This is a genomic window from Citreicoccus inhibens, from assembly GCF_019039035.1.
GTDB classification, from domain to species: domain Bacteria; phylum Myxococcota; class Myxococcia; order Myxococcales; family Myxococcaceae; genus Citreicoccus; species Citreicoccus inhibens.
Map to the genome: position 1 here is coordinate 1 of NZ_JAHNZT010000013.1, position 54,794 is coordinate 54,794.

Here is a 54,794-nt window from a genome sequence, read left to right on the forward strand (position 1 = left end):
CGCCGCAGCGCGCGACGGACAAGCCCTTCCTGATGCCGGTGGAAGACGTGTTCTCCATCGCCGGCCGCGGCACGGTGTGCACGGGCCGCGTGGAGCGCGGAATCATCAAGGTCGGCGAGGAAGTGGAGATCGTCGGCATCCGTCCGACGCAGAAGACGGTCATCACGGGCGTGGAGATGTTCCGCAAGCTGCTGGACGAGGGGCGCGCGGGAGACAACATCGGCGCGCTGCTGCGTGGCCTGAAGCGTGAGGACGTGGAGCGCGGCCAGGTGCTGGCCAAGCCCGGGAGCATCACGCCGCACACGAAGTTCAAGGCCCAGATTTACGTGCTGTCGAAGGAGGAGGGTGGCCGTCACACCCCGTTCTTCAAGGGCTACCGTCCGCAGTTCTACTTCCGCACCACGGACGTGACGGGTGCGGTGAAGCTGCCGGACAACGTTGAAATGGTGATGCCGGGCGACAACATCGCGATCGAGGTGGAGTTGATCACCCCGGTGGCGATGGAGAAGGAGCTGCGGTTCGCCGTCCGCGAGGGCGGTCGCACCGTTGGCGCCGGCGTCGTCGCAGAAATCATCGCGTAGTGACCCCCACCCTCCGGCTCTCTGGTGCCTCCAAGCCGGAGGTTTCGGGGAGCCGGTGGAAATCCAGTTGCATACCCCTGGGGGCGGTGATAATCACCGCGCCCCTCCGTTCTGAAGAAACGGCTCTCTGACATCCAGGCGCTGTCGGTCGTACCCCGCCTCCCAAGACAGAGGCTGTTCAAAGAGGTTTTTGCGAATGGCGACACAGAAGATCCGCATCCGGCTGAAGGCGTACGACTCGAAGCTCCTGGACCAGAGCGCTGGGGAGATCGTCGAGACGGCCAAGCGCACGGGCGCCAAGGTGGCCGGTCCGATCCCCCTGCCGACGCGCATCAACAAGTTCACGGTGCTGCGGTCGCCGCACGTGGACAAGAAGAGCCGCGAGCAGTTCGAGATCCGCACCCACAAGCGTCTGCTCGATATCCTCGAGCCTACCCAGCAGACGCTGGACGCGCTCATGAAGCTGGATCTGTCGGCCGGCGTTGACGTCGAGATCAAGTCCTAGGAAGCGGGGCGGCGTCGGAGTGGTTTCACTTCGACCCCCCGAGGAAAGTGCCATGGCGAAGTTTGACGTAGTCGACCTGGATTTGAAGAAGATTTCGGAGATCGAGCTCTCCGACGAGATCTTTGGCGCCGAGCCGAACACCCACCTCTTCTACGAGGTGGCGAAGATGCAGCAGATCAACCGGCGCCGGGGCACGGTCGGGGTGAAGAACACCTCGCTGGTCAGCGGCGGCGGCAAGAAGCCCTGGAAGCAGAAGGGCACCGGCCGCGCTCGTCAGGGCTCCATCCGCGCTTCCCACTGGGTGGGCGGCGGTAAGGCGATGGCCCCCAAGGCCCGTGATTACTTCTACCGGCCGCCGCGCAAGGTTCGGCGGGGCGCGCTCCGCGCGGTCCTGTCCCTGCGGGCCCGGGAGAAGCAGCTCATCATCCTGGATGGCTTCAAGCTGGATGCCCCGAAGTCGAAGCAGGCTTTCGAGGCGCTCACCAAGCGCATGAAGCTCCAGAACGCGCTGGTCATCGATGACCGGGGCAATACCAACCTGCACCGCAGCGTGCGCAACCTGGCGAAGTTCGACGTGCTGCCGCCCGAGGGTCTGAACCTCGAGTCCGTGCTGCGCCACTCGCACCTCGTCCTCACCTCTGCCGCCGCGAAGGCGCTCGAGGGGGCGCTGTCATGAACATCAACGACGTCATCCGGGGCCCGCTCATCACCGAGAAGCTGGACAAGGCCCGCGAGAAGTTTCGGCAGTACTCGTTCATCGTGGACCGCAAGGCCACGAAGCACGACGTGGCTCGGGCTGTGACCGCGCTGTTCAAGGTCACGGTCGAGGGCGTGCGCACCAACATCGTGCGCGGCAAGACGAAGCGGGTCGGCAGGAGCATCGGCCAGCGCCCCAACTTCAAGAAGGCGGTCGTCACCCTCAAGGAGGGGGACAAGATCGAGCTCTTCGAGGGAGGGGCGGTCTGACGCCACTGGCGACGGATCTGCCTGAGACGAGGAACACACCATGGGCATCAAGAAGTACAAGCCGACCAGCGCCGCCCGCCGTCTGATGACGGTGTCCGATTTCGCGGACATCACCAAGGACACGCCCGAGAAGAGCCTGACCGAGCCGTTGAAGCGCTCGGGTGGCCGCAACGTTCACGGGCACATCACCCGCCGCCACCAGGGCGGTGGACACAAGCGCCGCTTCCGCGTCATCGACTTCAAGCGTCGTGACAAGGACGGCGTGCCGGCCAAGGTCGTTGCCATCGAGTACGACCCGAACCGCACCGCCAACATCGCGCTGCTGCACTACGCGGACGGTGAGAAGCGCTACATCCTGGCCCCGGTGGGCCTGAGCGTGGGCGACACCGTGTTCGCCGGTGCGAACGCCGACATCCGACCGGGCAACAGCCTCCCGCTCCAGAACATCCCCGTGGGCACCGTCGTGCACAACGTGGAGCTGAAGCCGGGTCGCGGCGCCCAGATCATCCGCTCGGCCGGCACGTCCGGTCAGCTGATGGCCAAGGAAGACCGCTACGCCCAGGTGCGCATGCCCTCGGGCGCCGTTCGCAAGGTGCTCATCGAGTGCCGCGCCACGGTGGGCCAGGTCGGCAACATCGAGCATGAGATCATCCGCATCGGTAAGGCGGGTAAGAGCCGGTGGTTGGGCATCCGGCCCACCGTCCGCGGTCTGGCGATGAACCCTGTCGATCACCCGCACGGTGGTGGTGAGGGTAAGTCGGGCCAGGGTAACCCGCACCCGGTGTCTCCGTGGGGCAAGAAGACGAAGGGCCTCACCACGCGCACCAACAAGCGCACCGACAAGTTCATCGTGAGCAGCCGCCGCCAGGGCGCGCGCAGCCAGTAAGAGGACTTTGAAACATGGCTCGTTCGATTAAGAAGGGTCCCTTCGTCGACGATCACCTCCTCAAGAAGATTGAGGACATGATCAAGACGAACAAGAAGTCGGTCGTGAAGACCTGGTCTCGGCGCTCCACGATCCTCCCCGAGTTCGTGGGCCACACGTTCGCCGTGCACAACGGGAAGAAGTTCATCCCGGTGTTCGTGACGGAGAACATGGTGGGCCACAAGCTTGGCGAGTTCGCCCCTACGCGCACCTTCGGCGGCCACTCGGCCGAGAAGAAGGTCGCCAAGGCCCCGGGCAAGTAACCCGCTACCAGCCTGAGAGCCTGAGGAGATGACCATGGAGTCGACTGCACATCTGCGCAACGTGCGCATGAGCCCCCGCAAGATTTCCACTGTCGCGGAGCTCATCCGGGGCAAGCCCGTCGAGGCTGCCCTGAGCATCCTGAAGTTCACCAAGCGCGCTGCGGCGCGCCCGGTGGAGAAGCTCATCAAGAGCGCGGTGGCGAACGCCACGGACAAGTCCAAGGGGCAGGTGGACGTGGACACCCTCTACGTCAAGACCATCTCCGTGGACCAGGGCCCCACCCAGCGCCGGTTCATGCCGCGCGCCATGGGTCGCGCCACGCCCATCAAGAAGAAGTCCGCCCACGTCCATGTGGTGCTGGCCGAGGCCAAGAAGTAGGAACCTTTCGGGCCGCGCCCGGACGCTTCAAGGAGATTCACGTTGGGACAGAAAGTTCATCCGATTGGGTTCCGCCTCGGAGTCATCAAGACCTGGGACTCCAAGTGGTTCGAGCACAAGAACTACGCGCAGTGGCTGCATGAAGACATCCGCATCCGCGAGTTCGTGAAGAAGTCGCTGAACCACGCGGGTGTCTCCAAGGTGGAGATCGAGCGCGCGGCCAACAAGGTGAAGGTGAACGTGCACACCGCTCGGCCGGGCATCGTCATCGGCAAGCGGGGCGCGGGCATCGAGACCGTCAAGAAGGACCTTCAGCAGTTCACGAAGAACGAGGTCTTCCTCAACATCGTCGAGGTCCGCAAGGCCGAGACGGACGCGCAGCTCGTGGCCGAGAACATCGCCACTCAGCTCGAGCGTCGCATTGCCTTCCGCCGCGCCATGAAGAAGGCGCTGCAGACGGCGATGAAGTTCGGCGCCAAGGGCATCCGCGTGGCCTGCTCGGGCCGCCTGGGTGGCGCCGAGATGGCGCGCTACGAGTGGTACCGCGAGGGTCGCGTGCCCCTGCACACGCTCCGCGCCGACATCGACTACGGCTTCGCTGAGGCCAAGACGACCTACGGCAAGATTGGCTGCAAGGTCTGGATCTGCAAGGGCGAGGTCCTCCCGGGCAAGGGTGGCCAGGCCCCCATGCCCACCAACCGGTAAGACGCCCTCCGCGGAGTAGGTCGCAAGACCTGCTCCGCTCGTGAGGCACGAAGGACAGCGACGATGCTTCAGCCTGCTCGTACCAAATATCGCAAGATGCAGAAGGGCCGCATGTTCGGCGCGGCTCACCGCGGCAGCGATCTCACCTACGGTGAGTTCGGCCTTGTGACTCTGCAGCCGGGGTGGATCACCTCGCGGCAGATCGAGGCGGCCCGTATCGCCATGACGCGCCACGTGAAGCGTGGTGGCAAGATCTGGATCCGGATCTTCCCGGACAAGCCCATCACCAAGAAGCCGGCCGAGACTCGAATGGGTACCGGTAAGGGCGGCGTGGAGTACTACGTGGCCGTGGTGAAGCCGGGTCGCGTGCTCTACGAGATGGAGGGCATGACGCCGGAGGTCGCGACTGGGGCCTTGAAGCTGGCGCAGGCGAAGCTGCCGGTGCTGACCAAGATCGTGCGCCGCAGCGAGATGGGCCTGTAGTCACGCACCGCGGTAGGCGCCGCTCCGCGAGGAGAGGGCGCCTGACCGCGCCGAGGAGATCAGAAGATGGCGACTGCGAAGGAACTGAAGGAGTTGTCGGCGGAGGACCTGAAGCGGCGCGCGGCAGAGCTGCGTGAAACGCTGTTCCAGGACCAGCTCAAGCGTCGGACCGGCTCGCTGGACAGCCCGGCCGCGCGCACGACGCACCGCCGCGATCTGGCCCGCATCCTCACCGTCCTGGGCGAGAAGGCCCGGGCCGCGAAGGCGGGGTAGTCAAGAAGTGCATCCGTGTGTGCCCGGTCTCCGGGCGCGCGCGGCCATCCGGTCCGTGAGGGGCCGGGTGTATGAGAGACAGTGAGACCCAAGATGGCTGAAGCAACTGCAACGCCCGCTCCCGAGACTTCCTCCCGTGGCCGTCCCAAGACGCGCGTGGGGATCGTCACCTCCAACAAGATGCAGAAGACGGTCGTCGTCACCGTCCAGCGCCGCGCGCCTCACCCGAAGTACGGGAAGATCATGAGCCTGCGCGAGAAGTACAAGGCGCACGTCGAGGACCACGACTACCCGAAGAAGATCACCATCAACGAGGGTGACCGGGTTCGCATCGCCGAGACCAAGCCCGCTTCGAAGGACAAGCGTTGGCGCGTGGTTGAGGTGTTGGAGAAGAGCAAGAACGTCTAGGCCACACCTGGCCGGCGTGTCGTGAGGCGCGCTGGCCGGCTCGAGCAAGAGGAGACTTCAGATGATTCAGATGACGAGCGTGCTCGACGTGGCCGACAACTCGGGCGCCAAGAAGGTGTTCTGCATCAAGGTGCTCGGCGGCTCCAAGCGCAAGTACGCGTCCATTGGCGATGTGATCGTCGTGTCGATCCGCGAGGCGCTTCCCAACTCGAAGGTGAAGAAGGGTGATGTGGCGAAGGCCGTCATCGTTCGCACCAAGCGCGAGGTGGGTCGTGCGGACGGCAGCTACATCAAGTTCGATGGCAACTCCGCGGTCCTCATCAACAAGGACATGGAGCCCATTGGCACGCGTATCTTCGGGCCGGTTGCCCGCGAGCTCCGCGCCCGCAAGTTCATGAAGATCATCTCGCTGGCGCCCGAGGTCCTCTAAGAGGACGCGGCATTACGGCGAGCAGCCAGAGAGACGAGGAAGCCATGCAGAAGCTGAAGGTTGGCGATACGGTCCAGGTCATTTCCGGTTCGGAAGCCACGGAGAAGACCCCGGCCAGCAAGCGCGGCAAGGTGCTGAAGGTGGACCGGGACGCGGGCCGCGTGACGGTGGAAGGCCTGCGCCTGGTGAAGCGGCACATGAAGAAGACGCCGCAGAGCCCCGAGGGTGGCATCATCGAGAAGCCGGGCACCATCGCGCTGTCGAATGTCCAGGTGGTGTGCGCGAAGTGTGACAAGCCGACGCGTGTGGGTATCCGCACCGAGGGCGAGTCCCAGAAGCGGTTCTGCAAGAACTGCGACGCCCTGATTGACTAGGCGTCCGGGTTCGGGCATGTATGCGCGCCCTTTGCCCCACCACCCGGTGGGGCAGGTGGGCGCGCGCGCTTGGCGACCTGAAGACGTGGGGTCGCCAGGTGTTTCCAGGTTCCAATGAAGGACTGATCGGACGCGCTGGGTCCACGACGGCGCTCCGAAGCAGAGGACAGGACGATGGCTGAAGAGAAGAAGGCCGAGAAGAAGGAAAAGAAGGGTCGCAAGAAGGAAGAAGCCAAGAAGGTCGGCTTCGCCGCGAACATCGAGGAAGGCCTCAAGGTCGGCCCGGCGCGGCTCAAGATCCGCTTCCGCAAGGAAGGCGTCCCCGCGCTGATGAAGGAACTGGGGTTCAACAACCCCAACCAGGTTCCGCGGCTGGAGAAGATCGTCGTCAACATGGGTCTGGGCGAGGCACTCGCCAACAACAAGATCCTGGAGTCGGCGGTGGACCAGCTGGCTGCCATCACGGGCCAGAAGCCGGTCGTGACGCGCGCGCGCAAGTCGATCGCGAACTTCAAGCTGCGCCAGGGGCAGGCCATTGGCTGCGCCGTCACGCTGCGCGGCGACCGTATGTACGAGTTCATGGACCGCCTGATCTCCGTCGCGCTGCCGCGCGTTCGCGACTTCAAGGGTGTGTCCCCGAAGGCCTTCGACGGGAAGGGTAACTACACGCTCGGCGTCCGCGAGCAGATCATCTTCCCGGAAATCAACTACGACCAGATCGAGAAGGTGAAGGGGCTCAACATCAGCTTCGTCACCACCGCCGGCAATGACGAGCAGGGGTTGGCGCTGATGCGTCACTTCGGCATGCCGTTCCGCCAGTAGCCCAGGATAAGCGACCATGGCCAAGCTCTCCAAGATTGCCCAGGCGAAGCGCAAGCCGAAGTTCTCCGTGCGCAAGTACAACCGCTGCCCGCTCTGCGGCCGCCCGCGCGCGTTCCTGCGCAAGTTCCAGATGTGCCGTATTTGCCTGCGCCACCGTGCGCTGCGCGGTGAGATCACCGGCGTGACCAAGTCGTCCTGGTAGCCGGAACCTGGAGCTACCTGTCCCACCCGTTCGGTGGGATAGGGGCTCCTGAGCAGCGCTCCTCACGGCGCGCTGCCGTCGTAAGGATTTGGATGGTGCAGTCTTCGCGAACCCCCGGGATGGGCCCGGCAGGCGTGGAGATTGCGAACGCGGTGTCTCCTTGAGTGAGCCCGCTTGGAAGGTTTTCATGCCGGTTAATGATCCCGTCGGCGACATGCTGACCCGCCTGCGCAACGCGTCCCGCGCGCGGCACGACAAGGTCGTCATCCCCCACTCGAAGCTGAAGGTCGAGATCATCAAGGTCCTCAAGGACGAGGGCTACATCGGGGAGTTCGCGATCCACGAGATCGCTCCGCAGAGCGAGATCACCGTCCAGCTGAAGTACGGCCCGGACCGTAGCCCCGCCATCACGGGCATCAAGCGCGTCTCCAAGCCCGGCCTGCGCCGCTATGTGACGGTGCGCGAGATTCCGCAGGTGCTGGGTGGCCTGGGTATCTCCATCCTGTCCACGTCGCGCGGCATCATGGTGGACGGAGAGGCCCGGAAGCAGAAGGTCGGCGGCGAGCTGCTCTGCACGGTCTACTAGCCAGTGGCTTGGGAGCCGCGCTCTGTGAGGAGCGCGCCCCGGGCGACGACAGCACGAGGCAATCATGAGTCGGATTGGAAAACTGGCGATCAAGCTCGGCGACAAGACGAAGGCCGTCGTCGCGGGCGAGCAGGTCAACTTCGAGGGCCCCAAGGGCAAGCTGTCGGTCAAGCTGCCGGCCCACGTGAAGGTGGAAGTGAAGGACGGGCAGGTCACCGTGCAGCGCGAGGATGACTCGCGCACGGCGCGGAGCCTCCACGGTCTGACGCGCACCATCCTGGCGAACGCCGCGAAGGGCGTGTCCGTCGGCTTCGAGCGGCGCCTGGACATCCGCGGCGTTGGTTTCCGCGCCGAGGTCAAGGGCAAGGCGATTCACTTCGCGCTCGGATACTCGCACCCGGTGGTGTTCAACCTGCCGGAGGGCGTCACGGCCGAGGTCGACAAGGCCTCGCGCACCGAGGACAGCCTCCCGACGGTGGGTCTGACGCTGCGGTCCGCTGACAAGGAGGCGCTTGGCGCCACCGCCGTGAACATCCGCTCCCTGCGCCCGCCCGAGCCGTACAAGGGGAAGGGCATCAAGTACGCGGAGGAGCGCATCCGTCGCAAGGAGGGCAAGACCGGTACGACCTAATCGTCGTGTCGTCGTCTGTCCCCAATATCCAACCCCGCTGGGCCGTGAGACCTGGCGGAATCATCCGGCGGCGGAAGGCCGCATCGCCGCCGGAAGGAAAAGGAAGCTGCCATGTCGAAGGTCGATCCGCGCATCAAGAGGAAGAACCGCATCCGCAAGAAGCTCTCGGGTACCACCGAGCGGCCGCGGCTTACTGTCTACAAGAGCCTCAAGCACATCTACGCGCAGGTGGTGGATGACTCCACCGGGCGCACGCTGGCATTCGCCTCGTCGCTGTCCAAGGAGCTGAAGGGCAAGGACGAGGGCGACAAGAAGGCGGACGCCAAGCGCGTGGGCTCGCTCATCGCCGAGAAGTGCAAGGCGGCCAATGTCGAGGCGGTGGTGTTTGACCGCAACGGCTTCCCCTACCATGGGCGCATCGCTGCCGTGGCTGACGCCGCGCGCGAGGCCGGGCTGAAGTTCTAGGTTTTCGAAAGGAATCCCCCAAGTGGCAACTCCGATCAATCCGAACGATCTGGACCTGACCGACCGCGTGGTGAACATCAACCGCGTGGCCAAGGTGGTGAAGGGTGGCCGCCGTTTCTCGTTCGCCGCGCTGGTGGTGGTGGGGGATGGCAACGGTCACGTCGGCGTGGGCCTGGGCAAGGCCAACGAAGTCCCCGAAGCCATTCGCAAGGGCGGCGAGAACGCCAAGAAGAACCTCTTCCGCGTGCCGCGGATGGGGCACACCATCCCGCATGAGGTGCTTGGTCACTTCGGCGCCGGTTGGGTGCTTCTGAAGCCGGCCAGCGAGGGTACGGGCGTTATCGCCGGTGGTGCGGTTCGCGCCGTGCTGGAGGCGGCGGGCATCCGGAACATCCTGACCAAGAGCCAGGGTTCCCGGAATCCCCACAACGTGCTGAAGGCCACGGTTGCGGGTCTGAAGCAGCTGCGCAGCGCCGAGCAGGTCTCTCGGCTCCGCGGTAAGGATGTCGAGCCGCAGAAGCTCGCGGGCGAGGCGAGAGGCTAGTCATGGCGATCAAGGTCAAGTTGACGAAGAGCTTCGCTGGCGCTTCCGAGGACATGCTGGCCACCATCCGTGGCCTGGGTCTGAAGAAGTTCGGCGAGGAGCGACTGCTCAAGGACACCCCGGCGAATCGCGGCATGGTGTTCAAGGTCAAGCACCTGGTCAGCCTGGAGAAGGTCAGCCAGGAGGCCCCGGCGCCCAAGCGCCGCAAGGCGCGGAAGATCGTTGCCCGGGACCGGGCCCGCGCGCGTAACGAGGCGCAGGCGAAGGCCTGAGGAACGAGGATCCAGACAATGAGCACTCTGAACGGTTTGAAGCGGCCCCAGGGGTCGTGGCACCGCAAGAAGCGCGTCGGTCGCGGCCAGGGTAGCGGCCTCGGCAAGACGGCCGGTCGCGGTGGCAAGGGCCAGAAGGCCCGCAGCGGTAACATGCGGTTCGAGGGTTTCGAAGGTGGTCAGAGCCCTCTGCAGCGTCGGCTTCCGAAGTTCGGCTTCAATCCGCCCAACCGCACCACCTACGCGGTGGTGAACCTAGCGGACCTGGAGTCGGCCTTCGCCGCGGGCGCGACGGTGGATGCGGACGCGCTGAAGAAGGCGGGCCTGGTGAAGGGCCGCTACGACGGCATCAAGCTTCTGGCTCAGGGCGACCTGACCAAGAAGGTGTCCGTGACCGTGCACAAGGCCTCCGCGGCAGCGCGCGAGGCGGTGGAGAAGGCTGGCGGCTCGGTCACCGAGCTTCCGCTGATGGCCCACAAGCCTGAAGCGGCCGCGAAGGCTCACGCCGGTAAGGGCGTGAAGGCTCCTCGGCAGCCCCAGGCCTGAGCATGCGAGGCGGGCATCACTCCAGGGTGGTGCACGCCTCCCGCCTTGTGTAGGCTTTCGCGCCCCTTTCCGGAAATGGAGAGGGGCGCTTGTTGTTCCTGGCAGAACCTCTTGAAGAGGATGGCTTCCCCGTGGCTCTGAACGCCTTCGCCAACGTCTTCCGCATCGCGGAGCTCCGCAGCCGGCTCGCGTACACGCTCGCGCTGCTGGCCGTCTATCGCATCGGCATCTTCATCAACACGCCGGGCGTCGACCGCGCTGCGATGAACGCGTTCATGAACGCCCAGAAACAATCGGGCGGTCTGGTTTCGCTGTTCAACCTCTTCTCCGGCGGCGCGCTGGAGCAGATGTCCATCTTCGGTCTGGGCATCATGCCGTACGTCAGCGCCTCCATCATCATCCAGTTGCTCGCCGTGGTGGTGCCGAGCCTGGAACGGATGCAGAAGGAAGGCGCGGCCGGTCGCCAGAAGATCAATCAGTACACGCGCTACGGCTCCATCGTGTTGTCGGTCGTCCAGGGCATCGGCATCTCGCGTTGGCTGGCCTCCCTGGGGCGCTCGGATGCGGGGCAGGGCGGATTCAACCAGGTCGTGGTTCCCAACGACAACGTCTGGTTCACGTTCATGACGGTGGTGAGCCTCACGGCTGGAACCGCCTTCATCATGTGGCTGGGCGAGCGCATCACCGAGCGCGGCATCGGCAACGGCATCTCGCTCATCATCTTTGCCGGTATCGTGGCGCGCATGGTGCCAGGGGCCAAGACGCTGCTCGACCTGACCACCCAGGAGGTCATCAACGCCGCGGCAGTCGTCGGCCTGCTGGCGTTCATGCTCCTCATCATCGGCATCGTGGTCTACGTCGAGCGGGGCATGCGGCGGATTCCCATCCAGTACGCCAAGCGCATGGCGGGCCGCCGGATGTTCGCGGGGCAGGCCACGTACTTCCCGATGAAGGTGAACAGCTCGGGCGTCATCCCGCCCATCTTCGCAGGCGCGGTGCTGTCGTTCCCCGCCACGCTGGGGACGTGGTTCCCGTTCCTCCAGGGCTTCCAGCGGGCCATCGAGTCGAACCTGTGGATCTACAACGGGCTCTTCGTCCTGATGGTCATCTTCTTCTCGTACTTCTACACGGCGCTGACGTTCCGCCCGGACGACGTTGCGGACAACATCAAGAAGCAGGGCGGGTACATTCCTGGCATCCGTCCGGGCCGCCAGACGGCGGAGTTCATCGAGCGCGTGCTGAACCGCCTGACGTTCGGCGGCGCGGTGTACCTGGCGCTGATCTGTGTGATTCCGTCGGTCATCAGCAGCCTGCTGGGGGTGCGTTTCACCTTCGGCGGCACGGCCCTCCTCATCGTGGTGGGCGTGGCGCTGGACACGGTGCAGCAGATCGAGGGTCACCTCATCAGCCGCAACTACGAAGGCTTCGCCGGTCCTCGCGGTCCGAAGATCCGCGGCCGGGTGCGCGTGGCGGCCTGATAGAGTGCAGATGCGTTCCGGGCGCCTCTCCCCGTGGTGGGGAGGGGCGCCTCGTCGTTCAGGGATAGACTTTGCTGACCATGGGGGGCGTTCGAGGCTTTGGTCGCCACGAACTTCCATGCCTTCCTTCGGACGAGCTTCGCAGTTGAGAGGAGCGACATGAACCTGATCCTGTTGGGACCGCCGAACGCGGGGAAGGGTACCCAGGCGAAGAAGCTCTACGCGGACTTCCACATCCCGCAGATCTCCACCGGGGACATCCTCCGCAAGGCGGTCAAGGACGGGACCGAGCTCGGGAAGGTGGCCGGGCCGCTGATGGCGTCCGGGCAGTACGTGCCGGATGAGGTCGTCATTGGAATCGTCGAGGAGCGCCTGAAGGAGCCAGATGTCGCCCAGGGCTTTGTCCTGGATGGCTTTCCGCGGACGCCGGGCCAGGCCGATGCCCTGGACCGGATGTTGGCGCGCTTGGGCAAGAAGCTGGATGCGGTCATCTCGCTCGAGGTGCCGCACGCGAAGCTCATTGAGCGTGGCTCGGGGCGGCGGGTGTGCCCGAACGACGGCTCCGTCTACCACGTGACGCAGAGCCCTCCGACGCGGGCGGGGTACTGCGACAAGTGCGGAGCCGCGCTCGTTCAGCGCCCGGATGACATGCCAGAGGTCGTGGAGAAGCGGCTCCAGAAGTACGACACAGAGACCGCGCCATTGAAGCACTTCTATGCGGGCAAGGGCCTGCTGAAGACTGTGGACGGCGTGGGTTCTCCCGAAGGAATCTACGAAGAGATCAAGGCCGCGGCCCGGAAGCCCTGAGGGGTGAGCGGAATGGGGCTGTGGTTCCTTCCCGCTTCGTTCCCGAGCCCCGTGGCCCGTCTGTGAGGTTCTGGACCAATGGCCGCTCACGCACGGGAGGTTGCTGGGTTCTCCCAACCGTGGACGTCCTGGTTCTGATCCAGAGGTTCGGCGTGGAATAGGGCAGCGGCTGAGCCTTGCGTACGAGGGCTCGCCCGGCTTGGTGAGCTGAGGAAGGACGGAGGATGGTGCCGGGGGGCGGGAGGTTTCTCACCTGCTTCGGGCACACTCTCCGGAGGTGACAATCAGGGACTGGATGGCCTCACCCGACGCGGTCGAAGTCGCTCTGACTCGGGGTGAAATAGGGGGCAAGGGGGCGGTGTTGGGAGGAATCCGGTTTTTCTACGCGCGGTGCTTGCTACTTACGGACCAAGGTGCTATCCCGCCGCGCTTCCAGAGGTTCGTGGTCCGAAGAGGGTGTGACGCTTGCCGAAGGATGATTCCATCGAAGTCGAGGGGACCGTAATGGAGCCCCTGCCGAATGCGATGTTCCGAGTGGTGCTGGACAACGGCCACAAGGTGCTCGCGCACATCTCGGGCAAGATGCGGATGCACTTCATCCGGATCCTCCCGGGTGACAAGGTGAAGGTCGAGTTGTCTCCGTACGACCTGACGCGCGGGCGGATCACGTACCGGGCGAAGTAGTCGGAGTCACACGCTCTCTGGAGCGCGGTGGCTTCTCTGGGCTTTTCTCTGCTGAAGGAAGGAAGTTCGCTCCCATGAAGGTTCGGGCGTCCGTCAAGAAGATCTGCGACAAGTGCAAGGTTGTCCGCCGCAAGGGTATTGTGCGTGTCATCTGCGCCTCCAACCCGCGGCACAAGCAGCGCCAGGGCTAGCGGCCAGTCAGGCCTCTGCCTCAGACCAACTCCAATCAAGTAAGGAAGACCGAAGATGGCTCGTATCGCCGGCATCGACCTGCCGCCCAACAAGCGTGCGGTGATCTCGCTCCAGTACATCTACGGGATCGGCAACACGACCGCGCACAAGATCATTGAGGCGGCGGGCATCGATCTCGCCACCCGGACCAAGGACCTCACCGAGGACCAGACTCGCAAGATCCGCGAGCTGATCGAGGCGAACTACAAGGTCGAGGGTGACCTCCGGCGTGAGGTGACCATGAACATCAAGCGGCTGATGGACCTGGGCTGCTACCGGGGCCTGCGTCACCGCAAGGGCCTGCCCGTTCGTGGCCAGCGGACCCACACCAACGCGCGCACCCGCAAGGGTCCGAAGCGTGGCATCGTTCGCGCGAAGCCGGCCGCTCCGGCTCGGTAACCCGCTTGCGCCTGGACCCGTGAGGGCCAGGCGTCGATCACCTACTCCCAGGAGCAGCAATTCACATGGCTGACGAGACCAATACCGCCGCGGCGCCGGCGGGTGCCGAGGGCGATGCCCCTGCGGCGAAGAAGGCCAAGCGCAAGGGCAAGAAGAGCATTCTGAACGGCGTGGTCCACATCCAGTCCACGTTCAACAACACCATCATCACGATCACGGACGTGTCCGGAAACGTGATCTCCTGGTCGTCGGCCGGGGCGCGTGGCTTCAAGGGAAGCCGCAAGTCCACCCCGTTCGCGGCGCAGGTGGCCGCTGGCGATGCCGCGGCGAAGGCGATGGAGCACGGCCTGAAGAACGTGTCCGTGTTCGTGAAGGGCCCGGGCGCGGGCCGTGAGTCGGCGCTGCGTGCGCTGGCCGCCGCCGGTCTGAAGATCAACCTCATCCGCGACGTGACGCCCATTCCGCACAACGGGTGCCGCCAGCCCAAGCGCCGCCGCGTCTAAAACCCGTTCGGGCCGTCCTCGCGCCAGGCGGGGCGGTTCCAGACCACCTCAAGGAGAGTTTCAGTGGCTCGTTACACCGCCAGCGCCTGCCGCATTTGCCGGCGCGAGAACCTGAAGATGTATCTCAAGGGCGATCGCTGCTACACGGACAAGTGTGCCATCGAGCGCCGCCCGTATCCTCCTGGCCAGCACGGCCAGGGTCGCGTGAAGTTCTCTGGCTACGGCGTGCAGCTGCGCGAGAAGCAGAAGGTCAAGCGCATGTACGGCCTGCTGGAGAACCAGTTCCGCGGCTACTACCACCGCGCGTCTGCCGCCAAGGGCAAGACGGGTGAGAACCTCCTGCAGCAGCTGGAGCTCCGCCTGGACAACGTGGTGTTCCGCATGGGCTTCGCGGACACCCGCAACGAGGCGCGTCAGCTGGTCCGTCACGGCCACTTCCAGGTGAACGGTCGCCGGGTGAACATCCCGTCGTTCTCCGTGAAGCCGGGCAGCGCGGTCGAGGTGGTGGAGAAGAGCCGCAAGGTGCTGCGCATCTCCGAGGCGCTGGAGACCGTGGACCGCCGTGGCGTTCCCCAGTGGATCGAGCTGGACAAGAAGTCCTTCAAGGGCACGGTCAAGACGGTCCCGAACCGCGAGGACCTGACCATGCCCATCCAGGAGCAGCTCATCGTCGAGTTGTACTCGAAGTAATCTCGCGCCGGACCCCGTTCACCGGGATCAGGCCGCAGTGGACGCCCTGGCCGACGAGGCCGGGGCGTCGTGCTTTGTCGCCCTGGGCTTTCTTGAAGCGCCCGGTGGTGAACGTTACGCAGTACCCCCGCGTGCCCATCCTCCCGCCGCTTCGGTGGGGATGTCGGTGGTGGCGCACGTCTCGAGGAGCCGTACACCATGGCAGATACGTTCGTTGCGAAGAACTGGCGTGACCTCATCAAGCCGCGCCGGATGGAAGTGGATCAGGACTCCCTGAGCCCGACCTACGGCAAGTTCGTGGCGGAGCCGCTGGAGCGTGGATTCGGCACGACGATGGGCAACTCGCTGCGGCGGGTGCTGCTGTCGTCGCTGCAGGGCGCGGCGATCACCTCGGTGAAGATCGAGGGTGTGGACCACGAGTTCACCACCATCCCCGAGGTGGTGGAGGATGTCACGGACGTGGTGCTGAACCTGAAGGAGGTCCTCCTTCGGATGCACACCAACGAGACCAAGACGCTGCGCATCGAGGTGGAGGGGCCCAAGGAGGTCAAGGCGGGCGACCTCATCACGGACCAGGACGTCGAGGTCCTCAACCCGGGTCACCACATCTGCACGGTGTCCGAGGGCGGCAAGGTGCGCATGGAGCTGACGTGCCGCCGGGGCCGTGGCTATACGGCGGCGGCCGCGAACAAGGTGGCGGGCGCGCCCATCGGGACCATCCCCATCGACTCGCTGTTCTCCCCGATCCGCAAGGTGAACTACCAGGTCACCAACGCGCGCGTCGGTCAGGTCACTGACTACGACAAGCTCTCGCTCGAGGTCTGGACCGACGGCTCCGTGTCCCCCCAGGACGCGGTGGCCTACGCGGCGAAGATCATCAAGGAGCAGCTGACCGTTTTCGTGAACTTCGACGAGACCGAGGAGCCGGTCATCGCCGAGGCCCCGAAGGAAGAGGCCAAGCTCAACGAGAACCTGTTCCGCTCGGTGGACGAGCTGGAGCTGTCGGTTCGCTCGGCCAACTGCCTGCAGCAGGCCAACATCAAGACCATTGGTGACCTGGTTCAGCGCACCGAGGCCGAGATGCTGAAGACGAAGAACTTCGGCCGCAAGTCGCTGAAGGAGATCAAGGAGATCCTGGCGGAGATGGGCCTGTCTCTTGGCATGAAGCTGGAGAACTGGCCGCCGAAGAACCCGCCGGCTCCCGCGCAGCCCAAGGTCTAGTCCTCCCGGATTGGACCTCGCCGCACCTGCGCTCGCGCCCCGACACGGTTCATGGTGGCGCGAGGGCAGGGGGCCCTGCTAGGACGGGCCCGTTGCCCACGGTGGACCTGTGTGTCGGGTCCGCCTTTCCCACCCGGTACCTGATACGGCCGGGGTGGTGGGGCCCGCGAGGGTCCCGGAGCGTGTCATGCGTCACAAGGTTGGACAGAGGAAGCTGCACCGCACCACGAGCCACCGGCTCGCGATGTTGAACAACATGGTCACCTCGCTGCTCGAGCACCAGGCGATCCGCACCACGCTTCCCAAGGCCAAGGAGGCCCGGAAGATGGCGGAGCGCATTATCACCCTGGGCAAGCGCGGTGGTCTGGCGAACGTGCGGCTCGCCGCTCGCATCGTGAAGGACCGCGATGTGCTGCAGAAGGTGTTCAGCGAGTACAAGGATCGCTACGCCAACCGTCCGGGCGGCTACACCCGCATCATCCGGCTCGGCTTCCGCCGGGGCGACGCGGCGGAAATGGCGCTGCTGGAGCTGGTGGACCGTCCCGCGAAGGCGCCCGTGCAGGGCACCGACGAGGACAAGTCCGAGGCGACTGCGTCCGAGGGATAAGCGGTTCTAGCCCCCTGGGCTGCCGAGGGCGCCTTCCTTTCCGGGAGGGCGCCCTTCGTGCTTTCAGCGCTTGGGCTCCAGCAGGCGTCTCCACTCTTCCTGCAGGTCCTTGGTGAGGTCGGCGCTGTCTCGGGCGCTGCGCATCTGGAGCGACTGGAAGCGGAGGCCCACGGGGGCCGCGGTGCCGTTGGCCCCAAGGAGCTGCTTGGGGGTGATGGTGACGAACTCGCCAGCCTTCACCTCGGCCACGGCCGCGCGGTACTCGCCATTGACGATGATGGTGACGTCCTGCCAGGGCGTCTTGCTCTCGTTCCAGATGGTGATGGAGGGGCGGTCCAGCTTGTCGCCCAGGACGATGCGCGCATCCATGTCGCCCGTCTGGAGCGAGCGGCCAGGGCAGGCGATGGCGAGGCTGACGCAGGAGATGGCGATCCATCCCGCGACGATGCCCACCTTGTACTTGAAGAAGCGATCGCGCTGACTGAAGTCCGCGACCATCTCCTTGAGGATGGCGAGGCCGTTGAGGAAGACGTTGGAGGCCTCGGACGCGACGCGCTTGCCGAGGGCCGCGTCGCCCTTCTGGTTCTGCGGTGCGGTCCGTGCGGCGGACATCACCCGCATCCCTTGGGGATTCGTCGGCGTGCGGGGCTGGGAGCCCGAGGTGGGGGAGGGCCCTCGCGTCGCTGACGGTACAGCGGGGGCGGGCTTTCGCGCGTCGCTCATCGGGCCCGGAGTGTAGAGGGCCTGCCCCGCGCGTGGCTACTGGCCCTTGAGCTGCTGCAACGCTCGACTGGCGACCGCGTTGTCTGGCTGGGTCTCCAGCACCTTCCCCAGCCACTGCTCGGCCTCGCCCGTGGCTTTCTTGCGCTCCTCGGGGCGCCGGGACTTGAGGGCTTGCTCCGTGAAGAGGAGCCCCAGGCGGAGGGAGAACTCGGTGTTGTCCGGGTCCTTGTCCAACACCCGGCGCAGCTCCCGCTCCGTGGCGGCGTAGTCACCCTCCAACTGGTACACGAGCGCGAGCTTGCCCCGAGGGGCGACCGCGTCTGGTTGCAGGACCGTGGCCACCCGGAAGGCCTCGCGCGCGGCCGTGAGGTCGTGGCGATCCAGGTTGAGGTCGCCCAGGCGGAACCACGCGAGGTCCAGCACGGGGTTCAGGTTCACGGCCTTCTCGAACGCTGCTCGGGCGGCGTCGGGGCGCTGGCGCGACAGGTAGAGCTCACCGAGGTAGAGCTGGTTCTTCCCGTCCTGGGGCGCGCGCTCGATGGCCTGGCTGAACTCGTCCATGGCCCGGCCCGCGTCGTCCAGGCGCTGATAGGCCAGCCCCAGCAGGGCGTGCACCACTGCGAGGTCGGGGTAGTCGTGGAGGATCTCCTCGAAGCAGAGGACGGCGTTCTGCGGCGCGTCCTGCTCACGCAGAAAGCGCATGCCCTCCTCGAGCTTGGGCTCGGCGGCCTTGGGGAAGCCCGCGAAGGGGTCGGCGATCTGATCCATCAGCGCGCGGGCGGTGACGACCTCTCCAGGCGTTGCGCCGCCGCGCACGAGCGTGCCCAGCGCCGCCACTGCGCCCGGTGCGTCGCCGGTGCGGTGCAGCGCCTTGGCCAGGGGGAGGCGCCAGCCGGTCCGCTCCGGGGCGAGCTCGGTGGCGTGCCGAAGGGGGGGGACAGCGTCCGCGTACTGCTCCGACTCCAGTCGGGCCAGCCCGAGGCGGTAGTGATACTCGCCGACGGTGGGGGCCAGCGCGATGGCCCGCTCGAAGGCGGTCACGGAGGGCGCGCCCGCGTCCTTGGCCCGCGAGAAGAGCGCGAGTCCCAGCATGTACTGGTCCACGGCGCGCTCCTGGCTCGCCAGGCGCTGCTTCAGCTCGGAGATCCACGCGTCCGCCTGGCCGAGCTTCACGTGGGCCTCGGTGAGGGCCCTCGCGACGTCCACGTCATCGGGGGCGCTGGCGTGCAGGTCTCGCAGCAGCGACAGGGCCTTTTCGGGCTTGTTGGCGTCCAGGTACGCGCGCGCCTGCTCCCGGGCATCCAGGGCGCGACCTCCTGCGCTCGTGCCGTGGCCACAGCCCAGGGCGGTCAGGCCCAGGGCAGCCGCGAGTGCCCAGGTGGGGAGGGGAGAGAGGGGCCTGCGCATCGTCGGACTCACGTTCCAGTGGGAGAGGAGAGGTGCGGTCGGAGGCTGGTGCCCTCCTGGCCCGGGGCGGCGATCGCGTCCTCCGGGTCTCCCCCGGGGCCGCCGAGGGCGACGTTGTCGGCCAGGATGACGTCGCGCACGGCTCGGGCCAGTCCCGCCCGGTCGTCCTCGGCGAAGACCTTCGGGTCGATGGGCTTGCCAATCTTCACGCGCACCGGCCCGGGCGTGATGTTCCACGAGTTCTTCGGCATCAGGTTTGCCGAGCCCTCAATGGTGACCGGGCAGACGGCCACGCCGGCCTTCAGCGCCAGGGCGAAGGGCCCCTTTTTGAAGGGCAGCACGCGGCCGTCCACGGAGCGGGTCCCCTCGGGGTACAGGAAGATGCTCGTGCCGGCGCGGACCTTGTTCGCCGCCTTCGTCAGCGAGTCGATGGCGGACGCCCGGTTGCCGCGATTGATGAAGATGTGGCCCGCGATGCTCAGGTACCAGCCGATGAGCGGCACCCAGCGCAACTGGCTCTTGGCCACGTAGCGGAAGTTGACCGGCACGGCGACGAAGTGGGCGGGGATGTCGATGGTCGACTGGTGGTTGGCCACGTAGATGGTCGGCCGGCGGGGGTCGACGTTCTCGGAGCCGAGGACCTCCAGGCGAGCGCCGCCCGCCCACAGGAGCACGGGCGACCACAGCCGCCGCGCCACCCACACCGAGCCGTCCGGGTTCAGCGTGAACAACATGGCCAGCATGGCGAGTGGAAAACACGCCAGGGTCCAGAACGCGGCCACGAACATGCAGAACAGCTTGCGCAACATGAGACTCCCTCTCTTACCATCCGCCCCGGCGGGCGCGCGGGCCAGGGGGCCGGGGCCCTTCCTCACCCGGCGGGCAGGCGGGCACCTCACGATGGGGGGCGCCGCCCGACGTGGGCCAGGCAGGAGGAGGCAGGGGCATGTCGCGTATCTACCACGTCCCCCTTCACGTTGGTTCTGGTGCGCGCCGCTCGGCGGGGTTACAAGCAAGGGTGGCGTGCCCAGGAAAAAGTTCATCGCGATCGCGGGCAACATCGGTGCCGGGAAGACGGAGCTCACGTCCTTCCTGTGCCGGAAGTACGGGCTCACGCCCTACTTCGAGCCCAATGATCAGAACCCCTATCTGGCGGACTTCTACAAGGACATGAAGACGTGGGCGTTCCGCTCGCAGCTCTTCTTCCTGACCCACAAGTTCCGCCTGCATCGACAACTGGAGAAGTCCCCGGGCACGGTGCTGCAGGATCGCACCCTCTACGAGGACGCGGAGATCTTCGCCAAGAACCTCCACCGACAGCGGCTCATCGACAAGCGCGACTGGCAGACCTACCGCGAGCTGTATGAGACCATCTCCCAGGCGCTTACGCCCCCGGACCTGATGATCTACCTGCGCTGTCCGGTCCCGACGCTCCGCGAGCGCATCAAGCTGCGCGGTCGCGCCATGGAAAAGGACATCCCGACCAACTACCTCAAGCGCCTCAACACGCTTTATGAGGAGTGGTTCTCCACCTACTCCATGTCCCCCGTGCTGGTGCTCCCCACGGACAAGCTCGACTACCTGACCAACCTGGTGGACCGCGTGGACCTCTTCCGGCAGATCGAGAAGCACCTGTGATGGAGGTCTACCTCCTGGCGACAGAGCTGGCGGGACCGCCTCCGCTGGAGGCCCTGCGCGCCGCGTTCGCCACCGACGAGGTCGAGTTCTCGCCCCACGCGGATGGCGAGGGCTTCACCGTCAAGGCGGATGGCTCCGAGGTCCGGGTGGTGCTGGATGGCCCCGACGTGCCACGGCTGGAGGCGAACCCCGCGCAGTACAGCGGCAGCCCCGAGGCCTTCGCGCGCCTGGGCAAGGCCCAGGCCTTCTACCGCCTGACGCTGGAGCCCGGAGGGGCGCAGCCCACCTTGCCTGTCTTCGAGGCGCTCTGGACCGTGCGCACGCTGATGGAGCAGGTCCCAGGGGTGCTGGTGGACCTCTCGGCGTTCAAGCTCCACGAGCCCGAAGACGTGGTGGAGATCACCGAGCTGGACTTCGACATCCGGGACCACCTGCACCTGCACGCGGTGGAGCTGACCGAGGGGGACACCCCGCTGTGGGTGCACTCGCACGGGATGGAGAAGTTCGGGGCTCGGGACGTGGAGGTCTTCCACCTGGCCGAGGCGGACCTCTTGGCCGCCGAGAGCTTCCTGAACGAGCTGTGCACGGACATGGCCTTCGGCCAGGGGCCGCCCGTTCGCTCGGAGATGGCCACGAGCGAGGGGCAGACCTTCACCCTCGTGCCGTCCGAGGAGGCCCGCGCGAACCTGCTGGGCGTGCCGCTGGACTCCTTCGAGGGGCATGAGGGGCTGTTCCTCACCGTCGTCTCTCCGCTGGGGCGCCACAACACGTCCGAGTTGCTGGCGACGTACCGCGAGCGCTTCGCGAAGGAGCCGGAGGAGCAGACCCAGGCCATGCACCGGGAGGCGCAGGCCCTGCTGCCCGCCTTCCTGGCGCGCTTCCAGCGCAAGGGGTTGATGGAGCCGCTGACCTTCCTGGTGCGCGCGCCCTTCGACACGCACCCCGACGGCGAGACGGTGGTGGAGCAGCTCTGGCTCGAGGTGGTCACCCGGGACGAGGGCTCGGTGGTGGGCAAGCTGGTGGACGGCGCCGTACACACCACCGAGTGGCGCAAGGGGGCCCACGTGGAGGTGGAGGAGAAGCAGGTCAACGCCCTGGCCATCACCCGCGAGGGGCGCGCGCTGGACGAGAAGGAGATTCGCGCGCTGATGGACGCAGAACGCCCGATGTAGGGTGCTTGCCCGGGGCGGACGCGGCTGTAGGCTCTTGGCTCCATGCCGGCGCTCCTGCTGCTCACCGGGCCTTCCGCGGGGCGTCGCTTCGAGCTGACGCCGCAGGTGACCATCGGTCGCAGCCCCTCGTGCGAGATTCCGCTCGAGGATGAGCAGGCCTCCCGCCGCCATGCGCTGCTGACGCTTTCCGCGGGACAGGCGCGAATCCGCGACCTGGGCTCGCGCAACGGGACGCTCGTCAACGGGCAGCGCATCGACGCGGAGGTCCTGCTCGTTCCCGGGGACCAGGTGCGCGTGGGGACGACGCTCGCGGTCTTCGAGCCGCCGCCTGTCTCCATCGTTGATGAGTCCGTGACGGCGCGGCCCTCGGTGCCTCCCACGCATGTGCCCATCGAGGAGGTTCTGCCGCACGTGGGGACGGCCGCGGCGCTCTACTCGGCGGGGACGGCGCTGCTGGGGGCCACCAGCACCGCCATGGTGCTGCGGCGGTTGGCGGAGGAGGTGTCCCATGCGCTCAACGCGGATCGCGCCGCGGCGCTGCTCGGCGGTGGGCCGGAGGGGCTGCGCACCGGTGCCGCCGCTGGCGCTGCGACGGTGGATGTCCCGAGCGCGATGGCGCAGGCGTCACTGGAGGGCAAGGAGCTCGTCCAGCAGGGCACCTCGCTGTGCGCACCGCTCGTCGCCTCGGGAGGGATGCCCTCGGGCGTGGTGTACGTGGAGCGCGCCGAGCCCGACTTCACCGATGGGGAGGGGCAACTGCTGGCCGCGCTCGGGCGAATGGGGGGCGAGGCCCTGGCCGCGGTGCGCTCGCGCACTGATGGAGACGAGGCGGATGCGTGGCCCACGCCCGTGGGGACGTCCCGGCCGTGGCGGGCGCTCTTGGAGGAGGCCCGGCGTGCGGCGGCCAGCGCCGCCCCGGTGGTGGTGGCGGGTGAGCCCGGAGTGGGCAAGGCCGTGCTCGCGCGGTTCGTCCATGCGCGCTCGCCTCGGGCTCTGGGGCCCCTGGTGACGGTGGATTGCCGGGGCGCGTTCGAGCAGGTCGAGGCGGCGCTCTTCGGGCGCGCCAGCGAGCCGGGGCACCCTCCGCTGACGTCCGCCGTGCTGCGCGCGGACGGAGGCTCGCTGCTCCTGCTGCACGTGGACGCGTTGCCGAGCCCGTTGGCGGAACGGCTCGCGGGCATGTTGGCGCGACGGTCGGCCCCGGCGCGACAAGGCGGCGAGGAGCCCGTGGATGTGCGCGTGCTCGCCACCGCGGTGGTGCCGCTGGCTCGCTCGGGTGGGAGCGCGACGCTGGCGCGGGTGTTGGTGGGCTTTGAGATGTCCGTGCCGCCCTTGCGGGAGCGCAGCGCGGACGCGCCGGTCCTGTTCGAGCACTTCGCCGCGCGCGCCGCGAGGCAGGTGCGGCAGATGGCGCCCTTGCTCACCGCCGAGGCGCGGTGCCTGCTCGTGGACTATGCGTGGCCCCACAATGTGCGCGAGGTCGAGTTGCTCGCCGAGCGACTGGGGCGCGTCCATGCGGGGTCTCCCGTGGGCATGGCGCAGCTGCCCGTGGAGCTGCAACTGGGGGGCGCTCCGCGGACCTTGGCGGAGCGGGTGGCTCGGCTGGAACGCGACGCCATCGCCGAGGCGCTGCGGGAGGCGGGGGGCATGAAGGCTCGCGCGGCGGAGCTGCTGGGCATTGGCCGTCCCACCCTGGACCGCAAGCTCGCCGAGCACACGCTGCTGGTGCCGCGCGGACGCGGCGAGTGACGCTCACTTCCGTCGGCTGAGCAGCACGCCGGTGAGGATGAACGCTGTGCCCAGGGCCTGCGGCGCGGTGGGCTGCTCGCCCCGCACGGCCCAGGCGGTGAGGGCGGCCACGACGGGCACGCCCGTGTTGTAGAGGGCCGTTCGGTTGGTGCCCACCTTCTGCACGCTGCGCCCCCAGAGGAAGTACGCCGCCACCAGGGGAATCAGCGCCGAGTACACCAGGGCCACCCAGGCGCCCGTGCTGACCTGGGAGAAGTCGAGGGCTTGCACCTCGCGCGCGCCCGCCAGCACCACGCCCGGCGCGCCGGTGAGCATGCTCAGGGCGGTGATGCGCAGCGCGGACACCTCGGGGCCCACCGTCCGGATGCCCACGGTGTAGAGGGCCCAACAGACGGATGAGCCGAGGATGAGGGTGTCGCCCCAGCGGGTCTGGGCGCTCAGCTCCGGGCCGCGCACGCTCACCACGAGCACCATGCCCACCACGGCCAACACCAGGCTCACCACGAGGGAGCGGGTGATGCGCTCCACGCCGAGCGCCGCGCCGAGCACGGCGATCATCACCGGCGTCACCGCGGTCAGCATCCCGGTGTTCGCCGCCGTCGTGTGGGCCAGCCCGCTGATGAACAGCACCTGGTACACGGTGTTGCCCACCATCCCCAGCACGCCCAGCCGCGCCAGCGTCTTCCAGGGGAGGGGCTTCCAACCCTCGACGGCCAGCAGCAGCGCGCCCATGGCCATTGCCGCCAGCGCGAAGCGAATCGAGATGAAGGCCAGGGGCGGCATGCTCCCCAGGGCCTCCTTCACCAGGGTGTAGTTCGTCCCCCAGACGAGGACGACGCCCAGCATCGCCGCGTCCGAGGAGGTGAAGGTGCGCGCTGGAGCGGCGCTCGCCGCGGACGGAGTGGAGAGGGACACGGTGGTGCCGGCATAGGGCGGACGGGTTCTGGGCGCAATGGCCGTGCGACTCGCGCGTCGGGGCTTGTCCCCTTGCCCCGTGGCTGGGGTAAATGCCGGCCATGGACTTCCACTTTTCGGATGAGGTGCGGCGCGCGTTGGCGAAGGGGCAGCCGCTCGTGGCGTTGGAGACGAGCGTGGTGGCGCAGGGACTGCCCTATCCGGAGAACCTCGCGGCGGCTCGGGCCTGCGAGGAGGCCGTGCGGCGCGCGGGGGCCGTGCCCGCGCCCATCGCGGTGGTGGATGGCGAGGTCTGGATTGGCCTGGAGGACGCGGCCCTTCGTCGCCTGGCCGAGGGCAAGGAGAAGCTCCTGAAGCTCGGCTCTCGCGATCTCGCGGTGGCGGTGGCCCAGCGCGCGAGCGGGGGCACGACCGTCAGCGCGACGTGCGAGCTGGCCGCCGCGGCGGGCATCCGCGTGTTCTCCACCGGGGGGATTGGCGGCGTGCACCGCGGTGCTTCCGAGCACTGGGACATCTCGCAGGACATCGCCGCGCTGGCTCGCTACCCGGTGGCCGTGGTGTGCGCGGGCGCGAAGTCCGTGCTCGACCTGCCCAAGACGATGGAGCTGCTGGAGACCGCCGGCGTGCCCGTCATTGGCGTGGGCACGGACGAGCTGCCGTCCTTCTACAGCCGCTCCTCGGGCATTCCGCTGGAGCACCGCGCGGACGACGCGGACACCGCCGCGCGCATCGCCCAAGCCCGCTTCGAGGCGCTGGGGCAGGGCGGGGTGCTCTACACGGTTCCGCCTCCCGAGGAGGCCGCGCTGCCTCGCAACGAGGTGGAGCTGCACATCGCCTCGGCGCTCGCGGATGCGGAGAAGCAGGGCGTGCGCGGCAAGGCGGTGACGCCCTTTCTCCTGGGCGAAATGGCCAAGCGCACCGGCGGCAAGAGCCTCAAGACGAACCTGGCGCTGCTCGTCAACAACGCCCGGTTCGCCGGCGCGCTGGCCGTGGCCTACGCGCGCGCGGCGAAGCGCTGAGCGTTCGCGGTCGCTACTTCGTCGCGCGCTGGAACCAGCTCAGCAGGTCCTCCAGCGCGCGGCGGTCCACGTCGTCGAACGTGTTCTTGTGCTCGGAGTCGATGTCGAGCACCGCGATGAGTTCGCGGTTCTTCCCGAACACGGGCACCACGATCTCCGACGCCGAGCGCCCGTCACACGTGATGTGCCCGGGGAAGGCGTGCACGTCTGCCACCACCACCGTCTCCCCCCGCGCGGCGGACGTCCCGCACACTCCCTTGCCGAAGGAGATCTCCAGGCAGCCGAGCGTCCCTTGGTAGGGTCCCACGCGCAGCAACTTCCCCGGAGTCACCACGCGGTAGAAGCCCGTCCACAGGTGGCCGAAGGCGTGGTGCAACAGGCAGCTCATCGTCGCCATGGCGCAGATGTCGTCGTCCACGCCCTCGAGGATCGCCAGCGTGTGCGACTTGAGTTCCGTGTAGGCCTCGGCCTTGGGGCGGCCTCGCAACTCCAGGGTGACTTCCGCCATGGTGACGTCCTTATGATTCGGCAGGGGGCCGCCCGCATTTAACAGTCCAAGCGGCGCCTGGCACGGGAGCCTCATGAAATCGCTCATCCTTGATTCGAGCACGCGCTTGCTGGTGCTCACCGGCGCGGGTGTCTCCGCCGAGAGTGGAGTTCCTACCTTCCGAGGCATGGGCGGACTCTGGGAGAACCGCCCGGTGGAGGAGGTCGCCTCGCCGCAGGGCTTCACGGAGGACCCGGTTCGGGTGTGGCGCTTCTACTCCCAGCGTCGCGAAGGGGCCGCGGGCGTCCACCCCAACCCCGGGCACACCGCGCTCGCCGAGTGGGAGAGACACCTGGGCGACCGCTTCCTCCTGGCCACCCAGAACGTGGACGGCCTGCACCAACGCGCGGGCAGCCAGCGCGTGGTGGAGATGCACGGCAACCTGTTCAAGACGCGCTGCTCGAACTGCGAGCGGCCTCCCATGGACGACACGACCGTGTACCCCGAGGGCACGGTGCCTCGCTGTGGCGCGTGCGGAGGCTCCCTGCGTCCGCACATCGTCTGGTTCGGAGAGAACCTCGACGAGGCCGACCTCGGGCGCATCGGCGAATTCCTCACCCGCGGCGACGGCAAGCTCGTCTTCCTGGCGGCGGGAACCTCCGGGGCGGTGTGGCCAGCCGCCGGGCTGGTGGATCAGGTGCGGAAGCTCGGCGGCGAGACGTGGCTCGTCAACTTCGATCCACCCGAGAACGCCGAGCGCTTCCGTCACTTCGTCCAGGGCCGGAGCGGCGAACTGCTGCCCCGGCTCGCGACGCTCGCGTAGGCCCGGAGGACGTCCGGGCCTCGCGGCCTACTCGAAGGTGCTGATGTCCGGCTGCGAGCCCCCCGGCTTCCCTCGCGGGCGGGGGGGCGGCGCGGTCCGGGTGGCGGACTCCAGGGTGACGTCCACCTTCTGCGTCAGCTCCGCCACGCGGCTGAAGTTCAGCGTGCGCTCCTGCGAGTGATAGCCGGCGAGCTGGAACTTCAGCACGTGCTGGCCCTCGCGCGACAAGAGGAGCTTCGTCGGCGTGGTGCCGATCTGCTCGGCGCCGTCCAGGATGGCCACGCCCGAGGGCGTGGAGGTGAACTCCACGGACACTTGCTGGGCCTCGGCGGTCGCGGTGTTCGTCGGGGGGGAGACGACGACGGGCGGGGCCACCTGGGTCGTGGGGTGCGAGGGCGCCTCGACGACGGTGGGCGGTGGCGTCAGCTCCTCACCGGACGAGCGCCCGAAGAGGATCGCCGCGCCCAGCCCGAGCAGCACGACGGGCACGGCCACCAGCGCCACCTTCTTGCCCGCGGACATCCCCTCGGGCTCGGGGGGAGGCGGCGGGGGCGCGGCCTTGGGGGCCGCGGGACGGGGCCGGCCCACGGAGGAGGGCTGGCTGCCGCTGCCCGTCGGCCGACTCTGCTGCACGATGACGTTGGACGGCGCGGAGCCCGCGGCGCGGCCCTGCTGGCCCACGCGCGAGCCCGAGCGCACACCACTTCCGCTGCCCGAAGCCCGCGCACCGACGCGGCTGCCCGAGCCCGCGCGGCTTCCCGACCCCACGCCGGGCCGGCTGCCGGTGCCGCGCTCGGAGCCGGTCGCGCCGCCGCTGGGCCGCGCATCCAGCTCCTCCGGCGAGAGGTCCGCGACCGTGTCCAGCATCGCGTCGATGAACTCCTGGGCATTCTGGTAGCGGTCCTCCTTCTCCGGAGCGAGGGCCTTCGCGAAGAACGCGTCGAGCGCCGCGGGCACAGGCGCGCCCTGGCGCTTGCTGTTGACGGGCGGGACGGGCTGCGTGAGCGACGCGGTGAGCGCCTTGCGCACCGTGTTCGCGCCGAACGGCGAGCTGCCCGTGAGGCAGAAGTACAGCACGCCCGACATCGAATAGAGGTCGGAGCGCTGATCCACCGACTCGCCACCGGCTTGCTCGGGCGGCATGTACTGCGGGGTGCCGAGGACCTGTCCGGTGGAGGTGAGCTGCTCTTCCTCCTCCTGCTCCAGCGCCTTCACGAGGCCGAAGTCCAACACCTTGACGAAGTCGCGGCCGTCCAGGCCCATCAGCATGATGTTGTGCGGCTTGAGGTCGCGGTGGACGCAGCCTTCCTCATGCGCGTGCGCCAGACCGAGCGTGGCCTGCTCGATGACGTTCACCGCGCGACGCAGCGACATGGGGCCTTCGCGCTTGACCAGCTCCTTGAGGCTCTCGCCCTGGAGCAGCTCCATCACGTAGTAGCAGGTGCCGTCGGGCGCGCGGCCGAAGTCGAAGATGGTGATGACGTTCGGGTGGCGCAGGCGGCTGGCGATCTCCGCCTCGCGACGGAAGCGCTCGAAGAACTGCGGCGCGGCGGCCAGCGAGGGGTTGAGCGTCTTCACCGCGACGGGCCGCTGCACGGACGTCTGGGTGGCCCGGAAGACCATTCCCATGCCGCCCTGGCCCAACACGCTTTCAATCTTGTATCGCCCGTCGAGCACCTGGCCGAGGAGCTGGAGGCTCTGCGCGGCGCAGAGGTGATCGGGTCCGTCGGTACTTCCACAGTGAGGGCAAGGGGCGGCCATGGGTGGGCGGAGTATAGGCAAGCCCAGGGCGGGGCCCAACGGGGAGGTGGGCCCTAGACCGGCCAGGCGGTCATTTCTGCCGTTTCCGGAAGGTGGGCGGGCTGTTATCTCCCCGGGCCGCCATGAGCCTCGTCATCGCCCAGGACATCAGCCTCGCGTATGGAAAGAAGGTCCTCTTCGACGAGGACAGCTTCACCCTGGGCCCTCGGGACCGGGTGGGATTGGTGGGGGCCAACGGGACGGGCAAGAGCTCCCTGATGAAGATCCTGGCTGGGGCGAGCCAGCCCGACTCGGGCACCATCCAGTACAGCCGCCGGGCCCGGGCCGGGTACCTGCCCCAGGAGATCGCCGGGCTGCCAGACGGGACGGTCGTCGAGGCGGTGATGAGCACCGTGCCGGGCCGGGATGGCCTGGAGGCCCGCCTGCGGGAGACCGAGCAGGCGCTCGCCGCCGCGACGGACGAGGAGGATCAGCTCGAGCTGGCCCAGTCCCTGGCGGACCTCCACGCGGAGTTGGACGACTTCGAGAACCGCTACGGCCGCCACCACGCGGAGCGCATCCTCAAGGGGCTGGGCTTCCGTGACATGGACTTGGTGAAGCCCACCGCGGCCCTCTCGGGTGGCTGGCGCATGCGCGCGGCGCTGGCGGGCCTGCTGCTCCAGGACCCGGACCTGCTCCTCCTGGACGAGCCCACCAACCACCTGGACGTGCCCACGCTCGCGTGGTTCGACGACTTCCTGCGCCGCTCCAACAAGGCGATGGTGCTCATCTCCCACGATCGCGACTTCCTCAACCGGCAGATCAACCGGGTGGTGTCACTGGAGATGGAGGGCGTGCGCGAGTACGCCGGCAACTACGACGACTACAAGCGCCTGCGCGCCGAGGAGATGGTGCTGCTCCAGGCGAAGGCGGAGCGCGTGGAGGCGCGGCGCGCGGAGCTGCAAGGCTTCATCGACCGGTTCGGCGCGAAGGCCACCAAGGCCCGCCAGGCGCAGAGCCGCGCGAAGATGCTCGCCAAGATGGAGAAGGTGCAGGTGCTGGAGGAGCGGGCGACGATGAAGTTCCGCTTCCCCGAGGTGGAGCGGAGCGGGCGCGACGTCGTCGTGATGGAGGGCATCACCAAGCGCTACGGCGCGCTCACGGTCTACGACGGCCTTCAGGCGCGTCTGGAGCGAGGCCAGCGCATCGCCGTGGTGGGCGCCAACGGCGCGGGCAAGACGACGCTCCTGAAGATGGTGGCGGGCGAGCTGACGCCGGATTCCGGCACCGTGACGCTCGGGCACAACGTGGTGGTGGGCTATTACGCGCAGCACCACGCGGACAAGCTCAACCGGAACAACACCATCCTGGAGGAGATGCTGCCGCTCGCTCCAGACAAGCCGCAGAGCTACGTGCGCGGCGTGCTGGGCGCGTTCCTCTTCAGCGGCGATGACGTGGACAAGCCTATTGGCGTGCTCAGCGGCGGGGAGCGGGCGCGCGTGGCGCTCGCCAAGCTCCTGCTCGTTCCGTCCAACTTCCTGCTGATGGACGAGCCCACCAACCACTTGGACCTGGACTCGTCCGAGATGCTGATCGAGGCCCTCAAGGGCTACGGCGGCACGCTCCTCTTCGTCAGCCACAACCGCAGCTTCATCAACGGCCTGTGCACCCACGTCTGGGAGGTCGCGGACGGCAAGCTGACGCCACATCCGGGCAACCTCGACGACTACCTCTACCATCAGCAGCAGCAACGGCTGGCCGCGGAGGCCGAGGCCCAGGGCCTCTCGGGCAAGGGCGAGCGGGGCTCCACCGCGCCCATGACGGAGAAGGACCGCAAGCGCCTGGAGGCGGAGGCACGTCAGCGGCGCAGCGTGGTCGAGGGCCCCATCAAGAAGGAGATCGCCAGGTTGGAGGCCCGCATCGCCGAGGTGGAGGCCGCGCAGAAGACGCGCGAGGCCCAGCTCGCGGATCCAGACCTCTACAACGACTTCGCGCGGGCCAAGCCACTGATGGATCAGCACCGAGATGCCAAGGCGGAGCTGGAAGAGCTCTACGCGCGCTGGGAGGCGGCGCAGGAGAAGCTGGCGCAGGCCTCCAGCTGATCCTCAGCGCACGTCGTAGACCTTGCGCACGGACGCGCCCCCTCGAACGACGTCGAGTTCGAGGTGGGGCGAGTCGCGGAGCTTGGCGTACAGCTCCAGCAGCTTCTCGGGACTGTTGAGGTCGAACCCGTTGATGCGCCGGAGCACGTCTCCATTCTGGAGGCCCAGTCGCGTGTAGAGCGAGTCGGGCCGAATGGCGGACACCTTGAACCCCACGGCCTGTCCGTCCTGGAACGCGGGCATGAGGCGCGCCTCCACGGCGAGTTCGTTGAGATGTCCCAGCGCGTCCGAGAGCTCCTGGCGCGGAATCTCGTAAGCATTCTCCGACAGCGCTCGGATGCCCTGGCCCAGCTTCGAACCCGAGGGCGCCAGCCCTTCTGGCTGCGTCAGCGCGCGCGCGGGAGTGGGCGCCACCTGGGGGGCGCCGAGGGCCACGACCTCTCGATGGCCTTCGCGCTCAAGGAGGAGTCGCGTGCGCTCGATGGCGATGACCTTCGCTTCGAGCACGGAGTCGCCCACCATCAGGCTCTTGGGGCGCGCGCTGTCGCGGATCTGAACGGAGGCGAGTGACCACACCGGCTCCTGCGCCACCAAGGTTCCCAACAGCCGGAGGGGCAGGGGGCTCGGTGTCTCGGTGTCTGGTGGTGGTGTTCCCGACAGTGCTGGCGGCGCCTGGAGCGTGAGGCCCGTGAGTGCCGCGAAGCGTGCGCCCTCGAGGGTGGGGGGGGCATCCGAAGCCGCGCGGTGACGCGGCATGGGGGCCTGCGTCAGGCCCGCGGTCGTGGGGACGAGCGTGTCCTCGATGAACACGTTCATCGTGAGTGCGATGACGCAGACCGCGGACGCAATGAAGGCAGCTGTCACGGCGCGCATGGCGTGGCGAAGTCTCGAATCCATGGGCTCTCTCCGTCCGTCCCGGGGGTCAGCGAACGCGATAGAGGTGGGTTCGACGCACGCCGCGCCGGAGGAGTTCGAGTTCAATCGTCTGCGCGTCGCGCAGCCGCGAGCACGCCTGTTTCACCGCGTCTGGATGGATCAGCGCCGTGCCGTTGAGCCGGCTCAAGACATCGCCACTTTGAAGGCCCAGACGCGCATAGAGCGACCCCGGTAGGACGCCCCACAGCTTGATTCCCACGGGATGGCCCGATTGAAACGCGGGCACGAGGCGCGCTTCTCGCGCCACGTCGCTCACGCGTGCCATCGCGTCATCGAGGTCCGTCAACGGAACCTCGAAGTGCTCATCATCCAGCTCGCGAATCCCTGGGCCCAACGGCGGAGCTTGCGGCGGGGGTGGGCGCATCCCTGGCGCGCGGCGGAGATGTTCCAGGAATCTCGCGCGTGCCAGCTCCAGCGATGGCGCGCCTCCCATGGGTTCCTCGGGAGGCGCGAGGCTCGAATCGGGTGGCGCGGGGAACCTGAGAACGGTCTGCGCGTCCGTCCGAGTCGTGACGATGCCCTGCGGCGGATCTCCAGGCCGCAGGTCCCTTCCTGCCACGATGCCCTCGCGCGGCGCGAATGGCTCCGAACGGATGCACATGGGGTCCTCGCCCACGGACGGGAGGCGGACCGGGTGGAGTCGCGGCCTCACGTGTGGCTCTGCATCCAGAGGGAGCGCGGAGGCCGCGAGCGCGCCGACGGTGCTCGTCATCAAGAGGAGCGCGAGCAATCCTCCCGTTCCCAACAGCAGCACCCAGACGCGATGGAGTGCGAATCTCATCGAGCTTCCTCTCGTGGATGGACGTGAGGAGGCCTGAGCAATCGAAGTGCCAGGAGCTGCGACGCGGGTGCGACTCCGAGAACTCAGGCACTTCGCGCGCTCGGTCGCGCCACGGACAGCTCGCGTGCCTTCGCGCCTGTCACGCCCGAGTCGCCGAGCGATGACAGCTTGTCGTGACACATTGTCGCCCGCGGTTCGCGGCTCAACCGAGGATCTTGCGGAACAGCCACACGAGCGCGTTCTCGGTTCGCCCGTTGGACAGGGCGCCGCCGACGCCGCCGCCATACTTGCCGTAGTGGAGCGGCTCCGCGCTCGGCAGGGCCTGGGTCATCTCGTCGGAGTAGGGCGTCGAGCCCTCGGGCGCGCAGCTCCCGCAGTAGAGCCGCTCCTCCCAGACGAAGCCGTGCTCGGCCTTCAGCTTCCGGCCGCAGCCCGTGCAGCCGGATCTGGCCCCAGACTTCAGCTTGGGGTGCAGATCAAACATCTCCAGCTCGCGCGCCGCGGAGACCGCGTGCAGGCGAGGCAGGGCATCCAGAGTCATCGCGACGCCGGGGCAGCGCGGGCAGACGTCGATGGCCACGCCTCGCACCGTCACCACCGACAAGGGCCGGGTCTCGCACCGGGGACACGTGGGCGCGCGCCGACCGCACGACGGACACCCGGGCACGTAGCTCAGCTCCGCTTCACACCCTCTGCACCGTCCAGATCTGCCCTTGGCTTGCTGCACGAGCGAGCCCGGGGTCGCGTCGCCCATCACCCGCGCGAGGCTCTCCCCCTCGAGCCACATCGCGCCGCAGGCCTCACAGGCCTCGTGGGGGAGTCCCTCGACGGTCGTGGCCCGCATGGACGTCTGGCAGAAGGGACAAGCGCTCATGACCCGCCAGCCTAGCGTGTCCGAGTGCGCGGGCGCGATGCGTCAGCCCGTGCGCCGTCGCTTCTCGCGCTTGGGCTTTCCGTCGGTCTTGCCGGGCGACTGGGGCGCCGGGGTGTCACGCAGCTCATCGGGCACGGGCAGCGAGCGCGACGGCCTGCCCGAAGGCGCGGGCGTGCCGTCCGGTCCGAGCGCTTCGGTGGCAGGCGACTCCGCGGGCAGCGCGGGCATGCGGATGATGAAGGTGGTCCCCTCGGACACCTTGCTCTGCACGGAGATGGTGCCGCCGTGGTTCTTCACGATGCGCTGGCAGATGGCGAGGCCCAGCCCTGTGCCCTTCAGCTTCGTCGTGTAGAAGGGCACGAAGATGTGCTGGTGCTGATCCGACGGGATGCCCGGGCCCGTGTCGGAGATGCGCACCTCCACGAAGTCGCCGCTGCTCGCGCTGCGGAAGTCGCCGAAGCGCTCGGGTTTCTCGGTGCGCACGGTGATGCGGCCCTCGCCGTCGCCCAGGGCCTGCACCGCGTTCTGCACCAGGTTGATCAACACCTGCTTGAGCTGCTCGGCATCGCCGTCCACGCGAGGCAGGTGCAGATCCAACTCCACCCCGAGGGTGATGGTGGCCGGCACGTCGTTCTGGATGAGGCGCATGGTGCGCGTCACCACTTCGTTGAGGTCGGTGGGCCCGAAGCTCTGCTTCAGCGGGCGCGCGTAGTCGAGGAACGCCGTCACCACGCCGTTGAGCCGGTTGACCTCCTCCACGATGACGTCGAGGAACTCGCCGTCCTCCCCCGGAATCTTGTTCGGATCCAGACATTGCGCCGCACCCTTGATGGCGCCGAGCGGATTGCGAATCTCGTGCGCGAGGCCCGCGGCCATCTCACCCAGGGCCGCCAGGCGGTCTCGCTCGCGAATCTTCTCGTACAGCTTCGAGTTCTCCAGCACCGTGGCCATGCGCTCGGCCACCTCCAGGATGAGGGCAATCTCGTCCGACGCGTAGGCCTCGGGCACGCGCTCATCCCAGAGGTTGAGGAACCCGATGACGCGGTCATTGCCCACGAGCGGCACGGTGATGCCGGACTTCATCTGCACCAGCGCCGCGCGCGTGTCGTTCAGGCGCTTGAGCTCGTCGCGGTAGCGCTTGCCCTCCACCGCCTGGAGCCGCATCACCGCCGCGCGCCGCTCCACGTTCTCGCGCAGCACGGCCTTCTGTCCGCTGGCTGCCGCGAAGAGCAGGCCGCGCGCCGCCGCCGTGTCCAGGAACGCGGCCGGGTAGGGGCCTCGGGCGTCGAGCAGGCGGTAGCCGGGTCGGTCCTCGGCCATCAGGTACACGGAGGCGTGCGTCACGCGGCCCGTCTCGTGGAGCGCGTCCAGGGCCAGCCGCGTCAGCTCGGACATCTCGATGACGGTGACCATGCGGGCGCGCAGCGAGCCCAGCGCGCCGAGCAGGGCGAAGCGCTCGCGGAAGAAGATGCGCACCACCATCTCCTCCACCTTCGTGCGCAGCGGATCCAACAGGATGAGGATGACGAAGGCCGCCACCACCGTGTTGAAGACGAACAGCGACGTGTTCTCGTCCACCCACGCGGTCAGCACCGTGAAGACGGCCGCGAGGATGATGGCCAGCACCGTCTGCGAGGCGATCTTCCCCAGCAACTCGTGCAGGTCCATCAGCCGCAGCCGCAGCAGCGTCTGCGCGAGGAAGAAGAGATAGAGCGTGGAGAAGACGGGCCCCAGCGTGGGGAACGGGATGTCGTAGCGGCCCAGGAAGTCGAGGGCCGAGAACAGCACCGACGCCCCAGCGCCGATGGCCAGGTACGTCAGCCGGAGTTGCTCGATGCGCGACTCGGTGGTGCGCACCCGGTGCACGAGCAGGGACACCGAGGTCAGCAGCGCCCCGAGGACCCAGACGCCCATGGACACCCGCGCCCATGGTTTGTCCGCCAACGGAGTGACGGCGACCGCCAGACCGAGCACGGCGGACAGGAGGGCGAGCCGGCGACCGACGAGATGTGTCCCCTTGCTGACGCCAAGGAACTCAAGGAAGAAGGCGACGGCGGCGCCCGGGACGAGCGATGCGACCAGCACCGTGGCGCCCAGTGCGATGCGAGACACCCAGGGGTAGCTCGTCGCGGGGAAGATGCTGTGGAAGAAGACGCTGAGGTAATACCCGGCCGCCGTGAGGGCGAAGAGGGAGTAGAGGGTCAACACCCGCGGCCGGCCTGGGCGCAACAACATGGACACGCCCAGCGCCAGGCCGATGATGGAAGCAAGCAGCGCGCTCTGTGTCCGGATGTCCATGTTCGGCCGAACAGTCTAACCTGTGTCCGGGGCCGGAAATTTTCCGCTGATTCCCAGGGTCCTCGAAGCCCCCGCGTATGAAAGCCTTTTTGCAGCCTCTCGCCCTCCTGGCCTCGGCCGTGCTCCTGTCCGCCCAGGCGCCCGCGCCCGCCGTGTCGTCCGACCCGGCCGCGGAGGTCCCCGCGCTCGCACCCCGGCCCGCGCCCGCACCGAGTTCGGACACGACGCCCGTGGATGCCGAGCAGGCGCCCACCCAGCGCACCGCCAGCGCACCGTCCGAGGCGCAGCTGTCACCGCCCCCGGATGCGGAGAAGGCACCGCTGCCCATGGGCTTCGTGGAGGTGCTCAACCCCGCGTTCCCCGGGCTGGCGCCGCCGACGCCCGTGGTGCACCGAGGCCGCCGCTACGCGCTGGAGGATCTGTCGCCGTACTTCGGGACAGGCAAGAAGAAGGAAGCGAGGGACGCGTTCGACCGCGGCTTCTACGCGAAGGCGCGGGCGCTGCTGGAGGGTGAAGGCAACAGCGTGCCCGTGCGCTACCTGCGTGCGCTCTCCGCCGTGCGAGCCGGGGATGACAAGGCGGCCGCGACGGAGATGACCGCGCTGGCGGCGGACTACCCGGCGTTGAAGGACCGGTGCCTCACGCACGCGGGCGTCGCGCTGGAGTCGCAGGGCCGCTACGCCGACGCGGCGGCGCTGCTGTCGCAAGTGGGGCCGGAGTCCCGGCTGTACGTGGACGCGCGGCTGGGGCTGGCCCGCGTGCTGCGCAAGAAGAAGGACCTGGCGGGCGCGATGGCGGCACTCGCGCCGCTCACCACGCGTCCCGGCGTGGGCTGGGGCCGCAACGTGGGCGCCGAGGCGCTCATCGCCACGGCCGACCTCGCGGTGGAGAAGAAGGACCGGGCCGCGGAGCGCGAGGCGCTCTGGCGTCTGTGGGCCACGCAGCCCCTGTCTCCGCTGGCCAAGCAGGCGGAGAAGCGGCTCAAGGGCGTGACGCCGCCGCTCGAAGCGAAGGTGGCGCGCGCCGAGCAGTTCCTGGAGCTCAACCGCAACAAGCAGGGCCTGACGCTGCTGGAGCCGCTGTTGCCCCAGCTCAAGCTGCCGGACACGCTCGCCTGCCGCGCGCACTTCGCCTTCGGCAAGGGGCAGCGCAAGGAGCGCCAGCACACGCGCGCCATCCAGGTGCTGACGCCGGTGGTGGAGAAGTGCCAGGATCGCGACCTGCTGGCGCGCGCGCTGTACGTGCTGGGCTCGTCTCGCTCCATTGTGGATCAAGCGCGCGGAACGGAGACATACGAGCGGCTGGCGCGTGAGTTCCCCGATCACTCGTTCGCGGACGACGCGCTCTTCTACGCGGCCGACCTGTACGTGAAGACGTCGCGGCCCAAGGAGGCGATGGCGCGTCTGGATGAGCTGGCGCGGCTGTATCCCCGAGGCGACTTCCTGGGCGAGGCGCTCTTCAAGGCGTTTTGGATCGCTCGGACCTCGGGCGCGGAGGACGGGGGCTTCGCGTTCCTGGATCGCATCGAGGCGCAGTTCGGCAACGCGGACGAGTCCTATGACGTGGAGCGCGCGCGTTACTGGCGCGCGCGGACGTTGCAGGAGCGCGGCAACCTCCAGGGCGCGGCGGAGATGATGGAGCGGCTCGCGGTGGAGCACCCCGCGACCTACTACGGGTTGATGGCTCGCTCGCAGCTCGCGACGTTGGACCCGAAGCGCCTGGAGCGCATCTCCCCAGACATCTTCAACGTCCCCGAGTCCGCCAGCCCCTGGCCGCTCTTCGCGGGCCCCATGGGGGAGGATCCGCACTTCAAGGCGGGCGTGGAGCTGTTGCGGCTGGGCTTCACCGACTCGGTGGCGTCGGAGCTGCTCGTGGTCAACCGCGCCGGCCAGCCCGCGGAGGCGATGCGGCTGCTGGTGCTGGTGATGGCGCTGTCCGGTGATGAGCGCTCGGCGCACGCGGTGGCGCGGCTGGCGCTGCGCCGAGACCTGACGGGGCGCATCACCGCGCAGACCCGACCTGTGTGGGAGGTGGCCTATCCCAACGCGTACCGTGACCTGATTGAGAAGCACACGGCGCCCGCGGGCGTGGAGCCGGATCTCCTCCAGGCGCTGATGCGCGAGGAGAGCGCGTTGGACCCCAAGGCCCTGTCGTGGGCCGGCGCGCTGGGGCTCACGCAGCTCATGCCGTCCACCGCGAAGGCCGTGGCCCACCAGCTCAACATCAAGCGGTTCCACGTGGACTCGCTGCTCCAGCCCGACCTCAACATCCGGCTGGGCGCGCACTACCTGGGGACGCTGGTGAAGCAGTTCAAGGGCAACACGCCCTACGCGGTGGGCAGCTACAACGCCGGAGCCGCGGCGGTGAACCGGTGGCGCTCCGACAAGCCGGGGCAGCCCCTGGATGCCTGGGTGGAGGAGATCCCCATCGCGGAGACGCGCGGGTACATCAAGCGCGTGCTGCGCTCGTACAACACGTACCAGCTCCTCTACGGACACGCGCCGCACCTGCCGCTGCTGCCCAGCGCCTCGCGCTAAGTGTGCGCCGGGTGACAGGCGGGTGACGCCCCGCGCCCTTAACGCTGGCGAGGCGAGGGGATAGAGTCGCCCGCCATGGGCGCTCCGTCGAACAAGCGGGACGGTGAGAAGAACGCGCTCCTGCGCGCGCTCCCGTCCATCGAGTTGCTGCTGCGTCGGCCGTCCCTGGCGCCACGCCTGGTGGGATTGCCCCGCGGCCGAGTCGTGGCGGCGGCGCGGCTGGCGGTGGAGCGTGTGCGCGCGCGCCTGCTGCGCGGCGAGCCGAAGCCCTTCGAGGATGCGGACCTGGACGCGGCGCTCGCGACGTTGGCGACGCCTCGACTGCGGCCGGTGCTCAATGCGACCGGCGTGGTGCTGCACACCAACCTGGGGCGTGCGCCGCTCGCGGCCGAGGCGGTCGCGCGCGTGGCGCAGGTGGCGCAGGGCTACTCCAACCTCGAATACGACCTGGACGAAGGCGAGCGCGGCAGCCGCTACGCGCCCGTGGTCGACCTGTTGTGTGGACTGACGGGGGCGCAGGACGCGCTCGTGGTCAACAACTGCGCGGGCGCGGTGCTGCTGGTGCTGGCCTCGCTGGCGGCGGGGCGCGAGTGCGTCGTCTCGCGCGGCGAGCTGGTGGAGATTGGCGGTGGGTTCCGCGTGCCGGATGTCATGCGGCAGTCCGGAGCGAAGCTGGTGGAGGTGGGCACCACCAACCGCACGCGCCGCGCGGACTATGAGGCGGCGGTGGGGCCGGACACCGGCTTGCTCGTGAAGGTGCACCGCTCCAACTTCGCGGTGGTGGGCTTCACCGAGTCCACCGAGCTGCCCGCGCTCGCGGCGGTGGGACGCCCGCGTGGGGTGCCCGTCTTCCTCGACCTGGGCTCGGGCGCGCTCGTGCCCGTGCCGGGCGAGGGCCTCTCGGGTGAGTTGACGGTGCCGCGCGCGGTGGCGGAGGGCGCGGACGTGGTGGCGTTCTCGGGAGACAAGCTGTTGGGCGGGCCACAGGCCGGCATCATCGTGGGCCGCGCGGACCTGGTGGCGCGCATCAAGTCCCATCCGCTGACCCGCGCCCTGCGTGTGGACAAGATGACGGTGGCCGCGCTGGAGGCCACGCTGGAGCTGTATCGGGATGGGAGAGCGGAGGCCGTCCCTGCCTACCGCTTGCTCGCCCAGCCGCCCGAGGCCCTGCGTGCGCGGGCCGAGCGGCTCCGGGCGTTGTTGGCGGAGCGGGGCGTGCGCGCTCGGATGGAGGCGGTGGTGGGACAGGTGGGCGGGGGCGCCCTGCCGCTGGCCAGATTGCCTTCCTTCGCGTGCATCCTCACCGTTGAGGAGCCGGAGGTATTCCTCGAACGCCTGCGCGGCGCCGAGGTGCCGGTTATTGCAAGAATCGCGGATGACGAGGTCGTTCTCGATGTCCGCTGTCTCGCGGAGGAGGAGCTCAGCTCGGTCGCGCAGGCGATGGCGGCCGTCGGTCCATAAGGCAAGCCATGATCAACAGCGCCGTCCTTGTCTTGAATCGGTATTACCAACCGGTACATGTCACGTCGGTGAAGCGAGCGTTCTCGCTGCTGTATCTCGGCGTGGCCAAGGCCATCGACTCGCAGTACCGCCTCTATGAGTTCGATGACTGGGCGGCGCTGAGCGCGACGCAGGACTGCATCACCACCATCGAGCGGACCATCCGCATCCCTCGGGTGCTCGTGCTCAGCGCGTACGATCATCTCCCGCGCAACCGCGTGCGCTTCTCGCGGCTGAACATCTACGCGCGAGACAACGACACCTGTCAGTACTGCGGCAAGCAGCTCCCGCGCGCCGAGCTCAACCTGGACCATGTGAATCCGCGCGCCCAGGGCGGCAAGACGACGTGGGAGAACGTCGTGTGCTCGTGCGTGCCGTGCAACCTGCGCAAGGGGGGCCGCACGCCCGAGCAGGCGGGCATGAAGCTCTTGAAGAAGCCCGTGCGCCCGCGCTGGACGCCGCTGTTCCGAGGCGCGCTCCGCAAGGTCACCTACCGAGAGTGGTTGCCGTTCCTGCACCTGGCGGACGCGTCGTACTGGAACGTCGAACTGCTTGACGAGTAGCGCGCCGAGCCCCGCCAGGTAGGGGTTTCCCGCTTGCCACCCGGGCAGGCATGCGAGGGGCGAGAGCTCCGCGCCACCCGGGAGCCTCTGGGCACGGGGCCACCCATTGGCGAGGATTCGACTCGGGCGGTAGGACGGGCTTTGATGCGAAGTTCCTTGAAGCCCGTGCCCCCGTCGCGCCTGCCACCTGAGTCCATCCATCCTCCCTTGATGGGTGCGGAGACCCGTTCCGCGGGCACCGTGGAGAACGAATCGATGGTCGCCGGAGCGCCAGGGCTGGGAGGCCACTCGCGACGCATCATCGCCGTGGGAGGCGGCAAGGGCGGCATTGGCAAGTCGATGGTGTCCGCGAACCTGGGCGTGGCGCTGGCACAGTCCGGCAAGCGCGTGCTGCTGGTGGACGCGGACCTGGGCGGCGCCAACCTGCACACCTGTCTGGGCGTGGGGCAGCCCGAGGTGACGCTCTCGGACTTCCTGCGCAAGGGCAAGGCGAAGCTGGAAGAGGTGATGGTGCCCACGGGCGTGCCGGGGCTCGACCTCATCGCCGGCGCGCAGGACTCGCTGGACGCGGCCAACCTCAAGTACGCGCAGAAGCAGAAGCTGCTGCGCACGCTGCTGGCTCAGCAGTCCGTGGACTACCTCATCCTCGACCTGGGCGCGGGCACGAGCTTCAACACGCTCGACTTCTTCCTGCTCGCGGACCACGGGGTGTTGGTGGTGCTGCCCGAGCCGACCTCCGTCGAGAACGCCTACCGCTTCGTCAAGGCGGCCTTCTTTCGGAAGCTCCAGCAGGTGGAGGAGCAGTACGGCATCGAGGACGTGGTGGAGCGCGCCATGTCGACCCGGGAGGGGGCGCTGCGCACCCTCCATGACGTGGTGGCGCAGGTGCGCAAGCGGGATGCGGTGAAGGCGGAGCGCCTGTCCCTGGAGCTGGGGCAGTTCCACGTCCGCCTGGTGGTGAACCAGGCTCGGACGGACGCGGACCTGAAGGTGGGCGCCGCGATGGTCTCGGCCTGGAAGAAGTTCTTTGGCATCGACATGGACGACCTCGGTGCCATCCGGTACGACGATGAAGCGTGGCGCGCCGTGCGCAAGCGGCGGCCCGTGCTGATGGAGCGCCCCGAGTCACTGGCTTCCCAGGGACTCCAGCGCCTCGCCGCGCGTATCCTCGCCATCGACGGTCTTCCTTCCGGTCCTTCCACCCCATGAAGCCTTTCGAGCAGCAGAGCTACTACGAACTCCTGGAGGTCCCCGCCACCGCGTCCGAGGAGGACATCCGTGCCGCGTACCAGCGGCAGATGGAGATGTACGCGCCCGACTCGATTGCCGTGTATGCGCTCGCGGACCCTGGGCAGTTGGAGTCCCTGCGCGCCCGGCTGACGGAGGCGATGGAGTTCCTCACGGACCCGGACCTGCGCGTCGAGTACGACCGCAGCGTGGGCCTCGGCGAGCGAGCGTCCCACACGAGCGCCGCGAGCAAGCACGACGCGAAGTCGCGTGCCGCCGAGGCCCTGGCCACGGCCGCGGATGCGCTCGCGACGGCCGCCGGCGCGGTGGATGCCGTGCGCACCCTGGCGCCTGAGTCCTCCCGCAAGGGCGACGCTCCGAAGTCGGTGGAGGCCGGTCTCGCGCCCCCCGGGCAGGGGGCTGCTGCGTCGGTGGTCGCGGCCGAGACCTCGGTGGCTCCGGCTGGGGATGCCTCGGCCGCGAAGCCAGTGGCCCAGGCCGCCGCCGAGGCTCGGTCCGACGACTCCGCGTCCTCGCAGGGCGCGACGGGGACGAAGCCGCCCGCTGCCTCCGCACCCGTGTCCGTCGCCGGCGTGTCGGTGGTGGAGGCGTTCCGTTCGTCGTTCTCGCGGGGCCTGTCGTTCGTCTACGTCCCGGCTCCTCAGCCCTCCGCGCCACAAGAGGCCCCCGCCTCGGTCGCGAAGTCCGTGAGCCAGGAGGCAAGCCCAGAGCCGCAGGGCAGGGGAGGCACGTCCGAGTCGAGTGCGCGCGGGGAGCTCGAGCGCGCGTCGCCTTCCACCGAGCCTGTCCGGGCGCCTGAGGCCGAGGCGATGCCCGCCCCGACGCTTGAGACGGGATCCGCGACGAGCACCGAGCCCATGAGCGCCGCGGCAGCCACGGTGACGCCCGTCCCCGTGGCGCCCTCGATCGAGCCTGTGCGCTCGGCGTCTCCGACCCCTGCGCCCCTGGTGGTCTCGGAGCCCGTGGCGGCATCTCCGGCACCCGCGCCCGTGGCATCGTCTCCCGACCCGGTGCGCTCTGCGTCTTCGGCACCTGCGCCCATGGCGACCGCGGAGCCTGGGCGCTCCGCGCCCCCCATGGGAGTGCCCGGGGTGGCATCGTCGGAGTCTGTGCGGCCGGCGCCCCCCGCGCCTGTGGCATCGTCCTCCGAGCCCGTGGTCGCGGCGACTCCCGGTCCCGTCCGTGCCGCGACTCCCGAGCCCGAGCGTGAGGAGGCTTCGGCCTCGGCGGAGAAGGTCGTGCCGTCCGGGGCTGGAACGACCCGGCCTGCTGGGTTGTCTTCCGGGCCGCGTGCTCCGACGCGCGCGGTGGCCGAGCCCGCGTCGCCGTCCAACTCGCGCGGCGCCATCAGCCGGGTGGGCCCGGGACGCGCGCTGGGCGACGCGGAGGTGATTGCCCAGGACTCGGCCATCTCCACCGCCGAGTCGGCCCTGGCCCAGGTGGCGGCCCGGGTTCGCGAGGCTCGGCCTCGTGGACTCGACATCCCGTCGGATGCGGAGTTCAACGGTGAACTGCTGCGCCGCGTGCGCGAGGCCCGAGGACTCAGCCTCCAACAGGTGGCGGACCGCACGCGCATCTCCCGGCACCACCTGGAGAACGTGGAGGCGGACTCCTACGGTGCCCTCCCGACGACGGTCTACCTGCGCGGAATCCTGATGAACCTGTCGCGTGAGCTGGGGTTGGATCCCCTCCGGGTGTCCAAGAGCTACCTGGCCTTGTCCTCTGAGAAGGCGGGCAAGGGCGGGCGCTGAGCCCAAGGTGGGCTCTCACCCGTGTTGGCACCAGGAAAGTTGACTCCCCCGGGGGCGGTGCCTAAGTAGGGACACGATGACGGAAGAGGAAAAGATCAAGGCGATGCGACTCGCACGCGCGATCGCCTCCGATATCTCGCTCTACAACGAGCAGAAGATCATCAAGGGCATCGAGCAGGACAACCTCTTCGAGGTCCTCAAGGAGGAACTGGAAGAGGGCCGCGACCTCTACAAGAGCCGCGTCAGCCAGGAGATCTTCACCAAGGCGAACTTCTTCGAGCGCGCCGTCAACGACATCGTCCTGCGCTCGAAGGCGCATGTGAAGTCGAAGATCTGGTAGTCCCGGCCGTGGTCGCGCCCGACATTCGCGAGCACCGCGCTCCGCCCGAAGCCCGCGGCGAGCGGTTGGATCAGCACCTCGCTCGGGCGCTTCCCGACCTCACCCGCTCGCGGCTGCAGGCGCTGATCGAGTCGGGCCACGTCCTGCTGGACGGCCGGCCCACCAAGGTGTCGCAGCGCCTTCGCGGCGGCGAGTTGCTCTCGGTCCAGGTTCCCGCCCCCGTGGCGGCCGTGCCCCAAGCGGAGGCCCTGCCGATCGCGGTGCTGCATGAGGACCGCGACATCGTCGTGGTCGACAAGGCTTCGGGCATGGTCGTGCATCCGGGCGCGGGGCATTCGTCTGGGACGCTCGTCAACGCGCTGCTGCACCGGGTGAAGGACCTGGCCGGCGTGGGCGGCGAGCTTCGGCCCGGCATCGTCCATCGGCTCGACAAGGACACCACGGGCTGTCTGGTGGTCGCCAAGCACGAGCAGGCCCTGGTGGCGCTCCAGAAGTCCTTCAAGACGCGCGCGGTGGCCAAGACGTACCTCGCCCTGGTGCATGGCGTCCCGCCCGCCGAGGGGCGCATCGAGACGCTCTACGGCCGCCACCCCGTGCACCGTCAGCGCTTCACCGGCAAGGTGAAGGAGGGCAAGCCCGCCATCACCCTGTACCGCGTGCTGGAGGCGTTCGAGGGCGCCGCGCTGGTGGAGGTGGACCTGCTCACGGGCCGCACGCACCAGATCCGTGTGCACCTGTCCGAGGCAGGCCACCCGCTCTTGGGGGACTCCCTCTACGGCGCGGGGCGCAAGGCGAAGGGCGCCGTGGCCGAGGCGCAGGATGCCCTGGGCCGGCAGGCGCTCCACGCGTGGCGCCTGACGTTCGCGCACCCGCGCACGAGCAAGGATGTCGCGCTGGAGGCGCCGGTGCCGGAGGACTTCTCCCAGGCGCTCGCGAAGCTGCGCGAGGCCGGCGCGCCCCCGGCGCCCCCGGTCAAATCCCGGAGACGCTGAGCTGCTGCTGACGGCGGCTGAGCACCTTGATGGGCTGGATGGCCATCACGCGCATGAAGACGGACAAGAGGTCCGGATCGAACTTCTGGCGCATCTCCGTCCACATCAACATCAGCGCCACCTCGGGGCCGTAGGCGTCGCGGTAGGGCCGGCGTGAGGTGAGCGCGTCGTAGGCGTCGCAGATGGCGATGATCTTCGCGTACACCCCCAGGTTCGTCTTGGGGATGATCATCTGGATGTTGCCGCGCGCGTCGCGCACCGCGGTGCCGTAGTCCGTCTTGTGCTCGAACGTCGTCACCACGCGCAGCAGCGTGGAGCGGCTGAAGCCCTTCTCCATCAGGATGTTGCGCACGCTGATGAGCGGCGCGCGCGCCACCGAGGCCTTCTCGTCCGGAGTCAGCGCGCCGCGCTTGGTGGCGAGGTGCTCGGGCAGCGTCGTCATGCCCGCGTCGTGGAAGAGGGCGATGTAGCCCAGGTCGCGAAGCTGCGGCTTGGTGAGCCCCAGCTCCGCGCCGAACACGATGCACATCAGAGTGACGTTGACCTGGTGGTAGACGAGGTAGTCCTCCTCTCGCTTCATCGTCGTCATGCCCAGGAAGTGCGTCTTCTGGTCGAACGAGATGTCCACGAAGTCCTGCACCAGCCGCAGCGCGCGCGCGGAGCCGATGGGCTTTCCGGCCCGCACGGACTCCAGGTACTTCTGGATGAAGAAGACGGCGCGCGCGTACACGGTCATGGCGTACTTCTTCCGGTCGACCTTCTGGTCGCCCGGGTTGTCCATGTCCTTGTTCAGCTTCTCCTTCAGCTTGGAGAACTTGGCCACGCGCATGTTGAGCAGCTTGCGGCCCGCGAGTCCGTCCTCCTCGGCGCTCGACTGCTGCTCCTTGCTGAAGATCCACACGAAGTTCTTCAGCTCGGGCACCGTCACCGGCTTGGTGAGGGTGATGCCGCCCACGTCCTTGGCCCGCATCTCCGTGAGCAGGTAGCGCTGGTTCTCGATGGAGTTCAGGTCCACCTTCACCAGCATCCCGTTCATGTAGAACGAGTCCTTCACGCCGGTGAGCTCCAGCCGGCCTTCCTTGCCGATGATCTGGTTGATGATGTCCTGGAGCTGGTGCAACGGCTTCTCGAAGACGCCGTTGTCCGGGTCGTACATCTTCACCGAGCGCACCAGCATGTAGAAGCCGGCGAGCATGCTGCGCGCGAGCGACTGGAGCTTCTCGTTGTGCTCGCGGCCGTACTCGTTGAGGTTCTCGCCCTGGGCGGTCTGCGTCTGGGTGATCTTGATGTTGTCCGCCATCGCGTCACGACTCCTCTGGGAGCGCCGAGTCGCCGAACAGCGTCTTGCGCGTTTGATACATCGCCTTGCGCGCCGCGGTGAGCACCTCCACGGGCTGCGTGCGGTCCTCCACCGTGCCTTGCAGGATCTTGTACGACTGGATGGAGCACGCGCCGCCCAAGGCCGCCACGGCCAGCAGCTTGTCATCCATCACCCGCCGCTTGTTGAGCAGCGAGGGCTTCACCGTGAGCAGCTGCTGCATCATCGACAGCGCGGCCGGCGTCCCCGTGGTGCCAATGGCCGTGTAGACCGCCATCTTCTCGTCGGGCGTCTTCTTGTCGAAGCCGGGGTCGCGCACCAGGCGGATCAAATCCACGAAGGCCTTGTCCCGGTCGAACTCGGGCAGGAGCTTCGCGGCCAGCATGCGCACCTGCGAGACGGGATCCTGCAGCGCCTCCGCGATGACACGGCGGGACTCGCCCGTGCGCCCGCGCCCGATGATGTTGAGCACCTCCAGCTTCACCACCAGATTGGGACTCTTGAGCACCTGGGCGAACATCTTCAGCCGCTCGGGGTGGTTGCTCTTCTCCAGGATGTAGACCATGTCGCGCACGGTCTGCGGCCGGTCCGACAGGAGCCGCGCGGTGAAGGGCTCCGGCATGTCGCGCGCGAAGCCGGCCAGCACGTCGCACAGCAGGATGCGGTTGTCCGGAATCTCGATGGTCTCCAGCACGGTGAGCAGCGGAATCACCGCCTCGATGCCCAGCGCCTGGAGGTAGCGCGTCACGTCCATCGGGTTCTTCGGGCGCGCCTGCTTGAGGGACTCGCCCAGGCGCATGAGGCGCTGCTCCTCGCCCATCTTCACGAGGAAGGTCTCCAGGAGCCGGCCCAGGCCCGAGCCGCCGTCGCGCTGGGACAGCGCGCGCAGCTTGAGGACGATCTGATTGACGGTGGCGAAGTCGTCCTGGAGCAACATCATGTCGAGCAACTGGACGAAGATCTCCTCGATGAGGCTGGCGTCATCCACGCCGCCCTCGACGACCTGGAACACCGCGCCCACCAGCTTGGGGAACAGGCGCGCCGTCTCTTCTTCGGAGATCTCCCGCTGGAGCGAGGCCTTCAGCTCGTCCGTGGCGTGGCGTCCGCCCACCACCAGACCGCGGAGCTGTTCGACGCCCTCGAGCTTGGCGTCCAGGTCCTCCGCGGACACGCGCGCGAAGCGCAGGAAGTCATCCGAGTTTGTCTGGAGGCGCGCGTAGAGGTAGCCCACCACCTTGTCCACCTCGACCTGCACTTCCTCCTCGGAGGCGTTCTCCATGGAGAAGCCTTCCACCACCACGTACTCGACGTTCTGCATGCCGGCGCGCCACAGCTGGGCCAGCACGTCGTCGGCGCCACGCTCGGGCTCGGACAGGGCGATGAGCGTGAGCGTCACCAGCTCGTCGCTGGCCAGCCCGGGCCGGAAGATGAGCTGGCGGATGCCGTCGCGGAAGAACTTGTAGGGCAGCGGGGTGTCTTCGGTGAACAGCGCCTCGTTGTGGAGCATGAGGTTCTGCTGCTCCACCTTGAGCGACAAGGGACCGAACTTCTCGGTGTACGCGCTGATGGACTCGAGCGCCTTGGCGAGGAACTCCGGGAACCGGGCCTCGTTGTGGCGGTACATGCCGATCTGCTTGATGCCCTTGAGCAGATGGAACGCGAACGTGCGCGCCAGCTCCACCTTCTCGCGCACGTCCGGCGACTGCTCCGGTTCCGCGCTCGCTTCCGTGACTTTCTGGGGCGGGGCCATGCTTCCTGAAAGAATCCGGGCTGGGCGGATGCCCGGGATGGGGGGACGCCAGCTTAGCCTGACTCTTGGTCAACACCCCAGCGCACGGCCGGGGCCGGACGTCACGTGGGGGTATCGCCCTCGCTCCGGGGTGGCAGATGACGGGGAAATCCGGGTGTGTTACGGACCGCCGCCTTCGCACCGACATGAGGGTGGGCCCGATGAAGCGAGTGGTGGCGTCCGGGATGGTGCTGCTGACGCTGACAGGCTGCTTCCGGCTGAGCGTCCGCAGTGGCGCACCGCGTGAGGGACTCCCCTCGGAGCAGACCGGGGTCAGCCTCGTCTACGGGCTCACTGCGTCGGACGTGGCCGCGGGGGAGTGCCGGAACGGGCTGTCCCGCGTGGACGTCTACTGGCCGTGGTGGGCCCCGTTCGTCTACGTCTTCTCGTTCGGCATCGTCGCCCCCCTGCGCACCGAGTACGTCTGCGCCGAGGCGGGGAGCCCGGACGCCCGCGACCCCCAACTCCCGGCGTCGACGCAGTCGCTCTGAGCCCTGAAACGCCGCGAGGCGGCGGGACCTGGGGCCACGCCGCCTCGTGAGTGAGCCCACCGGCCGGCCTCGATGAGGCGCGGACCGGCGGGGTGCATCCAGCGCTACTTGCCGGGGGGCGGGGCCTCGGCGCCGCTCGGACCCTTGATGGCGGAGCGCAGCAGGAACACCGTGATGGCGGCGAAGATGGCCAGACCCCACACGTTGGACCAGAGGGGAGACGCGGAGTCGCTCTCGCCCACCGCGTTCAGGAAGCGGCCCAGCGCGCCGTTCGTGCCGAGCAGGGCGGGGAGGTTGATGGCGCGCGTCCAGGCCCCGTCGCTGGCGATCTCCAGGATGGCGATGAGCACGCCCGCGATGGAGCCGCCGGCGATGTAGCCGGAGGACATGAGGGTACCCGGCGAGAACTCGGACTCGGCGGCCGAGCCGCCACGGATGCGGTCCACGAGGTAGCGCACCATGCCGCCCACGAAGAGCGGGGTGGTGCTGCTGATGGGCAGGTACACGCCCACGGCGAAGGGCAGGGCGGACACGCCGCACAGCTCCAGCATCAGCGCGATGAAGACGCCCAGGAGCACCAGGTCCCACGGCAGCTTGCGGGTGAGGATGCCGTCGATGATGAGGCTGAACAGCTGCGCCTTGGGGGCCGAGTAGCGGGTGAGCTGCTGGCCCTCGTACTCGGTGATGCGGCCGCCGATGCCCGGATCCACGAGGTACTGGATGGTGCCGGAGCCGTCGACCAGGTACTTGCCGGCGGGCACCGGGGTGTCCGCGCCGCGCACGAAGCCGACCTTGTACGACTGCTCCCCGGCCGCGCTGACCGCACCCAGGTCGGACAGCTTCACCGGCTGGCCGTTCGCGGGCGTCACGGTGACGGCCGCGAGCTGCTCGGCGGTGACCGGGCGCCAGCTGCGCACCTCCACCGGGCCGGAGTCCGCCGGGCTCAGCTCATAGCCCTGGGCCCAGAGCGCGCGGCGCAGGTGCGCGTCATCCAGGCCGCGCTCCGCGAGCGTGGCGCGGGCCGCGTCCCACTTGAAGGTGTGCTGCGTGCGGACCTCGTCCGTCAGCTCGCTCACCTGCACGTTGGGGTGCGGCTCGGGGATGATGGTGGTGGCGCCCTGGTTGAGCAGCACCAGGACGAGCCCGATGAACATGGCGCTGGTGATGACGCCCACGAAGAGGGCGATCTGCTGCTTCTTGGGCGTGCCGCCCACGAGGTAGGCCGTCTTGAGGTCCTGCGCGGTGGTGCCGCCGTTGGAGGCCGCGATGCCCACGATGGCCGCCGTCGTCAGCGCCATGAAGCGATCGGGCGAAGAGGTCCAGCCGAACAGCAGGTACACGAGGCAGGTGACGAGCAGCGTGGCCACCACCATGCCGGAGATGGGGTTGGACGAGCTGCCAATCTCACCCGTGATTCGCGCGCTCACCGTCACGAAGAAGAAGCCGAAGATGACGATGAGGATGGCGGAGATGAAGTTGACGTGCAGCGGCGGCGCCAGCCAGATGGCGAGCACCAGCAGCAAGCTGCCGACGATGACGACGGTGATGGGCAGGTCCTGCTCGGTGCGCAGCACCTGCGGCTGCATGCCCTGGTTGCGCGACTCCATCAGCGTCTGGACGCTGCGCTTGAAGGCGCCCGCGATGGTGGGCATGGAGCGGATGAGGCTGATGAGGCCGCCCGTCGCCACCGCGCCCGCGCCGATGTAGAGCACGTAGGCGTTGCGAATCTGATCCGGCGACATGTCCCGGATGAGCTTCCCGTTGTGCACGAGCAGCGGCGTGTCCACCATGCCGCCGAAGAACGAGATCATCGGGATGAGGATGAGGTAGCTGAGCACGCCGCCCGCGAACGTCACGGCGGCCACGCGCGGCCCGATGATGTAGCCCACGCCGAGCAGCTCGGGGCTCACCTCGGCGGCCAGGGTGGCGCTCTTGAGTCCCTGGATGGGCGTGAGGATGACTTCCTTCCAGAGCTTCATGCCCGCGTAGGCGAACTTGTAGAGGCCGCCCAACAGGAAGCCGACGATGACCGTGCGGGCGTTGGTGCCGCCCTTCTCACCGACGATGAGCACGTCCGCGCTGGCGGTGCCCTCCGGATAGGTGAGCTTGCCGTGCTCCTGGACGATGAGGCCCTGGCGGAGCGGGATCATCATCAGCACGCCGAGGATGCCGCCCAGGGCCGCCGTCAGGAACGCGTGCGTGAGGTTGATGTCGTAGCCCAGCAGCAGCAGGGCAGGCAGGGCCGCGGCAACTCCGAAGGCGAGCGACTCACCGGCCGAGCCCGTCGTCTGGACGATGGTGTTCTCCAGGATGCTGGAGCGACCCAGGACGCGGAAGATCGCGATGGAGAGCACCGCCACCGGGATGGACGCCGACACCGTAAGGCCCACCTTGATGGCCAGGTACACGGACGACGCCGCGAAGATGATGCCCAGGACCGAGCCGAGAATCAGGCCCCGCGCCGTCAATTCGGCCGGAGACTCGGTCGAAGCGACGTAGGGCGTGTGCGCATGCGGGGTGGGCGACTGGGCGATGGGGACGCGATCTTCCGCGACCGGTGGTGAACCGTGGGCCAAGCGAGGGCTCCTGACAGGGGAATCAGGTGGCCCTTCTAGCAGGGTCCGGCGGCGGGCGCGAAGAGACGCTTGCATTCCGCGAGGACGCGCGCCCCCGCCGAGCAGGCAGGGGGCGGCCTCGGGACGCGATGCGTCGTGGGCCGGGTGGGCCGGTTCAACCTTGGGCGGCGATGGCCTCGGGGTCGACCTCGGCCATCAGGGCGGCCAGCTCCGCCTTGAGCTTGTCCTTGGCGCGGATCTCCAGCTGCCTCGCGCGCTCGCGGGAGAAGCCGAAGTGCTCGCCCAGCTCCTTGAGCGTCATGGGGCGCTCGTTCATGACACGCTGCTCGATGATGAAGCGCTCTCGCGGATCCAATCGCATGAGGGCGGTGCGGACGCGGGCGTGGATGAGGCCCGCCTCTTCCTTGTCCGCGAACTCATCGTCCTGGGAGGCGGCGGCGCTGACCACGAAGTCCACGTGGCTGTTGCCCCCGTCCTCGCCCATGGGCGCATCGAGCGACAGGTCCCTGCCGCCCATGCGCTGCTCCATCTCGCGCACCTCGCCGGGCTTCACGTGCAGCCGTCGGGCGATCTCCTCCACGTTGACCACGGCGTCGCCGTTGCCGAACTTCTCCAGCTCGCGGCGCGTGCGCGCCAGGCTGAAGAACAGCTTGCGCTGGGCCTGGGTCGTGCCGAGTTTCACCAAGGACCAGCTCTTGAGGATGTAGTTCTGGATGTACGCGCGGATCCACCAGACCGCGTAGGAGATGAGGCGGATGCCCTTGTCCGGATCGAACTTCTGGACCGCCTTCATCAGCCCGATGTTTCCCTCCTGGATGAGGTCCGACATCTTGATGCCGTACGAGCGGTACTCGTACGAGACCTTCACCACGAAGCGCAGGTTGGATGTGACGAGCCGGTGGCCTGCGGACAGGTCGCCTTTGATGAAGTCTCGGGCCAGGGCTTGCTCCTGCTCCACCGTGAGCAAGGAGTAGTGGTTGATCTCCGAGAGGTACATCGCCAAGGAGCCAGAGTTGGACGACTGCTCGGTCGAGGCCTGCATGTGAGTTCTCCCGGTGGCGGCCTCGCGTGGGAGGCCCAGAGGTGATGCGGCGGGTTTCTTCGCCGTGACGACGGAACGGGTTGGGTGGAGCAACCGGGATGCCAGCGATGGGAACGGTCTTTCCCTCGTGACTGCGGGGGGTTGGCGGCCGCTTGGCCCGGTGCGATGGGATGGGGCGGTAAGCGTTACGGCCCGAGCGCGGGGAAGGCTCGAACGAGGGGCTGCAAAACGTGCGCGTCTGTCCGCAAGTGGCCTCCGTTGCACGTGGGCCGACGAGGCGTCGGGACGTGAGTGGGACGCGGGACACGCGCGGCTTCGCTTCGCGGCGTGGTCCCAATATGGGAACGCCTAATCGGGCGCGCATGCGCGGGCCCACGCTTTTTCCGGGGCCGTCCGCGTGAGCGCAGGGCGTGCGGGCGCTCGGGCTCGGGCGCGCGTGGGAATGCGCGCGGCGAGCCTAGGGGGCGCGGCGCCGGGCCGCGTCCGCCTCCAGCGCGCGGTTCAGCGACTCGAGCAGGCGTGCGGCTTCGCCCGTCACCAGGGGCCGATCGCCGAAGCGGGCCTCCAGGTAGCGGCGCGTGAGCGGCGTCAGCGCGGGGGTGAGCGGATGGCCTTCCCGCGCCAGGCGTGCGGAGAACTCCTCGAGCGCCTCGCCCTGGCGGCGGGGCGGACCGCCTTGGGCAAGCCGCGCCTCCACCGCGTCCACGAACCGCGTGGCCTCCATCGGCCGTGCGCGCCGCTTCCATCGTGAGAGGGCTCGCCACGCGCGATACACGACGGCGGCGACGAGCGCGGCCGTCACCCATGCGCGCAACGGCGGCAGTCGGCTGGGCGTGCGCTCCTCGCTTCCGCGCGGCGGGCGCACCAGCGCGCGCGCCGCGTCCACCTGATCCCGGAACGAGTAATCGACGACCGAGTTGCGCCAGCGCGACTCCAACGCTTCATAGAGCGCGAGGAGACGCTGCACGAAGGCGGAGGACTGGGTGGGCCGGTGCGCCGGAGGCGTGGCGTCCACCGTCACGAAGCCGCGCCCAGGCACGAGGACGTGCGTCCACGCGTGGGCGTCTCCGGCGCGCACCAGATAGGCGCCGTCCACGCGCTCTCCACCGAAGAAGCCCGTGGCCAGCCGCGCGGAGATGCCCTGCGTGCGCAGCAGCAGCGTGAGCGCGGTGGCGAAGTGCTCGCAGTGGCCGGCCTTTCGCGTGAAGAGGAAGTCCGCGACGGGGTCGGCCACCTCGCCGCTCAGCTCCAGCGTGTACCCGTACTCGCGTTGCAGCCACGCTGCCAGCTTGCGCGCGGCGGCCAGGGGCTCCCGTTCGCCGTCGAGCACCTTCGCCGCGAGCGGCGCCACGCGCGCATCCAGGCCCTCGGGCAGCGCCAGCAGTTGGTCGTGCTCCGCGCGCGAGAGCTTGCCCGTGGAGCCCTCCTCCGCGTTGGGGGGCAGGCTGTAGGCCTCGTAGGTGTACGAGATGCCGGACTCGACGAAGCGCACTTCGCCGCCGCCCAGCCGCTGCACGACGGTGCGCCGCGTGCCGAGTGAGGTGTGGACGAGCGCGTTGCCCAGCCGGGCGGGCATCTCCAGCGCCACGAGCGTACGGCCGCCATAGGCGGGCAGCAGCTCGACGCGCTGATGCACCAGGGTCTCGCTGCCTGGGCGGAGGATGATGCTCTCGCCGCTCTTCTGCGGCGCGCCGACGCTGGTCCACTCCTGCCCGTCGAACGTGTCGTACGTGCGGCCCACCCAGTACGCCCCGAGCGCGTCGAGCCCCGGATCCGGCGTGAGCGTCGCGCGCAGCACCACGCGCGGGTTGCCCTTGATGGTGCCCGCGCCGCCCAGGCGCACCGTGTCCGAGAACCCCGCCGTGGCGGCGCCCAGGCCTGGAGCGGAGCGGGGCCCGACCACCGTCCAGTTCAGCCGGGGGAAGAGGACGAAGAACGCCACGGCTCCAGCGACCGCGAAGGCCAGGCCGCTCGACAGGGGGCGCAGCACGCCGCGCACCGGGACAGGCTCACCCTCCGGCACCGCGCCCTCCACCACGCCCAGCGCGAGCGCGAGGCTGGACAGGACGCCAAAGCCGATGAGACACGCGCCGTACACCATGTCGCCGGAGAGCGCCGCGCCGCCCGCGACCATCAGGAGTCCGGCCAGGTTCGTCTGCCCGTCGGCGGTCGCGTCCGGCTGCGACAACATGCGATGCGCGGCGATGAGTCCCGCGAAGGCGCAGGCGGCCACCACCATGTTCATGGCGCCGGACATCACCTGGAGGGCCAGCACCGCAGCCACGCCCAAGAGGAGCACCGCGGTGAGCTTCGCGCGCCGCGCGAACACGCGCTTGCCGAGCAAGGCCAGCGCGAGCGCGAGGCCAAACAAGCCCAAGGTCCAAAGCGGCAATTGGCCCGACACCGCCATGGAGGCAAAGGCCGCCCCGGCGCCCACGTCGCGCAGCACCAGCCGGAGTCGCAGCGGGCGAGCGCTCATGCCGCCTCCGACGCGCGCGTGTCCTCGAACCCCAACCACGCCAGCGCCTGGAGGATGCGCCGCTCTTGGGCAGTGCCCGTCGCCGGCCTCAAGCTGGTGCTGGGCGTGTCGAGGCCCACTTCATGGCCGTCCGCGAGCAGTCGATGCGCCTGGGCCGCGACCTCCTCGCAGCGGCGCTCCAGGCCGTCGCCGCTCAGGCCTGACTCGATGGAGAGCTGGTACGTGCGGCGCTCCTCGCGCTCACGCTCGACCTTGAGCAGCTTTCCCTGCGAGGCGCTCTTGAGCCAGTGGACACGGCGCGCGTCCTCGGCGGGCGCCAGCTCGCGCAGCCCCGTGACGTCTCCAGTTCCATCGTTGCGGCGCGGATTGCCAGACTCTCCCGCGGGCCCCAGCTCCGACGTCACCGGCTCCCGACAGGCGAAGCTCCGCTGCGGATAGACGAGCAGCAGCCCCTCGACCGGGAGCACGCGCGTCTTGGCGAACAATCCCAACGGCCACGTCGTGGTGACGCGCACGCCCGTCAG

The 54,794-nt window shown here is 68.5% G+C and carries 60 protein-coding genes (1 of these 60 running past the window's edge); 44 read left to right on the forward strand and 16 right to left on the reverse strand.

What is annotated here, in order from left to right; translation table 11 throughout:
* From KRR26_RS17150 to rplQ, 30 genes are all read left to right on the forward strand, one after another.
* Positions 1-581, forward strand: a 581-nt coding sequence (locus tag KRR26_RS17150) for an EF-Tu C-terminal domain-related protein (RefSeq protein WP_268905851.1), incomplete at its 5' end; no start/stop codon positions are given.
* 196 nt (positions 582-777) lie between these two features.
* A complete protein-coding gene (gene rpsJ / locus KRR26_RS17155) occupies positions 778-1,086 on the forward strand; it encodes a 30S ribosomal protein S10 (protein ID WP_002633608.1) in 309 nt (102 codons plus the stop codon).
* Between the two features lie 52 nt (positions 1,087-1,138).
* Positions 1,139-1,762: a 50S ribosomal protein L4 gene (gene rplD / locus KRR26_RS17160; RefSeq protein WP_120210015.1), complete on the forward strand. Its 624-nt coding sequence runs from the start codon at positions 1,139-1,141 to the stop codon at positions 1,760-1,762.
* Positions 1,759-2,052, forward strand: coding sequence for a 50S ribosomal protein L23 (locus KRR26_RS17165; protein WP_120210014.1), 294 nt, complete (start codon positions 1,759-1,761; stop codon positions 2,050-2,052). The genes rplD and KRR26_RS17165 overlap by 4 nt, the downstream gene beginning before the upstream one ends.
* 40 nt (positions 2,053-2,092) lie before the next feature.
* Positions 2,093-2,938, forward strand: coding sequence for a 50S ribosomal protein L2 (gene rplB, locus KRR26_RS17170; protein ID WP_120210013.1), 846 nt, complete (start codon positions 2,093-2,095; stop codon positions 2,936-2,938).
* 14 nt (positions 2,939-2,952) lie between these two features.
* Positions 2,953-3,240: a 30S ribosomal protein S19 gene (gene rpsS / locus KRR26_RS17175; protein WP_120210012.1), complete on the forward strand. Its 288-nt coding sequence runs from the start codon at positions 2,953-2,955 to the stop codon at positions 3,238-3,240.
* A gap of 34 nt (positions 3,241-3,274) precedes the next feature.
* Positions 3,275-3,619 (forward strand): 50S ribosomal protein L22, encoded by a 345-nt coding sequence (gene rplV, locus KRR26_RS17180; RefSeq protein ID WP_120210011.1) that lies wholly within the window; start codon positions 3,275-3,277, stop codon positions 3,617-3,619.
* Positions 3,620-3,661: 42 nt separating this feature from the next.
* Entirely contained in the window at positions 3,662-4,324 is a 663-nt protein-coding gene (gene rpsC, locus KRR26_RS17185) for a 30S ribosomal protein S3 (protein WP_120210010.1), read from the forward strand.
* Between the two features lie 63 nt (positions 4,325-4,387).
* A complete protein-coding gene (gene rplP / locus KRR26_RS17190) occupies positions 4,388-4,807 on the forward strand; it encodes a 50S ribosomal protein L16 (RefSeq protein ID WP_120210009.1) in 420 nt (139 codons plus the stop codon).
* 66 nt (positions 4,808-4,873) lie between these two features.
* On the forward strand, positions 4,874-5,080 hold the full coding sequence (rpmC, locus tag KRR26_RS17195; RefSeq protein WP_120210008.1) for a 50S ribosomal protein L29: 207 nt from the start codon (positions 4,874-4,876) through the stop codon (positions 5,078-5,080).
* 81 nt (positions 5,081-5,161) lie between these two features.
* Positions 5,162-5,488 carry a 30S ribosomal protein S17 gene (gene rpsQ / locus KRR26_RS17200; protein ID WP_199723932.1) on the forward strand — a complete coding sequence of 109 codons (327 nt, stop codon included), beginning with the start codon at positions 5,162-5,164 and terminating at the stop codon, positions 5,486-5,488.
* 61 nt (positions 5,489-5,549) lie between these two features.
* Positions 5,550-5,918: a 50S ribosomal protein L14 gene (rplN, locus tag KRR26_RS17205; protein ID WP_120210006.1), complete on the forward strand. Its 369-nt coding sequence runs from the start codon at positions 5,550-5,552 to the stop codon at positions 5,916-5,918.
* 44 nt (positions 5,919-5,962) lie between these two features.
* The gene (gene rplX / locus KRR26_RS17210) at positions 5,963-6,292 is read left to right on the forward strand and encodes a 50S ribosomal protein L24 (protein ID WP_120210005.1); all 330 of its coding nucleotides are present in this window, start codon (positions 5,963-5,965) and stop codon (positions 6,290-6,292) included.
* Between the two features lie 174 nt (positions 6,293-6,466).
* Complete coding sequence (rplE, locus tag KRR26_RS17215; protein ID WP_120210004.1) at positions 6,467-7,114, forward strand: 50S ribosomal protein L5; 648 nt, start codon at positions 6,467-6,469, stop codon at positions 7,112-7,114.
* A gap of 16 nt (positions 7,115-7,130) precedes the next feature.
* The gene (locus KRR26_RS17220) at positions 7,131-7,316 is read left to right on the forward strand and encodes a type Z 30S ribosomal protein S14 (protein ID WP_120210003.1); all 186 of its coding nucleotides are present in this window, start codon (positions 7,131-7,133) and stop codon (positions 7,314-7,316) included.
* A 187-nt stretch (positions 7,317-7,503) separates the two neighbouring features.
* Entirely contained in the window at positions 7,504-7,902 is a 399-nt protein-coding gene (rpsH, locus tag KRR26_RS17225) for a 30S ribosomal protein S8 (protein ID WP_120210002.1), read from the forward strand.
* A gap of 64 nt (positions 7,903-7,966) precedes the next feature.
* Entirely contained in the window at positions 7,967-8,533 is a 567-nt protein-coding gene (gene rplF / locus KRR26_RS17230; RefSeq protein ID WP_120210001.1) for a 50S ribosomal protein L6, read from the forward strand.
* 111 nt (positions 8,534-8,644) lie between these two features.
* A complete protein-coding gene (gene rplR / locus KRR26_RS17235) occupies positions 8,645-8,998 on the forward strand; it encodes a 50S ribosomal protein L18 (RefSeq protein ID WP_120210000.1) in 354 nt (117 codons plus the stop codon).
* A gap of 22 nt (positions 8,999-9,020) precedes the next feature.
* Positions 9,021-9,542 carry a 30S ribosomal protein S5 gene (gene rpsE / locus KRR26_RS17240; protein WP_120209999.1) on the forward strand — a complete coding sequence of 174 codons (522 nt, stop codon included), beginning with the start codon at positions 9,021-9,023 and terminating at the stop codon, positions 9,540-9,542.
* Positions 9,543-9,544: 2 nt separating this feature from the next.
* Entirely contained in the window at positions 9,545-9,814 is a 270-nt protein-coding gene (gene rpmD / locus KRR26_RS17245) for a 50S ribosomal protein L30 (RefSeq protein WP_120209998.1), read from the forward strand.
* 18 nt (positions 9,815-9,832) lie between these two features.
* Positions 9,833-10,360: a 50S ribosomal protein L15 gene (gene rplO / locus KRR26_RS17250; protein WP_120209997.1), complete on the forward strand. Its 528-nt coding sequence runs from the start codon at positions 9,833-9,835 to the stop codon at positions 10,358-10,360.
* 131 nt (positions 10,361-10,491) lie between these two features.
* Complete coding sequence (secY, locus tag KRR26_RS17255; RefSeq protein ID WP_120210028.1) at positions 10,492-11,838, forward strand: preprotein translocase subunit SecY; 1,347 nt, start codon at positions 10,492-10,494, stop codon at positions 11,836-11,838.
* A 159-nt stretch (positions 11,839-11,997) separates the two neighbouring features.
* Positions 11,998-12,645 carry an adenylate kinase gene (locus tag KRR26_RS17260; RefSeq protein WP_217080337.1) on the forward strand — a complete coding sequence of 216 codons (648 nt, stop codon included), beginning with the start codon at positions 11,998-12,000 and terminating at the stop codon, positions 12,643-12,645.
* A 465-nt stretch (positions 12,646-13,110) separates the two neighbouring features.
* Positions 13,111-13,329: a translation initiation factor IF-1 gene (infA, locus tag KRR26_RS17265; RefSeq protein ID WP_002614803.1), complete on the forward strand. Its 219-nt coding sequence runs from the start codon at positions 13,111-13,113 to the stop codon at positions 13,327-13,329.
* 74 nt (positions 13,330-13,403) lie between these two features.
* The gene (gene rpmJ, locus KRR26_RS17270) at positions 13,404-13,520 is read left to right on the forward strand and encodes a 50S ribosomal protein L36 (protein ID WP_002633586.1); all 117 of its coding nucleotides are present in this window, start codon (positions 13,404-13,406) and stop codon (positions 13,518-13,520) included.
* A 55-nt stretch (positions 13,521-13,575) separates the two neighbouring features.
* Positions 13,576-13,959, forward strand: coding sequence for a 30S ribosomal protein S13 (gene rpsM, locus KRR26_RS17275; RefSeq protein ID WP_120209995.1), 384 nt, complete (start codon positions 13,576-13,578; stop codon positions 13,957-13,959).
* A 65-nt stretch (positions 13,960-14,024) separates the two neighbouring features.
* Positions 14,025-14,462, forward strand: a complete 438-nt coding sequence (gene rpsK, locus KRR26_RS17280) for a 30S ribosomal protein S11 (RefSeq protein ID WP_120209994.1) — start codon at positions 14,025-14,027, stop codon at positions 14,460-14,462.
* A gap of 63 nt (positions 14,463-14,525) precedes the next feature.
* The gene (gene rpsD, locus KRR26_RS17285) at positions 14,526-15,152 is read left to right on the forward strand and encodes a 30S ribosomal protein S4 (RefSeq protein WP_120209993.1); all 627 of its coding nucleotides are present in this window, start codon (positions 14,526-14,528) and stop codon (positions 15,150-15,152) included.
* Positions 15,153-15,350: 198 nt separating this feature from the next.
* Positions 15,351-16,373: a DNA-directed RNA polymerase subunit alpha gene (locus KRR26_RS17290; RefSeq protein ID WP_120209992.1), complete on the forward strand. Its 1,023-nt coding sequence runs from the start codon at positions 15,351-15,353 to the stop codon at positions 16,371-16,373.
* 187 nt (positions 16,374-16,560) lie between these two features.
* Complete coding sequence (gene rplQ / locus KRR26_RS17295) at positions 16,561-16,980, forward strand: 50S ribosomal protein L17 (RefSeq protein WP_120209991.1); 420 nt, start codon at positions 16,561-16,563, stop codon at positions 16,978-16,980.
* 63 nt (positions 16,981-17,043) lie between these two features.
* Here rplQ and KRR26_RS17300 read toward each other — a convergent pair whose 3' ends face one another.
* From KRR26_RS17300 to KRR26_RS17310, 3 genes are all read right to left on the reverse strand, one after another.
* Positions 17,044-17,592, reverse strand: coding sequence for a hypothetical protein (locus KRR26_RS17300; RefSeq protein ID WP_236068719.1), 549 nt, complete (start codon positions 17,590-17,592; stop codon positions 17,044-17,046).
* A gap of 147 nt (positions 17,593-17,739) precedes the next feature.
* Entirely contained in the window at positions 17,740-19,110 is a 1,371-nt protein-coding gene (locus KRR26_RS17305; RefSeq protein WP_217080339.1) for a tetratricopeptide repeat protein, read from the reverse strand.
* A gap of 8 nt (positions 19,111-19,118) precedes the next feature.
* Positions 19,119-19,916: a lysophospholipid acyltransferase family protein gene (locus tag KRR26_RS17310; RefSeq protein ID WP_217080396.1), complete on the reverse strand. Its 798-nt coding sequence runs from the start codon at positions 19,914-19,916 to the stop codon at positions 19,119-19,121.
* 217 nt (positions 19,917-20,133) lie between these two features.
* Here KRR26_RS17310 and KRR26_RS17315 point away from each other — a divergent pair, with 217 nt between their 5' ends.
* From KRR26_RS17315 to KRR26_RS17325, 3 genes are read left to right on the forward strand one after another with little or no spacing between them, the layout of a single operon-like run.
* Positions 20,134-20,748: a deoxynucleoside kinase gene (locus tag KRR26_RS17315; protein ID WP_217080340.1), complete on the forward strand. Its 615-nt coding sequence runs from the start codon at positions 20,134-20,136 to the stop codon at positions 20,746-20,748.
* A complete protein-coding gene (locus KRR26_RS17320) occupies positions 20,748-21,920 on the forward strand; it encodes a DUF2314 domain-containing protein (protein ID WP_120209987.1) in 1,173 nt (390 codons plus the stop codon). Before KRR26_RS17315 ends, KRR26_RS17320 begins: the two co-directional genes overlap by 1 nt.
* A gap of 42 nt (positions 21,921-21,962) precedes the next feature.
* Entirely contained in the window at positions 21,963-23,669 is a 1,707-nt protein-coding gene (locus KRR26_RS17325) for a sigma-54-dependent Fis family transcriptional regulator (protein WP_217080341.1), read from the forward strand.
* Between the two features lie 3 nt (positions 23,670-23,672).
* Here the strand turns inward: KRR26_RS17325 and KRR26_RS17330 are convergent, their stop codons facing one another.
* Complete coding sequence (locus KRR26_RS17330) at positions 23,673-24,584, reverse strand: DMT family transporter (protein ID WP_233577442.1); 912 nt, start codon at positions 24,582-24,584, stop codon at positions 23,673-23,675.
* Positions 24,585-24,685: 101 nt separating this feature from the next.
* On the opposite strand from KRR26_RS17330, the gene KRR26_RS17335 reads away from it, so the two are divergent.
* On the forward strand, positions 24,686-25,603 hold the full coding sequence (locus KRR26_RS17335; RefSeq protein WP_120209984.1) for a pseudouridine-5'-phosphate glycosidase: 918 nt from the start codon (positions 24,686-24,688) through the stop codon (positions 25,601-25,603).
* Positions 25,604-25,616: 13 nt separating this feature from the next.
* On the opposite strand, the gene KRR26_RS17340 is transcribed toward KRR26_RS17335, so the two are convergent.
* Positions 25,617-26,111, reverse strand: a complete 495-nt coding sequence (locus KRR26_RS17340; RefSeq protein ID WP_217080342.1) for a GAF domain-containing protein — start codon at positions 26,109-26,111, stop codon at positions 25,617-25,619.
* Positions 26,112-26,184: 73 nt separating this feature from the next.
* On the opposite strand from KRR26_RS17340, the gene KRR26_RS17345 reads away from it, so the two are divergent.
* The gene (locus KRR26_RS17345) at positions 26,185-26,913 is read left to right on the forward strand and encodes an SIR2 family NAD-dependent protein deacylase (RefSeq protein ID WP_217080343.1); all 729 of its coding nucleotides are present in this window, start codon (positions 26,185-26,187) and stop codon (positions 26,911-26,913) included.
* 27 nt (positions 26,914-26,940) lie between these two features.
* Here the strand turns inward: KRR26_RS17345 and KRR26_RS17350 are convergent, their stop codons facing one another.
* Positions 26,941-28,542 (reverse strand): serine/threonine-protein kinase, encoded by a 1,602-nt coding sequence (locus KRR26_RS17350; RefSeq protein WP_233577441.1) that lies wholly within the window; start codon positions 28,540-28,542, stop codon positions 26,941-26,943.
* Positions 28,543-28,796: 254 nt separating this feature from the next.
* On the opposite strand from KRR26_RS17350, the gene KRR26_RS17355 reads away from it, so the two are divergent.
* Positions 28,797-30,755 (forward strand): ABC-F family ATP-binding cassette domain-containing protein, encoded by a 1,959-nt coding sequence (locus KRR26_RS17355; protein WP_217080344.1) that lies wholly within the window; start codon positions 28,797-28,799, stop codon positions 30,753-30,755.
* A 3-nt stretch (positions 30,756-30,758) separates the two neighbouring features.
* Here KRR26_RS17355 and gspC read toward each other — a convergent pair whose 3' ends face one another.
* From gspC to KRR26_RS17375, 4 genes are all read right to left on the reverse strand, one after another.
* The gene (gspC, locus tag KRR26_RS17360; protein WP_217080345.1) at positions 30,759-31,652 is read right to left on the reverse strand and encodes a type II secretion system protein GspC; all 894 of its coding nucleotides are present in this window, start codon (positions 31,650-31,652) and stop codon (positions 30,759-30,761) included.
* A 25-nt stretch (positions 31,653-31,677) separates the two neighbouring features.
* Positions 31,678-32,472 (reverse strand): hypothetical protein, encoded by a 795-nt coding sequence (locus KRR26_RS17365; protein WP_217080346.1) that lies wholly within the window; start codon positions 32,470-32,472, stop codon positions 31,678-31,680.
* Between the two features lie 202 nt (positions 32,473-32,674).
* Positions 32,675-33,346, reverse strand: coding sequence for a zf-TFIIB domain-containing protein (locus KRR26_RS17370; protein ID WP_217080397.1), 672 nt, complete (start codon positions 33,344-33,346; stop codon positions 32,675-32,677).
* A gap of 42 nt (positions 33,347-33,388) precedes the next feature.
* Positions 33,389-35,644 (reverse strand): ATP-binding protein, encoded by a 2,256-nt coding sequence (locus KRR26_RS17375; RefSeq protein ID WP_120209977.1) that lies wholly within the window; start codon positions 35,642-35,644, stop codon positions 33,389-33,391.
* Positions 35,645-35,721: 77 nt separating this feature from the next.
* On the opposite strand from KRR26_RS17375, the gene KRR26_RS17380 reads away from it, so the two are divergent.
* The 7 genes from KRR26_RS17380 to KRR26_RS17410 all read left to right on the forward strand — a co-directional run bounded on the left by KRR26_RS17380 (position 35,722) and on the right by KRR26_RS17410 (position 44,575).
* A complete protein-coding gene (locus KRR26_RS17380; RefSeq protein WP_120209976.1) occupies positions 35,722-38,181 on the forward strand; it encodes a transglycosylase SLT domain-containing protein in 2,460 nt (819 codons plus the stop codon).
* 75 nt (positions 38,182-38,256) lie between these two features.
* Positions 38,257-39,642, forward strand: coding sequence for an L-seryl-tRNA(Sec) selenium transferase (gene selA / locus KRR26_RS17385; protein WP_120209975.1), 1,386 nt, complete (start codon positions 38,257-38,259; stop codon positions 39,640-39,642).
* A gap of 8 nt (positions 39,643-39,650) precedes the next feature.
* Positions 39,651-40,244 (forward strand): HNH endonuclease, encoded by a 594-nt coding sequence (locus tag KRR26_RS17390; protein WP_120209974.1) that lies wholly within the window; start codon positions 39,651-39,653, stop codon positions 40,242-40,244.
* Positions 40,245-40,499: 255 nt separating this feature from the next.
* Positions 40,500-41,453, forward strand: coding sequence for a P-loop NTPase (locus tag KRR26_RS17395; RefSeq protein WP_236068731.1), 954 nt, complete (start codon positions 40,500-40,502; stop codon positions 41,451-41,453).
* Entirely contained in the window at positions 41,450-43,243 is a 1,794-nt protein-coding gene (locus KRR26_RS17400; protein ID WP_217080348.1) for a helix-turn-helix domain-containing protein, read from the forward strand. Before KRR26_RS17395 ends, KRR26_RS17400 begins: the two co-directional genes overlap by 4 nt.
* Before the next feature lie 76 nt (positions 43,244-43,319).
* Positions 43,320-43,583, forward strand: coding sequence for a hypothetical protein (locus KRR26_RS17405; protein ID WP_120209972.1), 264 nt, complete (start codon positions 43,320-43,322; stop codon positions 43,581-43,583).
* An 8-nt stretch (positions 43,584-43,591) separates the two neighbouring features.
* Entirely contained in the window at positions 43,592-44,575 is a 984-nt protein-coding gene (locus KRR26_RS17410; RefSeq protein WP_217080349.1) for an RluA family pseudouridine synthase, read from the forward strand.
* Here the strand turns inward: KRR26_RS17410 and KRR26_RS17415 are convergent.
* On the reverse strand, positions 44,556-45,875 hold the full coding sequence (locus KRR26_RS17415; protein WP_120209970.1) for an HD-GYP domain-containing protein: 1,320 nt from the start codon (positions 45,873-45,875) through the stop codon (positions 44,556-44,558). The genes KRR26_RS17410 and KRR26_RS17415 overlap by 20 nt on opposite strands.
* Positions 45,876-45,879: 4 nt before the next feature.
* On the reverse strand, positions 45,880-47,643 hold the full coding sequence (locus KRR26_RS17420; RefSeq protein WP_217080350.1) for a HEAT repeat domain-containing protein: 1,764 nt from the start codon (positions 47,641-47,643) through the stop codon (positions 45,880-45,882).
* Between the two features lie 200 nt (positions 47,644-47,843).
* On the opposite strand from KRR26_RS17420, the gene KRR26_RS17425 reads away from it, so the two are divergent.
* On the forward strand, positions 47,844-48,173 hold the full coding sequence (locus KRR26_RS17425) for a hypothetical protein (protein ID WP_120209968.1): 330 nt from the start codon (positions 47,844-47,846) through the stop codon (positions 48,171-48,173).
* A 104-nt stretch (positions 48,174-48,277) separates the two neighbouring features.
* Here the strand turns inward: KRR26_RS17425 and KRR26_RS17430 are convergent, their stop codons facing one another.
* The 4 genes from KRR26_RS17430 to KRR26_RS17445 all read right to left on the reverse strand — a co-directional run.
* Positions 48,278-50,749 (reverse strand): OPT family oligopeptide transporter, encoded by a 2,472-nt coding sequence (locus tag KRR26_RS17430; protein ID WP_217080351.1) that lies wholly within the window; start codon positions 50,747-50,749, stop codon positions 48,278-48,280.
* Between the two features lie 154 nt (positions 50,750-50,903).
* A complete protein-coding gene (locus tag KRR26_RS17435; RefSeq protein WP_120209966.1) occupies positions 50,904-51,791 on the reverse strand; it encodes an RNA polymerase factor sigma-32 in 888 nt (295 codons plus the stop codon).
* A gap of 457 nt (positions 51,792-52,248) precedes the next feature.
* Positions 52,249-54,270: a transglutaminase TgpA family protein gene (locus tag KRR26_RS17440; RefSeq protein ID WP_217080352.1), complete on the reverse strand. Its 2,022-nt coding sequence runs from the start codon at positions 54,268-54,270 to the stop codon at positions 52,249-52,251.
* Positions 54,267-54,794, reverse strand: partial view of a DUF58 domain-containing protein gene (locus KRR26_RS17445; RefSeq protein WP_217080353.1) — the 3' portion only. It continues 441 nt past the right edge of the window; only the last 528 of its 969 coding nucleotides appear in the window; its start codon lies beyond the right edge, outside the window — the gene reads right to left on this strand; it ends in the stop codon at positions 54,267-54,269. Before KRR26_RS17445 ends, KRR26_RS17440 begins: the two co-directional genes overlap by 4 nt.

Coding starts and splice junctions, on each gene's coding strand:
- KRR26_RS17400 (WP_217080348.1), top strand. CDS start 41,450: ATGAAGCCTTTCGAGCAGCAGAGCTACTACGAACTCCTGGAGGTCCCC.
- KRR26_RS17440 (WP_217080352.1), bottom strand. CDS start 54,270: ATGAGCGCTCGCCCGCTGCGACTCCGGCTGGTGCTGCGCGACGTGGGC.
- KRR26_RS17415 (WP_120209970.1), bottom strand. CDS start 45,875: ATGGCGGACAACATCAAGATCACCCAGACGCAGACCGCCCAGGGCGAG.
- KRR26_RS17320 (WP_120209987.1), top strand. CDS start 20,748: ATGGAGGTCTACCTCCTGGCGACAGAGCTGGCGGGACCGCCTCCGCTG.
- KRR26_RS17355 (WP_217080344.1), top strand. CDS start 28,797: ATGAGCCTCGTCATCGCCCAGGACATCAGCCTCGCGTATGGAAAGAAG.
- rplD (WP_120210015.1), top strand. CDS start 1,139: ATGGCGAAGTTTGACGTAGTCGACCTGGATTTGAAGAAGATTTCGGAG.
- KRR26_RS17380 (WP_120209976.1), top strand. CDS start 35,722: ATGAAAGCCTTTTTGCAGCCTCTCGCCCTCCTGGCCTCGGCCGTGCTC.
- KRR26_RS17365 (WP_217080346.1), bottom strand. CDS start 32,472: ATGAGATTCGCACTCCATCGCGTCTGGGTGCTGCTGTTGGGAACGGGA.
- KRR26_RS17220 (WP_120210003.1), top strand. CDS start 7,131: ATGGCCAAGCTCTCCAAGATTGCCCAGGCGAAGCGCAAGCCGAAGTTC.
- rpsS (WP_120210012.1), top strand. CDS start 2,953: ATGGCTCGTTCGATTAAGAAGGGTCCCTTCGTCGACGATCACCTCCTC.
- rplF (WP_120210001.1), top strand. CDS start 7,967: ATGAGTCGGATTGGAAAACTGGCGATCAAGCTCGGCGACAAGACGAAG.
- rplX (WP_120210005.1), top strand. CDS start 5,963: ATGCAGAAGCTGAAGGTTGGCGATACGGTCCAGGTCATTTCCGGTTCG.
- KRR26_RS17405 (WP_120209972.1), top strand. CDS start 43,320: ATGACGGAAGAGGAAAAGATCAAGGCGATGCGACTCGCACGCGCGATC.
- rpmJ (WP_002633586.1), top strand. CDS start 13,404: ATGAAGGTTCGGGCGTCCGTCAAGAAGATCTGCGACAAGTGCAAGGTT.
- rpsJ (WP_002633608.1), top strand. CDS start 778: ATGGCGACACAGAAGATCCGCATCCGGCTGAAGGCGTACGACTCGAAG.
- KRR26_RS17165 (WP_120210014.1), top strand. CDS start 1,759: ATGAACATCAACGACGTCATCCGGGGCCCGCTCATCACCGAGAAGCTG.
- rpsM (WP_120209995.1), top strand. CDS start 13,576: ATGGCTCGTATCGCCGGCATCGACCTGCCGCCCAACAAGCGTGCGGTG.
- KRR26_RS17340 (WP_217080342.1), bottom strand. CDS start 26,111: ATGGCGGAAGTCACCCTGGAGTTGCGAGGCCGCCCCAAGGCCGAGGCC.
- rpsK (WP_120209994.1), top strand. CDS start 14,025: ATGGCTGACGAGACCAATACCGCCGCGGCGCCGGCGGGTGCCGAGGGC.
- KRR26_RS17350 (WP_233577441.1), bottom strand. CDS start 28,542: ATGGGAATGGTCTTCCGGGCCACCCAGACGTCCGTGCAGCGGCCCGTC.
- rplV (WP_120210011.1), top strand. CDS start 3,275: ATGGAGTCGACTGCACATCTGCGCAACGTGCGCATGAGCCCCCGCAAG.
- KRR26_RS17370 (WP_217080397.1), bottom strand. CDS start 33,346: ATGAGCGCTTGTCCCTTCTGCCAGACGTCCATGCGGGCCACGACCGTC.
- rplP (WP_120210009.1), top strand. CDS start 4,388: ATGCTTCAGCCTGCTCGTACCAAATATCGCAAGATGCAGAAGGGCCGC.
- rpmC (WP_120210008.1), top strand. CDS start 4,874: ATGGCGACTGCGAAGGAACTGAAGGAGTTGTCGGCGGAGGACCTGAAG.
- KRR26_RS17435 (WP_120209966.1), bottom strand. CDS start 51,791: ATGCAGGCCTCGACCGAGCAGTCGTCCAACTCTGGCTCCTTGGCGATG.
- rpmD (WP_120209998.1), top strand. CDS start 9,545: ATGGCGATCAAGGTCAAGTTGACGAAGAGCTTCGCTGGCGCTTCCGAG.
- selA (WP_120209975.1), top strand. CDS start 38,257: ATGGGCGCTCCGTCGAACAAGCGGGACGGTGAGAAGAACGCGCTCCTG.
- KRR26_RS17325 (WP_217080341.1), top strand. CDS start 21,963: ATGCCGGCGCTCCTGCTGCTCACCGGGCCTTCCGCGGGGCGTCGCTTC.
- rplE (WP_120210004.1), top strand. CDS start 6,467: ATGGCTGAAGAGAAGAAGGCCGAGAAGAAGGAAAAGAAGGGTCGCAAG.
- KRR26_RS17305 (WP_217080339.1), bottom strand. CDS start 19,110: ATGCGCAGGCCCCTCTCTCCCCTCCCCACCTGGGCACTCGCGGCTGCC.
- rplR (WP_120210000.1), top strand. CDS start 8,645: ATGTCGAAGGTCGATCCGCGCATCAAGAGGAAGAACCGCATCCGCAAG.
- KRR26_RS17390 (WP_120209974.1), top strand. CDS start 39,651: ATGATCAACAGCGCCGTCCTTGTCTTGAATCGGTATTACCAACCGGTA.
- rplQ (WP_120209991.1), top strand. CDS start 16,561: ATGCGTCACAAGGTTGGACAGAGGAAGCTGCACCGCACCACGAGCCAC.
- KRR26_RS17345 (WP_217080343.1), top strand. CDS start 26,185: ATGAAATCGCTCATCCTTGATTCGAGCACGCGCTTGCTGGTGCTCACC.
- KRR26_RS17395 (WP_236068731.1), top strand. CDS start 40,500: ATGGTCGCCGGAGCGCCAGGGCTGGGAGGCCACTCGCGACGCATCATC.
- KRR26_RS17260 (WP_217080337.1), top strand. CDS start 11,998: ATGAACCTGATCCTGTTGGGACCGCCGAACGCGGGGAAGGGTACCCAG.
- KRR26_RS17425 (WP_120209968.1), top strand. CDS start 47,844: ATGAAGCGAGTGGTGGCGTCCGGGATGGTGCTGCTGACGCTGACAGGC.
- gspC (WP_217080345.1), bottom strand. CDS start 31,652: ATGGATTCGAGACTTCGCCACGCCATGCGCGCCGTGACAGCTGCCTTC.
- rplB (WP_120210013.1), top strand. CDS start 2,093: ATGGGCATCAAGAAGTACAAGCCGACCAGCGCCGCCCGCCGTCTGATG.
- KRR26_RS17375 (WP_120209977.1), bottom strand. CDS start 35,644: ATGGACATCCGGACACAGAGCGCGCTGCTTGCTTCCATCATCGGCCTG.
- rplN (WP_120210006.1), top strand. CDS start 5,550: ATGATTCAGATGACGAGCGTGCTCGACGTGGCCGACAACTCGGGCGCC.
- rplO (WP_120209997.1), top strand. CDS start 9,833: ATGAGCACTCTGAACGGTTTGAAGCGGCCCCAGGGGTCGTGGCACCGC.
- KRR26_RS17420 (WP_217080350.1), bottom strand. CDS start 47,643: ATGGCCCCGCCCCAGAAAGTCACGGAAGCGAGCGCGGAACCGGAGCAG.
- KRR26_RS17290 (WP_120209992.1), top strand. CDS start 15,351: ATGGCAGATACGTTCGTTGCGAAGAACTGGCGTGACCTCATCAAGCCG.
- KRR26_RS17335 (WP_120209984.1), top strand. CDS start 24,686: ATGGACTTCCACTTTTCGGATGAGGTGCGGCGCGCGTTGGCGAAGGGG.
- KRR26_RS17300 (WP_236068719.1), bottom strand. CDS start 17,592: ATGTCCGCCGCACGGACCGCACCGCAGAACCAGAAGGGCGACGCGGCC.
- rpsH (WP_120210002.1), top strand. CDS start 7,504: ATGCCGGTTAATGATCCCGTCGGCGACATGCTGACCCGCCTGCGCAAC.